General features: G+C 71.6%; 52 protein-coding genes and 1 pseudogene (1 of these 53 cut by a window edge). 32 read left to right on the top strand and 21 right to left on the bottom strand.

Annotated elements, in window-relative coordinates; genetic code table 11:
• Positions 1–688: the 5' portion of a M4 family metallopeptidase gene (locus IE269_RS36715; protein WP_189827634.1), read on the bottom strand. 392 nt of this gene lie to the left of the window's left edge; the window shows 688 of its 1,080 coding nt (coding positions 1–688); its start codon is at positions 686–688; its stop codon lies off the left edge, out of view.
• A 304-nt stretch (positions 689–992) separates the two neighbouring features.
• On the opposite strand from IE269_RS36715, the gene leuA reads away from it, so the two are divergent.
• The 12 genes from leuA (at position 993) to IE269_RS36655 (ending at position 14,309) form a co-directional block, all read left to right on the top strand.
• Positions 993–2,765, top strand: a complete 1,773-nt coding sequence (gene leuA, locus IE269_RS36710) for a 2-isopropylmalate synthase (protein ID WP_189827633.1) — start codon at positions 993–995, stop codon at positions 2,763–2,765.
• Between the two features lie 154 nt (positions 2,766–2,919).
• Positions 2,920–3,621: a TerB family tellurite resistance protein gene (locus tag IE269_RS36705; RefSeq protein ID WP_189827632.1), complete on the top strand. Its 702-nt coding sequence runs from the start codon at positions 2,920–2,922 to the stop codon at positions 3,619–3,621.
• A 104-nt stretch (positions 3,622–3,725) separates the two neighbouring features.
• Entirely contained in the window at positions 3,726–5,837 is a 2,112-nt protein-coding gene (locus tag IE269_RS36700; RefSeq protein ID WP_189827631.1) for an MMPL family transporter, read from the top strand.
• Between the two features lie 4 nt (positions 5,838–5,841).
• Positions 5,842–7,104, top strand: coding sequence for a sensor histidine kinase (locus IE269_RS36695; RefSeq protein WP_438817669.1), 1,263 nt, complete (start codon positions 5,842–5,844; stop codon positions 7,102–7,104).
• A complete protein-coding gene (locus IE269_RS36690) occupies positions 7,101–7,763 on the top strand; it encodes a response regulator (protein WP_189827629.1) in 663 nt (220 codons plus the stop codon). The genes IE269_RS36695 and IE269_RS36690 overlap by 4 nt, the downstream gene beginning before the upstream one ends.
• Before the next feature lie 57 nt (positions 7,764–7,820).
• On the top strand, positions 7,821–8,600 hold the full coding sequence (locus tag IE269_RS36685; RefSeq protein ID WP_189827628.1) for a hypothetical protein: 780 nt from the start codon (positions 7,821–7,823) through the stop codon (positions 8,598–8,600).
• 335 nt (positions 8,601–8,935) lie between these two features.
• Complete coding sequence (locus IE269_RS36680; protein ID WP_189827627.1) at positions 8,936–9,154, top strand: hypothetical protein; 219 nt, start codon at positions 8,936–8,938, stop codon at positions 9,152–9,154.
• Positions 9,155–9,224: 70 nt separating this feature from the next.
• Positions 9,225–9,974, top strand: a complete 750-nt coding sequence (recO, locus tag IE269_RS36675) for a DNA repair protein RecO (RefSeq protein WP_189827626.1) — start codon at positions 9,225–9,227, stop codon at positions 9,972–9,974.
• Positions 9,975–10,018: 44 nt separating this feature from the next.
• On the top strand, positions 10,019–10,870 hold the full coding sequence (locus tag IE269_RS36670) for an isoprenyl transferase (RefSeq protein ID WP_189827625.1): 852 nt from the start codon (positions 10,019–10,021) through the stop codon (positions 10,868–10,870).
• 82 nt (positions 10,871–10,952) lie between these two features.
• Positions 10,953–12,155, top strand: coding sequence for a PP2C family protein-serine/threonine phosphatase (locus IE269_RS36665; protein ID WP_189827624.1), 1,203 nt, complete (start codon positions 10,953–10,955; stop codon positions 12,153–12,155).
• 121 nt (positions 12,156–12,276) lie between these two features.
• Positions 12,277–13,866: a sensor histidine kinase gene (locus tag IE269_RS36660; protein ID WP_189827695.1), complete on the top strand. Its 1,590-nt coding sequence runs from the start codon at positions 12,277–12,279 to the stop codon at positions 13,864–13,866.
• A complete protein-coding gene (locus IE269_RS36655) occupies positions 13,863–14,309 on the top strand; it encodes a response regulator (protein ID WP_189827623.1) in 447 nt (148 codons plus the stop codon). The genes IE269_RS36660 and IE269_RS36655 overlap by 4 nt, the downstream gene beginning before the upstream one ends.
• A gap of 35 nt (positions 14,310–14,344) precedes the next feature.
• Here the strand turns inward: IE269_RS36655 and IE269_RS36650 are convergent, their stop codons facing one another.
• The 5 genes from IE269_RS36650 to IE269_RS36630 all read right to left on the bottom strand — a co-directional run bounded on the left by IE269_RS36650 (position 14,345) and on the right by IE269_RS36630 (position 18,674).
• Entirely contained in the window at positions 14,345–15,298 is a 954-nt protein-coding gene (locus IE269_RS36650) for a trypsin-like serine peptidase (protein ID WP_438817670.1), read from the bottom strand.
• Positions 15,299–15,471: 173 nt separating this feature from the next.
• Entirely contained in the window at positions 15,472–15,909 is a 438-nt protein-coding gene (locus tag IE269_RS36645) for a Fur family transcriptional regulator (protein WP_189827622.1), read from the bottom strand.
• A 76-nt stretch (positions 15,910–15,985) separates the two neighbouring features.
• Positions 15,986–16,864: a metal ABC transporter permease gene (locus IE269_RS36640; protein WP_189827621.1), complete on the bottom strand. Its 879-nt coding sequence runs from the start codon at positions 16,862–16,864 to the stop codon at positions 15,986–15,988.
• Positions 16,864–17,682, bottom strand: a complete 819-nt coding sequence (locus IE269_RS36635) for a metal ABC transporter ATP-binding protein (protein WP_189827620.1) — start codon at positions 17,680–17,682, stop codon at positions 16,864–16,866. The genes IE269_RS36640 and IE269_RS36635 overlap by 1 nt, the downstream gene beginning before the upstream one ends.
• Positions 17,682–18,674 (bottom strand): metal ABC transporter substrate-binding protein, encoded by a 993-nt coding sequence (locus tag IE269_RS36630; RefSeq protein WP_189827619.1) that lies wholly within the window; start codon positions 18,672–18,674, stop codon positions 17,682–17,684. The genes IE269_RS36635 and IE269_RS36630 overlap by 1 nt, the downstream gene beginning before the upstream one ends.
• Before the next feature lie 212 nt (positions 18,675–18,886).
• On the opposite strand from IE269_RS36630, the gene IE269_RS36625 reads away from it, so the two are divergent.
• Positions 18,887–20,272, top strand: a complete 1,386-nt coding sequence (locus IE269_RS36625; protein ID WP_189827618.1) for a glycine--tRNA ligase — start codon at positions 18,887–18,889, stop codon at positions 20,270–20,272.
• Here IE269_RS36625 and IE269_RS36620 read toward each other — a convergent pair.
• Complete coding sequence (locus tag IE269_RS36620) at positions 20,259–20,690, bottom strand: hypothetical protein (protein WP_189827617.1); 432 nt, start codon at positions 20,688–20,690, stop codon at positions 20,259–20,261. The genes IE269_RS36625 and IE269_RS36620 overlap by 14 nt on opposite strands.
• Before the next feature lie 188 nt (positions 20,691–20,878).
• Between IE269_RS36620 and IE269_RS36615 the strand changes: the two genes are divergently transcribed.
• The 3 genes from IE269_RS36615 to IE269_RS36605 all read left to right on the top strand — a co-directional run bounded on the left by IE269_RS36615 (position 20,879) and on the right by IE269_RS36605 (position 23,159).
• A complete protein-coding gene (locus IE269_RS36615; RefSeq protein ID WP_189827616.1) occupies positions 20,879–22,159 on the top strand; it encodes a sensor histidine kinase in 1,281 nt (426 codons plus the stop codon).
• Positions 22,156–22,794, top strand: a complete 639-nt coding sequence (locus IE269_RS36610) for a response regulator (RefSeq protein WP_189827693.1) — start codon at positions 22,156–22,158, stop codon at positions 22,792–22,794. The genes IE269_RS36615 and IE269_RS36610 overlap by 4 nt, the downstream gene beginning before the upstream one ends.
• A 161-nt stretch (positions 22,795–22,955) precedes the next feature.
• Complete coding sequence (locus tag IE269_RS36605) at positions 22,956–23,159, top strand: DUF6243 family protein (protein WP_189827615.1); 204 nt, start codon at positions 22,956–22,958, stop codon at positions 23,157–23,159.
• Positions 23,160–23,623: 464 nt separating this feature from the next.
• On the opposite strand, the gene IE269_RS36600 is transcribed toward IE269_RS36605, so the two are convergent.
• The gene (locus tag IE269_RS36600) at positions 23,624–25,072 is read right to left on the bottom strand and encodes an MFS transporter (protein WP_229898510.1); all 1,449 of its coding nucleotides are present in this window, start codon (positions 25,070–25,072) and stop codon (positions 23,624–23,626) included.
• 112 nt (positions 25,073–25,184) lie between these two features.
• Between IE269_RS36600 and IE269_RS36595 the strand changes: the two genes are divergently transcribed.
• On the top strand, positions 25,185–26,105 hold the full coding sequence (locus IE269_RS36595; protein ID WP_189827613.1) for a helix-turn-helix transcriptional regulator: 921 nt from the start codon (positions 25,185–25,187) through the stop codon (positions 26,103–26,105).
• Here IE269_RS36595 and IE269_RS36590 read toward each other — a convergent pair.
• Positions 26,078–27,544 carry an MFS transporter gene (locus tag IE269_RS36590; protein ID WP_229898511.1) on the bottom strand — a complete coding sequence of 489 codons (1,467 nt, stop codon included), beginning with the start codon at positions 27,542–27,544 and terminating at the stop codon, positions 26,078–26,080. The genes IE269_RS36595 and IE269_RS36590 overlap by 28 nt on opposite strands.
• A 67-nt stretch (positions 27,545–27,611) precedes the next feature.
• Here IE269_RS36590 and dusB point away from each other — a divergent pair, with 67 nt between their 5' ends.
• The 4 genes from dusB to IE269_RS36570 all read left to right on the top strand — a co-directional run bounded on the left by dusB (position 27,612) and on the right by IE269_RS36570 (position 35,926).
• Positions 27,612–28,739, top strand: a complete 1,128-nt coding sequence (dusB, locus tag IE269_RS36585) for a tRNA dihydrouridine synthase DusB (RefSeq protein WP_189827612.1) — start codon at positions 27,612–27,614, stop codon at positions 28,737–28,739.
• A gap of 376 nt (positions 28,740–29,115) precedes the next feature.
• Positions 29,116–31,854, top strand: coding sequence for a pyruvate, phosphate dikinase (ppdK, locus tag IE269_RS36580; RefSeq protein WP_189827611.1), 2,739 nt, complete (start codon positions 29,116–29,118; stop codon positions 31,852–31,854).
• A gap of 309 nt (positions 31,855–32,163) precedes the next feature.
• Positions 32,164–34,563, top strand: coding sequence for a discoidin domain-containing protein (locus IE269_RS36575; protein ID WP_189827610.1), 2,400 nt, complete (start codon positions 32,164–32,166; stop codon positions 34,561–34,563).
• Between the two features lie 433 nt (positions 34,564–34,996).
• Complete coding sequence (locus IE269_RS36570) at positions 34,997–35,926, top strand: ArsR/SmtB family transcription factor (RefSeq protein ID WP_189827691.1); 930 nt, start codon at positions 34,997–34,999, stop codon at positions 35,924–35,926.
• Positions 35,927–35,940: 14 nt separating this feature from the next.
• Here the strand turns inward: IE269_RS36570 and IE269_RS36565 are convergent, their stop codons facing one another.
• The 5 genes from IE269_RS36565 to IE269_RS36545 form a co-directional block, all read right to left on the bottom strand.
• A complete protein-coding gene (locus IE269_RS36565; protein WP_189827609.1) occupies positions 35,941–36,777 on the bottom strand; it encodes a carbohydrate ABC transporter permease in 837 nt (278 codons plus the stop codon).
• A 6-nt stretch (positions 36,778–36,783) separates the two neighbouring features.
• On the bottom strand, positions 36,784–37,734 hold the full coding sequence (locus IE269_RS36560) for a carbohydrate ABC transporter permease (protein WP_229898512.1): 951 nt from the start codon (positions 37,732–37,734) through the stop codon (positions 36,784–36,786).
• Positions 37,731–39,014, bottom strand: coding sequence for an ABC transporter substrate-binding protein (locus IE269_RS36555; protein WP_189827608.1), 1,284 nt, complete (start codon positions 39,012–39,014; stop codon positions 37,731–37,733). Before IE269_RS36555 ends, IE269_RS36560 begins: the two co-directional genes overlap by 4 nt.
• A gap of 163 nt (positions 39,015–39,177) precedes the next feature.
• On the bottom strand, positions 39,178–39,990 hold the full coding sequence (locus IE269_RS36550) for a zinc-binding dehydrogenase (protein WP_189827607.1): 813 nt from the start codon (positions 39,988–39,990) through the stop codon (positions 39,178–39,180).
• A complete protein-coding gene (locus tag IE269_RS36545; protein WP_189827606.1) occupies positions 39,915–40,289 on the bottom strand; it encodes an alcohol dehydrogenase catalytic domain-containing protein in 375 nt (124 codons plus the stop codon). Before IE269_RS36545 ends, IE269_RS36550 begins: the two co-directional genes overlap by 76 nt.
• Positions 40,290–40,662: 373 nt before the next feature.
• Between IE269_RS36545 and IE269_RS36540 the strand changes: the two genes are divergently transcribed.
• The 4 genes from IE269_RS36540 (at position 40,663) to IE269_RS36525 (ending at position 43,739) form a co-directional block, all read left to right on the top strand.
• Positions 40,663–41,076 carry a VOC family protein gene (locus IE269_RS36540; RefSeq protein WP_229898513.1) on the top strand — a complete coding sequence of 138 codons (414 nt, stop codon included), beginning with the start codon at positions 40,663–40,665 and terminating at the stop codon, positions 41,074–41,076.
• 108 nt (positions 41,077–41,184) lie between these two features.
• Positions 41,185–41,796 carry a hypothetical protein gene (locus tag IE269_RS36535; RefSeq protein WP_189827605.1) on the top strand — a complete coding sequence of 204 codons (612 nt, stop codon included), beginning with the start codon at positions 41,185–41,187 and terminating at the stop codon, positions 41,794–41,796.
• 8 nt (positions 41,797–41,804) lie between these two features.
• On the top strand, positions 41,805–43,052 hold the full coding sequence (locus tag IE269_RS36530; RefSeq protein ID WP_229898514.1) for a sensor histidine kinase: 1,248 nt from the start codon (positions 41,805–41,807) through the stop codon (positions 43,050–43,052).
• 42 nt (positions 43,053–43,094) lie between these two features.
• Positions 43,095–43,739, top strand: a complete 645-nt coding sequence (locus IE269_RS36525; protein WP_189827604.1) for a response regulator transcription factor — start codon at positions 43,095–43,097, stop codon at positions 43,737–43,739.
• Between the two features lie 64 nt (positions 43,740–43,803).
• On the opposite strand, the gene IE269_RS36520 is transcribed toward IE269_RS36525, so the two are convergent.
• Positions 43,804–44,124 carry a putative quinol monooxygenase gene (locus IE269_RS36520; protein ID WP_189827603.1) on the bottom strand — a complete coding sequence of 107 codons (321 nt, stop codon included), beginning with the start codon at positions 44,122–44,124 and terminating at the stop codon, positions 43,804–43,806.
• 312 nt (positions 44,125–44,436) lie between these two features.
• Here IE269_RS36520 and IE269_RS36515 point away from each other — a divergent pair, with 312 nt between their 5' ends.
• The 3 genes from IE269_RS36515 to IE269_RS36505 are packed head-to-tail and all read left to right on the top strand — an operon-like array spanning position 44,437 to position 46,805.
• Complete coding sequence (locus IE269_RS36515) at positions 44,437–45,720, top strand: ferredoxin reductase family protein (RefSeq protein WP_189827687.1); 1,284 nt, start codon at positions 44,437–44,439, stop codon at positions 45,718–45,720.
• 52 nt (positions 45,721–45,772) lie between these two features.
• Positions 45,773–45,985, top strand: a complete 213-nt coding sequence (locus IE269_RS36510) for a hypothetical protein (protein ID WP_189827602.1) — start codon at positions 45,773–45,775, stop codon at positions 45,983–45,985.
• 37 nt (positions 45,986–46,022) lie between these two features.
• Positions 46,023–46,805: a sulfite exporter TauE/SafE family protein gene (locus IE269_RS36505; RefSeq protein ID WP_189827601.1), complete on the top strand. Its 783-nt coding sequence runs from the start codon at positions 46,023–46,025 to the stop codon at positions 46,803–46,805.
• Here IE269_RS36505 and IE269_RS36500 read toward each other — a convergent pair.
• Both IE269_RS36500 and IE269_RS36495 read right to left on the bottom strand, forming a co-directional pair.
• Positions 46,762–47,571: a class F sortase gene (locus tag IE269_RS36500; protein WP_189827686.1), complete on the bottom strand. Its 810-nt coding sequence runs from the start codon at positions 47,569–47,571 to the stop codon at positions 46,762–46,764. The genes IE269_RS36505 and IE269_RS36500 overlap by 44 nt on opposite strands.
• 154 nt (positions 47,572–47,725) lie before the next feature.
• Positions 47,726–48,349 (bottom strand): hypothetical protein, encoded by a 624-nt coding sequence (locus IE269_RS36495; protein ID WP_189827600.1) that lies wholly within the window; start codon positions 48,347–48,349, stop codon positions 47,726–47,728.
• A 341-nt stretch (positions 48,350–48,690) separates the two neighbouring features.
• Here IE269_RS36495 and IE269_RS36490 point away from each other — a divergent pair, with 341 nt between their 5' ends.
• The 3 genes from IE269_RS36490 to IE269_RS36480 are packed head-to-tail and all read left to right on the top strand — an operon-like array spanning position 48,691 to position 52,968.
• Entirely contained in the window at positions 48,691–49,314 is a 624-nt protein-coding gene (locus tag IE269_RS36490) for an NADPH-dependent FMN reductase (RefSeq protein ID WP_189827685.1), read from the top strand.
• Between the two features lie 28 nt (positions 49,315–49,342).
• The gene (locus IE269_RS36485) at positions 49,343–51,082 is read left to right on the top strand and encodes an ABC transporter ATP-binding protein (RefSeq protein WP_189827599.1); all 1,740 of its coding nucleotides are present in this window, start codon (positions 49,343–49,345) and stop codon (positions 51,080–51,082) included.
• On the top strand, positions 51,079–52,968 hold the full coding sequence (locus IE269_RS36480; protein ID WP_189827598.1) for an ABC transporter ATP-binding protein: 1,890 nt from the start codon (positions 51,079–51,081) through the stop codon (positions 52,966–52,968). Before IE269_RS36485 ends, IE269_RS36480 begins: the two co-directional genes overlap by 4 nt.
• Positions 52,969–53,009: 41 nt before the next feature.
• Here the strand turns inward: IE269_RS36480 and IE269_RS36475 are convergent, their stop codons facing one another.
• Together IE269_RS36475 and IE269_RS36470 are read right to left on the bottom strand one after the other, a co-directional pair.
• Positions 53,010–54,296, bottom strand: coding sequence for a sensor histidine kinase (locus tag IE269_RS36475; protein WP_189827597.1), 1,287 nt, complete (start codon positions 54,294–54,296; stop codon positions 53,010–53,012).
• A complete protein-coding gene (locus IE269_RS36470) occupies positions 54,293–55,033 on the bottom strand; it encodes a hypothetical protein (RefSeq protein WP_189827596.1) in 741 nt (246 codons plus the stop codon). Before IE269_RS36470 ends, IE269_RS36475 begins: the two co-directional genes overlap by 4 nt.
• A gap of 196 nt (positions 55,034–55,229) precedes the next feature.
• Here IE269_RS36470 and IE269_RS36465 point away from each other — a divergent pair, with 196 nt between their 5' ends.
• The gene (locus tag IE269_RS36465) at positions 55,230–55,577 is read left to right on the top strand and encodes an I78 family peptidase inhibitor (RefSeq protein WP_189827595.1); all 348 of its coding nucleotides are present in this window, start codon (positions 55,230–55,232) and stop codon (positions 55,575–55,577) included.
• A 55-nt stretch (positions 55,578–55,632) separates the two neighbouring features.
• On the opposite strand, the gene IE269_RS36460 is transcribed toward IE269_RS36465, so the two are convergent.
• Together IE269_RS36460 and IE269_RS36455 are read right to left on the bottom strand one after the other, a co-directional pair.
• Positions 55,633–56,424, bottom strand: coding sequence for a glucose 1-dehydrogenase (locus IE269_RS36460; RefSeq protein ID WP_189827594.1), 792 nt, complete (start codon positions 56,422–56,424; stop codon positions 55,633–55,635).
• Positions 56,425–56,495: 71 nt separating this feature from the next.
• Positions 56,496–56,789 (bottom strand): annotated as a pseudogene (locus IE269_RS36455) (SanA/YdcF family protein); the annotation flags it as partial.
• Positions 56,790–56,869 lie beyond the last annotated feature (80 nt).

Here is a 56,869-nt window from a genome sequence, read left to right as displayed (position 1 = left end):
CGCGCTCGGCGAGCAGGCCCTGGCCGATCAGCCAGTCCGCCTCGGCGGCGGTCTGGTCGTTGACGTACTGCTTGACGAGGGAGCCGATGACGTCGGACATCGACTCGTTCAGCGCACCGGGCTGGCCGAAGTAGCTGAAGTTCGCCGTGTGCTGGGTGACGCCGTGCGCCAGTTCGTGGCCCATGACGTCGACGGGGAGGGTGAAGTCGAGGAAGATCTCGCCGTCACCGTCGCCGAACACCATCTGTTCGCCGTCCCAGAAGGCGTTCCCGTAGTCGCGGTCGAAGTGCACGCTCGCGATGAGCGGCATGCCCTCGCCGTCGATGGAGTTGCGGCCGAACGCCTTCAGCAGCAGCTCGAAGGTGGCGCCGAGGCCGGCGTAGGCGCGGTTGACGGTGGCGTCCTTGAAGGGCTCGGCGCCCTCCTTGCGGACGACCTTGCCCGGCAGGTCCGTCTTGTGCTGGGCGTCGTGGATGAGGCGGTGGACCTTGTTGTCGGCGGCCCCCGGGGAGGGGGCGAGCGACGGGGCGCCGATGACGGTGGTCAGCCGGCGGTGGGTGCGCTGCTGGGCGTCCGCCTCCAGGGTGCGGCGGGCGGGTCCGGCGAGCGCGGGGTCCTCGGCCCGTGCGAGCTTGTCGAGGACGTGGGGCGGCACGATGGTGCAGAAAACGGGATGGATGGCTTCCATGGCGAGCAATGTGGCACTGGGTCATGCCGGTGTCACTACCTGCGACCATGATTCGGTCCATATTTCATTGCTTGGAGTGAAGGATCACAGTTTCCCCGACATCCATGTCAGGTCTTGCATACTGATACGGACCGGCACCCCCGCCGCCCCTCGGTTAGGCTGCGGCACATCATGCGTTTCGGGCTGCTTCTCCTTAGCTGCCGCGGCGAGGGCCTGTAGTCGTAGGCCGACCCCCTCCCCGCGGGATCTGGTGCTGCGCGACAGTCGGCCGTCCCCTTGCAGGAGACCCGAGGAGCCCTACGCAATGACCCCCCAGCAGGACCAGCAGTCCGTCGGCAACCCCACCCCCGTGACGAACGCCGCGCACTTCCAGAAGCCGTCCGGGATGCCGGTCCACAAGTACGGCCAGTACGAAGCCGTCACGATCCCCGACCGCACCTGGCCCGAGGCCCGCATCACCAAGGCCCCCCGCTGGCTCTCCACCGACCTGCGCGACGGCAACCAGGCACTGATCGACCCCATGTCGCCCGCCCGCAAGCGCGAGATGTTCGACCTGCTGGTCCGCATGGGCTACAAGGAGATCGAGGTCGGCTTCCCGTCCTCGGGCGAGACCGACTTCAACTTCGTACGCTCCATCATCGAGGAAGGCGCGATCCCGGAGGACGTGACGATCTCCGTCCTCACCCAGGCCCGCGAGGAGCTGATCGAGCGCACCGTGGAGTCCCTGCGCGGCGCGCACCGGGCCACCGTGCACCTGTACAACGCGACCGCCCCGACCTTCCGCCGCGTGGTCTTCCGCGGCACCAGGGAGCAGGTCAAGCAGATCGCGGTGGACGGCACCCGGCTGGTGATGGAGTACGCGGAGAAGATCCTCGGCCCCGAGACGATCTTCGGCTACCAGTACAGCCCGGAGATCTTCACCGACACCGAGCTGGACTTCGCCCTGGAGGTCTGCGAGGCCGTCTGTGACGTGTGGGGGCCGGAGGAGGGGCGCGAGATCATCCTCAACCTGCCCGCCACCGTGGAGCGTTCGACGCCCTCCACGCACGCGGACCGCTTCGAGTGGATGTCCCGCAACCTGTCCCGCCGCGAGCACGTGTGCCTGTCCGTGCACCCGCACAACGACCGGGGCACCGCCGTCGCCGCCGCCGAGCTGGCGCTGATGGCCGGCGCCGACCGCATCGAGGGCTGCCTGTTCGGCCAGGGCGAGCGCACCGGCAACGTCGACCTGGTCACCCTGGGCATGAACCTCTTCTCGCAGGGCGTCGACCCGCAGATCGACTTCTCGCAGATCGACGAGATCCGCCGCACCAGCGAATACTGCAACCAGATGGAGGTCCACCCGCGCCACCCCTACGCGGGCGACCTGGTCTACACCGCCTTCTCCGGCTCCCACCAGGACGCCATCAAGAAGGGCTTCGACGCCATGGAGGCCGACGCGGCCGCCCAGGGCAAGACCGTCGACGACATCGAGTGGGCGGTCCCGTACCTGCCGATCGACCCCAAGGACGTCGGCCGCTCCTACGAGGCGGTCATCCGGGTCAACTCGCAGTCCGGCAAGGGCGGCATCGCGTACGTCCTGAAGAACGACCACAAGCTGGACCTGCCGCGTCGTATGCAGATCGAGTTCTCGAAGATCATCCAGCAGAAGACGGACTCCGAGGGCGGCGAGGTCACCCCGAAGGCCATCTGGTCGGTCTTCCAGGACGAGTACCTGCCCAACGCCGAGAACCCGTGGGGCCGCATCCAGGTCCGCTCCGGCCAGACCACCACCGACACCGACGGCACCGACACCCTCACCGTCGAGGCGGTCGTGGACGGCGTCGAGACGGTCCTGACCGGCTCCGGCAACGGCCCGATCTCCGCGTTCTTCGACGCGCTGGCCGCCGTCGGCGTCGACGCCCGCCTGCTGGACTACCAGGAGCACACGATGAGCGAGGGCGCCTCCGCGCAGGCCGCCTCGTACATCGAGTGCGCCATCGACGGCCAGGTCCTGTGGGGCATCGGCATCGACCCGAACACGACTCGGGCCTCGCTCAAGGCAGTTGTCTCCGCCGTGAACCGGGCGGCCCGCTGACCTCCCTGTTTCCACCATGTTTCGGAAGGTCCCGTTCCCGCAGCGCCGGGGGCGGGACCTCCGTCTTTCCACAGGGTGCTGACGGGGGGTCTCGGATGTGGCTAACATCACGTCCAACCCCGGCAATGATGCCGAAGCGTTATGGAGGTACGCCGTGCTGCCAGGACGAGGCCGATCGCTCAGCCTGTGGGGCGTGCGCACCACGTGGACCACCGTCGGCGACGGGGAGTTCTTCTGCCCCGGCTGCGGCGGCGACCGCAACTACGCCCGGCGCACCGGCCGCCGGCGCCTCACCGTCCTCGGCGTCCCGCTCTCCGCGCGCGGCACCGTCGGCCCCCTCGTCCAATGCGCCTCCTGCGAGGGCGAGTTCGGCACCGAGGCCCTCGACCACCCGACCTCCGTGCGCTTCTCCGCGATGCTCCGCGACGCCGTCCACACGGTCGCCCTCGCCGTCCTCGCCGCGGGCGGCACGCCTTCTCGTACGGTCACGGCCGCCGCGGCGGCGACGGTCCGCTCGGCGGGCTTCGAGGACTGTACGGAGGACCAGCTCACCCACCTCGTGGAGGCGCTCTCCGCCGACTCCGGCCGCTACCTCCCCGAGGAGGCGGAGTCCGGCATCGACTGCCCCTACAGCGCCACCCTCGCCATCGAACTGCACGAGGCGCTGGAGCCGCTGGCCCCGCACCTGGCGCCCGCCGGGCGCGAGTCCCTGCTCCTCCAGGGCGCCCGCATCGCGCTGGCCGACGGCCCGTACAACCCGGCGGAGCGGGAGGTCCTGGCGACCGTCGGCGCGGCCCTCCAGCTGTGCGCGGACGACACCGCGAGGCTCCTCGCGGCGGCCCGGACGCCGTCCTGATACTCCCCGGGGAGTAGCACCGCTCCCGTGCCGCCCCCGGGGGTAGGGCCCAACTCGTTTGTACGGCCGACGAGTCGGGGACCTGCCGCCGGAAGTCTGGAGGCATGGACACCACCCCGAATCCAGCGCCCCCCGCACCCCGCCGGAGCCGCAGCCCCTGGGCGGTCCTCGCGCTCTGGGCGATCGTGCTCGCCGTCGCCCTGCCCTTCGCGGGCAGGCTCGGCGACGTACAGCGCAACAACGCCGTCGACTACCTCCCCGCGAGCGCCGACTCCACCCAGGTGGAGAAACTGCGCGAGCTGCTGCCCGGCGGGGAGAGCACCGACGTCGTCCTCGTCTACCACCGCGACGGCGGCCTCACCGCCCCCGACAAGGCGGTTGCCGCACGCCAGGCGGCCGCCGTCGCCGAAGCCCACCCCCTCGCCGCACCCCCGAAAGCGATCCCCTCCGCCGACGGCGCCACCCTCATGTACCCCGTCTCCACGGCCGGACCGGGCACCGACGAAGAGGCCCGCACCGCCTTCGTCACCGACGTGCGCGCCCTCGTGCAGGACGGCGACGGACTGAGCGCCGAGGTCGGCGGCACCGGCGCCCTCCAGCACGACCTCGGGGAGGTCTTCGGCTCCATCGACGGCACCCTGATGATCGCGACCGTCCTCGTCGTCACCGTCCTGCTGATCCTCACCTACCGCAGCCCCTTCCTGTGGCTGGTCCCGCTGCTGGCGGTCGGCGTCGCGGCCCTCGCCTCGCGGGCCGCCGTGTACGGGCTCGTGCAGGGCTTCGACGTCGTCGTCACCGGGCAGAGCGGCGGCATCATGACCGTCCTCGTCTTCGGTGCGGGCACCGACTACGCCCTCCTCGTCGTCGCCCGCTACCGCGAGGAACTCCGCCGCCATGTGCGCCCGTACGACGCCATGCTGGCCGCCCTGCGCGGCTGCGGGCCCGCCGTCCTCGCCTCCTCGGGCACCGTCGTCGCGGGTCTGCTCTGCCTGCTCGCCGCCGACCTCAACAGCAGCCGGGGGCTCGGCCCGGTCGGCGCGGTCGGGGTGATCTGCGCGCTGGCCGCGATGCTGACGCTGCTGCCCGCGCTGCTGGTGCTGCTCGGCCGGCGGGTGTTCTGGCCGCTGATCCCCGCGTACGGCAGCGAGCCGAAGGAGCGCCGCAGCCTCTTCGCCCGCATGGGGAGTTCGGCAGGGCGGCGGCCGGCCGCCGTCTTCGTCACCGGGGTCGTCGCGCTCGGCGCCCTCGCGCTCGGCGCGTTCAACCTGCCCGGCGAGCTGAAGACCGGCGACAGCTTCACCAAGGCCCCCGAGTCGGTGTCCGCCATGGCGACGCTGTCCGCCGCCCACCCGGACCGCGGCAGCCAGCCCATCAGCGTGTTCGCCCCCGCCGCCGACGCCTCCCGGGTGCTCGCCGGAGCCCGTACCACCGAAGGCGTCGCAGGGGCCCAGCAGGGACGCAGCGGCGGCGGCTGGACCGAGATCCAGGTCTTCGCCGAGGGCGCCCCCGAATCGGCGGCCGAGACCGCCACCATTGAGGCGCTGCGGGCCGGGCCGGGAGCCGAGTACGGGGCGCACGTCGGCGGGCTCAGCGCCCAGACCCTCGACACCGCCGCCACCCACTCCCGCGACCGGCTCGTCGTCGTCCCGCTCGTCCTGGCCGCCGTCGCGCTCATCCTCATGGCACTCCTGCGCAGCCTCGTCGCACCGCTGCTGCTGATCGCCGCCGTCGTGGTGGTGTGGGGTGCGACGCTCGGCCTCGGCGGGCTCGTCTTCGAGCCGCTGCTCGGCTTCCCCGGCTTCGACTCCGGGCTCGCCCTGCTCTCCTTCGTCTTCCTGGTCGCGCTCGGCGTCGACTACGGCATCTTCCTGATGCACCGGATGCGCGAGGAGGCCCGGCGCGGCGCGACGCCCAAGGAGGCGGCGCTCACCGCGCTGCGCACCACGGGCGGGGTCATCGCCTCCGCCGGGGTGGTGCTCGCGGCGACCTTCATGGTGCTGGCCTCGCTGCCGCTGGTGATGATGGCCGAACTGGGGATTCTGGTGGCGGTGGGCGTGCTGCTCGACACCTTCCTCGTACGGACGTACCTGGTGACCAGTGCGAGTGTGCTGCTGGGGCGGCGGGTGTGGTGGCCGGGGAACCTCGCCCGGAAGCCTGCGGCCGCACCAACTCCCGTACCCCGCCTGGCAGATGACCGGGTGCGTACCCGAGGATGACCGTGTGCCCTCGCCGCCCGAGCACGTGTTCGCCGTGCTGAACCGCGACCCGCTGCTCGCCCCGCACCGTCTGCGCACCGACACGGCGCTCGCCGCCGCCGTCGGTGCGCTGACGGCCGCGCTGGCGCTACTGGTGTACGACGGGCGCGCACCGGACGTCCTCGGGTGGCTGCTGCTGGCGGTGGCGGTCCTCGCGCTGGTGTGGCGGCGGGTGCGGCCGGTGCCGGTGCTGCTGGTGGTGCTGGCGGCGGTGGCTCCGTACCACGCGCTGGACTACACGCACACGGCGCCGGTGCCCGTCGCGCTCATCGCGATGTACACGGTCGCGGCGACCTCGCGGCCCGTCGCCGCCCTCCTCATCGGGCTGGGGGCGGTGGGGCTCGCGGTGTCGGTGATGCTCACCGTCAACACGCATCAGGGCCTGGAGCTGCTCGGTACCTCCGGGTGGATCGTCGCCGTCGTCCTCGTCGGGGTCGCCCTGCGGCTGCACCGGCGGTACGTCGCCGCGATCGTCGAGCGCGCGGAACGGGCCGAGCGCACCCGGGAGCAGGAGGCGGCGCGGCGGGTCGCCGAGGAACGCGTACGCATCGCCCGCGACCTGCACGACCTGCTGGCCCACTCGATCACCCTCATCGGTGTCCAGACCTCGGTCGCCGCCCACGTCCTGACCGTCGCCCCCGACCGGTTCGACCGGGCGGCCCTCGCAGGCGCCCTCGACGGCATCACCGAGACCTGCCGCACGGCGCGCGGCGAACTGCGCACCACCCTGGAGGTGCTGCGCGCCGACGACCCCGCCCCCGACGGACCGCTGCCGGACCTGGCGGCGCTGCCGGAGCTGGCGCGCAGGGCGGAGGCGACGCTGCACCTGGACGTGGACGGCGTGCAACCGGTGCCCGCGGTGCAGGCGGCGGCGTACCGCATCGTGCAGGAGGCGCTGACGAACGCGGTGCGGCACGGCGGGGACGGGGCGAAGGCGGCGGTACGGGTCGCCGTGGAGCAGGGGAGCCTGCGGGTGCGGGTCACGGACGACGGGGCGGGCTCTCACGGCCCCCACGGCATCCACGGTTCCCACGGCCCGGACGGGACCGGCGGATACGGGCTGACCGGCATGCGGGAGCGGGCGCGCAGCGTGAACGGCACGCTGGCGGCGGGCCCGCGCGACGGGGGAGGGTTCGAGGTGAGCGCAGTGCTGCCGCTGGGGGGCGACAAGGCGCGGGACGACGGGCCGCGGGAGAGCGGCCGGACACGGGAGGGGGAGCGCGGGTGACGATCCGGGTGCTGCTGGCGGACGACCAGACGCTGGTGAGGGCCGCCTTCGCGGTCCTGGTCGAGTCGGCGCGGGACATGGAGGTGGTGGGCCAGGCCGGGACGGGCCGCGAAGCGGTCGCGCTGGCCGCCTCAGCGCGGGCCGACGTGGTCGTGATGGACATCCGGATGCCGGACCTCGACGGCATCGCGGCGACCCGGCTGATCGCCGCCGACGAGGACCTGGCGGGGGTGCGGGTGCTGGTCCTGACCACGTACGACACCGACGAGCACATCATGGCGGCGCTGCGGGCCGGGGCCTCCGGCTTCCTGGTCAAGGACACCCACCCGGCCGTCCTCCTCGACGGCATCCGCACGGTCGCGGCGGGCGAGTCGCTGCTCTCTCCCGGGCCCACCGCCCGCCTCATCGCCCGCGCCCTGCGCGCCCCCGAGGCACCCTCGACGGGCGGCCCCGAGGGGCTTTCCGGGCGCGAGCGGGAGGTGCTGGCGCTGGTGGCGCGCGGGCTGAACAACACGGAGGTCGCCGAGGCACTGGGCCTGTCGCCGCTGACCGCCAAGACCCATGTCAGCCGGATCATGGGCAAGTTGGGGGCACGGGACCGGGCGCAGCTGGTGATCGTGGGGTACGAGTCGGGTCTGGTGGTCCCGGGCGGGGGCTGAGCCGGCCACGGCGTACGCCGACGCGCACCCCCGCGCCCCCTGTGGCAGGTTGAGCGCATGGCGCACCAGGAACAGGCGGGCAGGCCGGGACAGGGCGAGGGAGCGGGGGAGGGCGAGGAACGGCGGCACGGGTTGAGCAGCGGGCTCACCCTCACCACCGCCGCGTTCCTCTTCCTGCTGCTGAGACTGTTCGCCGTCTCCGGCTACCAGTGGCACACCGCCTTCGCCGTGCTGCACACCCTGGACCTGGACGACAGCATCGGGATCGTCCTCGGGACGGTCCTCGCGGACTCCGTCGTGGCGGCGGTCCTGCTCGTCGTGCTGCTGCCCGCGTTCCTCTTCCGGGTGCTGGGCGGCTTCATGCTGGCCGCCCGGATGCGCGAGGAGGGCAAGCTCGACCGGGACGCCCGGATCGACCTGGCCGGGATCGGGATGCTCGCCATCGCGGTCGCGGGCATGACCGCGTACGTCCTGAGCTTCGGCACCTGGTGGCTGCCGCTGGCGTCGGTGCTGGTCGTGGCGGTGATGGTGGGCTTCGGCGTGCTGACGCGGGGCGCGCAGGGCCAGGTCGGGGAGGCGTCCCGGTGGGCGGGGCGGCACGTCATGGGCCTGGTGCTGGGCGCCTCGGTCCTCGCGATGCTGGTCAGCGCCGCCGTCGTACGGACGCCGTGGATGCCGCTGGAGCGGGTCGAGCTCCAGGGGCACGAGCAGCCGCTGCGCGGGTACGTGCTGGAGGCCGAACCGGGGTTCCTGAAGTTCCTGACGGAGAAGGACCGGGAATTCTTGATCATTCGGGACGAGGACGTGAAGTCCCGCGAAGAGGTCCTGGAACACTAGCCGCACTCGCGCAGGAGTACGGTCCCCGGTTGCGTGCGCCGGTAATGCGCCGCTCAATAATTCTTGCGCCGCCCTTTAGTGATTCCGAAAGGCCTGTTCGAATTCAATGCGGGTATCCACAGCGCAGACCTCCCCCCGAGAGTAGCCAGGTCGGCCCGCCTGTGTAACGCAAAACGTGAAATCCATTCCGGGCGGGAAGCAATGGCAATGATGGGAATCCGCACCCCGGTCCGCATCCGTCGGGAATGCGCGGGAAACACGGGAGAAGTGGTGGAAGTCATGGAGAAAATGCGCGCGACGCGGGAAAGAACCGGTCTCGTGCCGTCGGACGAGCGGTGAAGCCCCCGCCCCTCGGCTCGTACGTGGTGGACCTCACCAGCGCACGGGTCGGCCGGGTCGTCGCCAAGGTGGGCCGCCTGCTGCGGCTGACCCCGGTGGGCGGCGGCCGCGAGTGGAACGCCGACGAGGGCGACGTACGCCCCGCCACGGCCTCCGAGCGGCTCAGTGCGGCCACGGCGTACGTCAACGCGCGCAGCCGCGGGGAGCTGCCCTAGGAATGCGCACCCCAGGACCCCGGGCCCCCGCACCCCCGGACCGCCCTCCACGTACGGGACAATGGACCCCATGAGTCTGTTCCGTGATGACGGCATCGTCCTGCGCACCCAGAAGCTGGGCGAGGCGGACCGCATCATCACGCTCCTCACCCGCCACCACGGCCGCGTCCGGGCGGTCGCCCGGGGCGTGCGCCGCACCAAGTCGAAGTTCGGGGCCCGCCTGGAGCCCTTCTCCCACGTGGACGTGCAGTTCTTCGCCCGCGGCAGCGAGCTGGTCGGCCGCGGGCTCCCGCTCTGCACCCAGGGCGAGATCATCGCCCCCTACGGCAGCGGCATCGTCACCGACTACGCCCGCTACACCGCCGGCACCGCCATGCTGGAGACGGCGGAACGGTTCACCGACCACGAGGGCGAACCCGCCGTCCAGCAGTACCTCCTTCTGGTGGGCGGCCTGCGCACCCTCTCCCGCGCCGAGCACGCCCCGAACCTCATCCTGGACGCCTTCCTGCTGCGCTCGCTGGCCGTCAACGGGTACGCCCCCAGCTTCGACGACTGCGCCAAGTGCGGCATCGAGGGACCCAACCGGCTGTTCTCCGTCTCCGCGGGCGGCGTCATATGCGGTGACTGCCGGGTGCCCGGGAGCGTCGTACCCTCTGCGGAGGCCGTCGGGCTGCTGAGCGCGCTGCTCACGGGGGACTGGGCGGCGGCCGACGCGTGCGAGCCCAGGCACGCGCGTGAGGGCAGCGGGTTGGTCTCGGCCTATCTGCACTGGCACCTGGAGCGCGGACTGCGCTCGCTCAGGTACGTGGAGAAGGCGTAAGCGCACCCGGCAAGTACAGGCACACCAGAGGGAGAACCACCACCATGGCACGACGCGGAATCCTGGGGCGCAACAAGCGCGAGTACAAGGTCCCCGAGCCGCACCCGTCCGGTGCGCGCCCCCCGAAGATCCCCGGTGAGCTGGTCCCCGAGCACGTCGCGATCGTCATGGACGGCAACGGCCGCTGGGCCAAGGAGCGCGGCCTGCCCCGCACCGAGGGCCACAAGGTCGGCGAGGGCGTCGTCCTGGACGTCCTCAAGGGCTGCCTGGAGATGGGCGTCAAGAACCTCTCCCTGTACGCCTTCTCCACCGAGAACTGGAAGCGCACCCCCGACGAGGTGCGCTTCCTGATGAACTTCAACCGTGACGTCATCCGCCGCCGCCGCGACGAGATGAACGAACTCGGCATCCGCATCCGCTGGGTCGGCCGGATGCCGAAGATGTGGAAGTCGGTCGTCCAGGAGCTCCAGATCGCCCAGGAGCAGACCGTCGACAACGACGCGATGACCCTCTACTTCTGCGTCAACTACGGTGGCCGCGCCGAGATCGCCGACGCCGCCCAGGCCATCGCCCGCGACGTCGCCGCCGGAAGGCTCGACCCGTCGAAGGTCAACGAAAAGACCTTCGCCAAGTACCTCTACTACCCCGACATGCCCGACGTGGACCTGTTCCTGCGTCCCAGCGGCGAGCAGCGCACCTCCAACTACCTGCTCTGGCAGAGCGCGTACGCAGAGTTCGTCTACCAGGACGTGCTGTGGCCCGACTTCGATCGCCGCAACCTGTGGGACGCCTGTTACGAGTACGCCCAGCGCGACCGGCGCTTCGGCGGTGCGATCCCCAACGAGCAGCAGAACAACGCCGGTTCACCGCTCGCGCAGGTGCCCGAACAGGGCTGACGCCCCCTCCCCGGCAGTATCATTCGGCCCGTGAGGAGGCGCGCCGCCCAGGGCGGACCGGCCTCCGGGCTGGGGGTGGGCAGTGGCCGAGCGGCTCGTGGTGGCCGGCAGGACATCCGGTGCGAGGGACCTCGAAGCCGTCCTGCTGCTGGTCGAGGACGACGCGGGCGACGCGGTGCTGTTCACCGAGGTCCTCCAGGACAGCGACCTGCGGGCCGACGTCCACTGGTGCACCACTCTGGGCGCGGCCCGCACCTTTCTCGCCGGGCACGACGGGCCGGTGTGCGTGCTGCTCGACCTGCACCTGCCGGACGTGCGGGGGCTCGATGCGGTACGTCAGGTGCTCGCCGCCCACCCGGACGCCGCCATCGTCGTCCTGACCGGTCTCGTCGAGGGCGAGGCCGGTCAGGCCGCCGTCGCCGAGGGCGCCCAGGACTACCTGGTCAAGGGCCGCCTCGACGCGGAGACCCTGTCCCGGGCCGTCCGGTACGCCGTCCAGCGCAAGCAGGTCGAACAGGCCGCCGTGGCCCTGCACGCGGGCCGGCTGCGCGCCGAGGAGAACGCCCGCCTCGAACTCGGCCTGCTGCCGGTGCCGTTGATGCGCGCCACCGGCTTCGAGGTGGACGCCCGCTACGACCCGGGCCGCGAACAGGGCCTGCTCGGCGGCGACTTCTACGACGTCGTGCAGACCGTCGACGGCACCGTCCACGCCGTCATCGGCGACGTCTCCGGGCACGGCGCCACCGAGGCCGCCCTCGGGGTGTGCCTGCGCGTCGCCTGGCGGGCGGCCGTGCTCAGCGGCTGCACGGGACCCGCCCAACTCCGCCTCCTGGAAGAGATCATGGCCGCCGAGCGGTCCGCCCGGCAGGTCTTCGCGACCCTCACCAGCCTCGTCTTCCCCGCCGACCGCCGCTCGGTGCGCGTGGTGCGCGCCGGACACCCCGGCCTGCTGGTCCGCGCCCCCTCCGGCACCACCTGGTACGACCCGCCCGGCGGCATGGCGCTCGGCATCGCCCCCGGCACCGGCGCCTGGCCCGAGACCGACCTCCCCCTGGAACCCGGCACCGGCATCGTCGTCTTCACCGACGGCCTCTTCGAGGGCCTCACCGGCCCCCGCACCCGCCTCGGCGAGAACGGGCTGCTGCGCCTCGCCCGCCAGTACGAGTCGCTGCCCGCCCGGGAGTTCGTCCAGGCACTGGTCCGCTCGGCCGCCGCGGCCGCCGCCCCGCACGGCGGCCTCGCCGACGACATAGCGGTGCTCCACCTGGCCTGGGCGAGCGGCTGAGGTGGCCGCCGCCCCGGGCGAGAGCCCCGGCGGACGCCCCGGCGGACGCGTCGGCTGCGCCCTGCGCTCCCGCACCGGCAGGCTCTCCGTACGCGGCTGGATCCGCCTCGTCCTGGTGACCATGGCCGTGCTGCTGGCGGTCTGCGCCGGAGTCGGCGCCAGCCTGCTCGGCCGCACCAACGACCGCAATGCCGAACTCGTCGACCACCTCCAGCCCGGCCGCTCCGCCAGCCTCCTCCTCCAGCGCTCCCTCCTCGACCAGGAGACCGGAGTGCGCGGCTACGCGCTCAGCGGCAACGACTCCTTCCTCGACCCCTACTCCGCCGGGGTCCGCGACGAACCCCGCCAACTCCGCGAGGTCGCCGCCCTGCTGGGCTCCGGCGGCCACTTCGGCGCCGACCTCGACGCCGTGCGCGAGAAGGCCGCCGAGTGGCGCAGGACGCAGGCCGAGCCGTTGATCGCCGCCATCCGGGGCGGGGCGCGCGCCGCCGACGTACAGCAGCGGGTGGAGGCCAGCAAGAAGTCCTTCGGCGAACTGCGCGGCCTCCTGCGCGTCCAGGAGCAGCACATGGACCAGGCGCGGCTCGCCGCCCGCGCCGAGATCGCCCGGCTGCGCACCCTGCGCGACGTCACGTTCGTCGTCATGCTCGGGGTGATCGCCACCACGGGACTGCTGCTCGCGCTGCTGCTCAGCCGCATGGTGGTGCGCCCGCTGGCCGCCCTGCGGGCCGCCGCAGACCAGGTCGCGGGCGGCGACTTCGACCGGCGGATCGCCGTGCCGGGGCCCTCGGACGTACGGGCCGTGGGCGGCTCGGTGGACCGGATGCGCCGGCGCATCGCGGGCGAGCTGGCCGAGGCCATGCAGCGGGAGACGCAGCTCGCCCGGCAGGCCGCCGACCTGGAGGCCCAAGCTCGTGAACTGGAGGCACAGACTCGTGAACTGGAGGCGCAGACCCTCGAACTGAGCCGCTCCAACGCCGAGTTGGAGCAGTTCGCCTACGTCGCCTCGCACGACCTCCAGGAACCCCTGCGCAAGGTCGCCTCCTTCTGCCAGCTCCTGGAGAAGCGGTACGGGGAGATCGTGGACGACCGCGGCAAGCAGTACATCGCCTTCGCCGTCGACGGCGCGAAACGCATGCAGACCCTCATCAACGACCTGCTGACCTTCTCCCGGGTGGGCCGCCTGGACGCCGCCCCGGTCGCCGTCGGCATGGGTGACGCCCTGGACCGGGCGCTGGTCAATCTCGCGGCGGCCGTCGAGGAGTCCGGCGCGGACCTCGTCGTACGCAGCCGACTCCCCGTGGTGACCGGCGACCCGACCTCCTTCACCATGCTCTGGCAGAACCTCGTCGGCAACGCGATCAAGTTCCGTCACCCCCGGCGGCAGCCCGTACGGGTGGTCGTCGACTGCGAACGGGTCGGCCGGGAATGGGAGTTCACCGTCCGCGACAACGGCATCGGAGTGGCGGAGGAATTCGCCGAGAAGGTTTTTGTCCTCTTCCAGCGGCTGCACTCGCGCGAGGAGTACGCGGGCACCGGCATCGGCCTCGCCCTCTGCCGGAAGATCGTCGAGTACTACGGGGGCAGCATCCGTCTGGAGGGGGCGGCCCCGGGAACCCTCGTGCGTTTCAGGCTGCCGGCGGCGGGGGAGTCCACGGCCACCACCGCCTCCGCCACGACCCATTCCGCACAAGCAGGAGCGCGTACATGAACAGTCCCGCCACCCCCATCGAAGTGCTCCTCGTCGAGGACGACCCGGGCGACGAGCTGATGACCCGGGAGGCGTTCGCCGACAACAAGATCCACAACACCCTGCATGTCGTCCGGGACGGCCAGGAGGCCTTCGACTTCCTCTACCGGGAGGGCGCGCACGCGAACGCGGTGCGCCCGGACCTCATCCTGCTGGACCTCAACCTCCCCAAGTACGACGGGAAGCAGGTCCTGGAGCGGATCAAGCAGGACGACGAGCTCGCGCACATCCCGGTGGTCGTCCTCACCACCTCCGCCGCCGAGGAGGACATCCTGCGCAGCTACAAACTCCACGCCAACGCCTACGTCACCAAGCCGGTCGACCTGGAGCAGTTCATCACCGCCGTCCGCCAGATCGACGACTTCTTCGTCTCCGTGGTGCGGCTGCCGCCGAAGCCGGCGTGAGGGCGGGGGCCGGTGTGTGCCCCCGCCCCGCCCGGCTAGCTCGCCTGGGCCTTGTCGTACGCCGCCTTCACCTCGTTGCCGAAGTACGGGCCGTACATCCTGCCCGGCAGGAAGGTGTAGCCGAAGCTGTTCACGGACGCCTGAAGGCCCGTGCCCGTCGACTCGTTGAAGGAGTTGAACCAGGGACCGCCGCTGGAGCCGCCCGTCATGTCGCAGGCGAGGCTGTGGTCCTTGGTGAGCAGGAAGTCCTTCGTGGTGTTCCCGGAGCAGTAGATGAGCTTCTTGCCGTCGTACGGGGCGGCCGCCGGGAAGCCGAACGCGTACATCGGCTTGTTGTAGCCGCCGTTGAACTGGAGGCCCTGCGCGCCGACCACGTCGGACAGCTTCTGCCCGTTGAGCGGGTTCACCACGGCGAGACCGACGTCGTAGTTCATGTCCTCGCTGGCCGCCCACTGGTCGGTGGCGGAGGTCTTCGCGGCGGTCCACGTCCCGTACGGGGTCGCGCCGTCGTTGTACGCGGGCACGAACACCCAGTTGGTGTGCCAGGCGCCGTCCAGCTTCACGCAGTGCCCGGCCGTCACGACGGTCGACTTGTTCTGGCTGGTGACGGAGTTGCCCGAGCAGGAGGCGGTCCGGCCCTGGTACGTGAAGAACACGCGGCCGGAGGTCTTCACCACCGCCCCGCCGCCGGTCCAGGCGCCGCCCTTCTGCGGGAAGGCCTTCGTGGACGTGGTGGCGGGCACGGAGGTCGTGGGGCCGCCGGCCTTCGCCGGGCGGATCTTCCCGGGTGCCGCCTGCAACAGGTCGAGCGGCTCGGCCGTACGCATCCGCTCCGGCGTCCAGAAGTTCCGTACCTTCTGCTCGGCGGAGAGGGTAGAGAGGGTGGGGGAGGCGGTGTCGGCGGCGGAGGCGGGGACCGCGCCGGTGACGAGCACGGCGGCCGTGGCAGCCGCCAGGCCGAAGATTGCACTGTGGGGACGACGTCTCACGCTGACTCCTTCTGCGAAGAGGGGGAGCGGTGCGGAAATCGGTGTGCGTGAGGCAGCGTGCCACGGAAGCTGAATATCTGTCAGGAGTGCGCGCAGCACTCCGTACGGGTTGGCCGAAACATGCCGAACGCCCCAACCCCGCAAGGGAGTTGAGGCGTTCGGAAAGAGCGGGATCAGGCGGCGGCGCACTCCGCGCAGGTGCCGAAGATCTCCACCGTGTGCGCCACGTTCACGTACCCGTGCTGCGCGGCGATGGACTCCGCCCACGACTCGACCGCCGGGCCCTCGACCTCGACCGCCTTGCCGCACATCCGGCACACCAGGTGATGGTGGTGGTCGCCCGTCGAGCAGCGCCGGTAGACCGACTCGCCCTCACTGGTGCGCAGCACGTCCACCTCGCCGGCGTCGGCCAGCGACTGGAGCGTGCGGTAGACCGTGGTCAGGCCCACCGAGTCGCCCTTGTGCTTGAGCATGTCGTGGAGTTCCTGCGCGCTGCGGAACTCGTCCACCTCGTCCAGCGCCGCCGCCACGGCGGTCCGCTGCCGGGTGGAGCGGCCCTTCACCGGTGCGGTGTTCGTCGTCGCGGTCGCACCGCTCGGCGCCGTCGTCACAGGTGCCTCCTCAGGTTGCCCATTACGCGAGTACATACGTCGGGCCATTGTGCCAGGAGCGCCGCCGCGCCCCGTTTCAGACCTTCGCCGCCACGGGTGCCACGGCGTTGTCCTGCCCCTTCGAGTGTCCCGCGCGGGCCCGGCGCCGTGCCAGGGGTGTGGCCAGAAGTGTCAGTGCGACGAAGACCGCGATGGCCAGCAGCACGATGGTCGCGCCCGGCGGCACGTCGTACTGGTACGAGGCCACCGTCCCGGCGAGCGTCACGACCGTACCGACGGCGACCGCCAGTACGAAGGTGACCGTGAAGCTGCGCGAGATCTGCTGCGCGGCCGCCACCGGCACCACCATCAGCGCGCTGACCAGCAGCAGGCCCACGACCCGCATGGCGACCGTCACGGTCACCGCCGCCGTCACCGCGACCAGCAGGTTCAGCGCCCGCACCGGCAGCCCGGTGACCCGCGCGAACTCCTCGTCCTGGCTGACCGCGAACAGCTGCCGCCGCAGCCCGATCGTCACCGCCACCACGAAGGCGGCGAGCAGCACGATCGCCGTCACGTCCTCCTGCGAGACCGTGGAGAGCGATCCGAAGAGGTACGAGGACAGATTGGCGTTGGAGCCGGTCGGCGCCAGGTTGATCAGCAGCACACCGCCCGCCATGCCGCCGTAGAAGAGCATCGCGAGCGCGATGTCGCCGCGGGTCTTGCCGTACCAGCGGATCAGCTCCATGATCACCGCGCCCGCGATGGCGACGACGGTGGCCGTCCACACGGGGCTCGTCTGCATCAGGAAGCCGAGGCCGACACCGGTCATCGCCACGTGGCCGATGCCGTCGCCCATCAGGGACTGGCGGCGCTGCACCAGGTAGATGCCGATGGCGGGCGCGGTGATGCCGACCAGGACGGCGGCGATCAGGGCCCGCTGCATGAAGGCGGTGGAGAGGATGTCGGTCAGCATCAGGTCAGCAGTCCCGTCGGTACGGGGGAGGCCGCTGCCGGGGCCGCATGCGGGTGGCAGTCCTCCTTGGTCAGGTGGTGCGGGTCGTGGCCGGGCAGCGCCTCGCCGGCGGTCACCGGGCCGTCGTACGTCACCAGGCCGTCGCGCAGGACGACGGTGCGGTCGATGAGCGGCTCCAGGGGGCCCAGCTCGTGCAGGACCAGCAGCACGGACACCCCGGCGGCGACCTGCTCGCGCAGGGTCGCGGCGAGGATCTCCTGGCTGGCGAGGTCCACGCCGGCCATCGGCTCGTCCATGATCAGCAGCTCGGGCTCGGAGGCCAGCGCCCGCGCGATCAGCACCCGCTGGTGCTGGCCGCCGGACAGGGCGCTCACCGAGTCCTTGGCCCGGTCGGCGAGCCCGACCAGCGCGATGGCCTTCTCGACGGCCGCCTTGTCGGTCTTCGACATCAGGCCGAGCCGGGTGCGGGAGAGCCGCCCGGAGGAGACGACCTCGCGGATCGTCGCGGGCACACCGCCCGCGGCCGTCGTGCGCTGGGGGACGTAACCGACCCGCGCCCACTGCTTGAAGCGCTTCAGCGGCGTCCCGAACAGCTCGACCGAGCCGCCGGTGAGGGGCACCTGCCCGATCACGGAGCGTACGGCGGTGGACTTGCCCGAGCCGTTGGCGCCGAGCAGGGCGACGACCTCGCCGCGCTGCACGGCGAGGTCGATCCCGCGCAGCACGGGGCGCGAGCCGAGCACGGCGGTGGCCGCGCTCAGGGATATGACGGCGTCGTTGTGCACGGTTCGCGCCTCCGGGGCTGCTGGGAGTGGCATTACTTGGCGCCGAGCGCCTTCTTCAGCGCTTCGAGGTTGGACTGCATGACCTCGATGTAGGTGGAGCCCTTGGACTTGTCGGTGATGCCCTCCAGGGGGTCAAGGACGTCCGTCTTCAGGCCGGTGTCCTTGGCGAGGGTGTTCGCCGTCTTGTCGCTGACCAGCGTCTCGAAGAAGACAGTGGTGACCTTGTCCTCCTTGGCGATCTTCTGGAGCTGCTTGATCCGGGCGGGGCTGGGCTCCGACTCCGGGGCGACGCCGCTGATGCCCTCCTGCTCCAGGCCGTACCGCTCGGCGAGGTAGCCGAAGGCGGCGTGGGTGGTGATGAAGGTCTTGGTGGAGGTGTTCTTCAGGCCGTTCTGGAAGGCCGTATTCAGGCCGTCCAGCTTCGTGACCAGTGTCTCGCTGTTCTTCTTGTACGTCGCGGCGTTCGCCGGGTCGGCCTTCGCGAGGGACTTCTCGACGCCCTTGGCGATCTCCGCGTACTTCACGGGATCCAGCCAGACGTGCGGGTCGGTGCCGCCCTCGGCGTGGTCGTGACCGTGGTCGTGGCCCTCGTGCCCGGCCTCTTCCTCGCCGTGCTCGTGGCCGCCGGCCTCGGTGCCGTGCGTCTCCATCTTCGTCAGGGTCGCGGCGTCGACGGTGGCCTTGGCCCCGGACTGCTTCACGGCCTCGTCGACGGCGGGCTGCAGGCCGCCGAGGTAGAGGATCAGGTCCGCCTCGCCGAGCTGGGCGGTCTGCTTGGGCTTGAGCTCCAGGTCGTGCGGCTCGACGCCCGGCTTGGTCAGCGTGGTGACGGCGACCTTGTCGCCGCCTATCTGCTCGGCCAGGTACTGCATCGGGTAGAACGACGCGATCACGTTCAGCCTGCCGTTCTCGCCGCTCTTGCCGTCGGCGGCGGAGGAGGAGCCTCCGCAGGCGGACAGCGTGACCAGTCCCAGGGAGACGGCGGCGGCGGTGGCGGTCGCGGGTATGAGGCGTCGTACGTTCATGACACTCATTTTCAACAAAAGTGGAAACGATTGTCAATAGTGTGGTTGTCCGCTCTGTACCGCATACCGATTTGATCCGGGGCCCCCGCACGCCGGTAACCTGAAGCATTCGCCGGGCCGTGCCGGGTCGTGGCCGTGCAGGGGGGCCGCGCGGGGGAGCAGCGCGCACCGGCGGGGACACACACCTTCGTCGTCGTAATGAAGAGAGCACCGTGGCCGCCGACAAGATCGAGACCATCGTCAGCCTGAGCAAGCGCCGTGGCTTCGTTTACCCGAGCAGTGAGATCTACGGCGGCTCCAAGGCCGCCTGGGACTACGGTCCGCTGGGTGTCGAGCTCAAGGAGAACATCAAGCGTCAGTGGTGGCGCGCGATGGTCATCGCGCGCGAAGACGTGGTCGGTATCGACTCGTCGGTCATCCTGGCCCCCGAGGTGTGGGAGGCGTCGGGCCACGTCGCGACCTTCTCCGACCCGCTCACCGAGTGCACCGCCTGCCACAAGCGCCACCGCGCCGACCACCTGATCGAGGCGTACGAGGCCAAGCACCACGGCCGCGCCCCCGAGAACGGCCTGGCGGACATCAACTGCCCCAACTGCGGCACCAAGGGCCAGTTCACCGAGCCCAAGCAGTTCTCCGGCATGCTGGAGACGCACCTCGGCCCGACCCAGGACACCGGCTCGAAGGCGTACCTGCGCCCGGAGACCGCGCAGGGCATCTTCACCAACTTCGCCCAGGTGCTGCAGACCTCGCGCCGGAAGCCGCCGTTCGGCATCGCCCAGATGGGCAAGTCCTTCCGCAACGAGATCACGCCCGGCAACTTCATCTTCCGCACGCGCGAGTTCGAGCAGATGGAGATGGAGTTCTTCGTCAAGCCGGGCGAGGACGAGCAGTGGCAGGAATACTGGATGGAGCAGCGCTGGAACTGGTACCTGGACCTCGGCATCAACCCCGAGAACATCCGCTGGTTCGAGCACCCGGCCGAGAAGCTCTCGCACTACTCCAAGCGCACCGCCGACATCGAGTACCGCTTCAACTTCGGCGGCACGGAGTTCTCCGAGCTCGAAGGCGTCGCGAACCGCACGGACTACGACCTGAAGGCGCACTCCAAGGCCTCGGGCCACGACCTGGTCTACTTCGACCAGGAGGCCAACGAGCGCTGGACGCCGTACGTCATCGAGCCGGCGGCCGGTGTCAACCGCGCGATGCTCGCCTTCATGCTGGACGCCTACCGCGAGGACGAGGCCCCCAACGCCAAGGGCGTCATGGAGAAGCGCGTCGTCATGGGCCTCGACCCGCGCCTGGCCCCGGTCAAGGTCGCCGTCCTGCCGCTCTCCCGCAACCCGCAGCTCTCGCCGAAGGCCAAGGGCCTCGCCGCGGACCTGCGCAAGAACTGGAACATCGAGTTCGACGACGCGGGCGCCATCGGCCGCCGCTACCGCCGCCAGGACGAGATCGGCACGCCGTTCTGCGTGACGGTCGACTTCGACACCCTGGACGACAACGCGGTGACCGTGCGCGAGCGCGACACCATGAAGCAGGAGCGTGTCTCCCTCGACATGATCCAGGAGTACCTGGCGGTCCGCCTCATCGGCTGCTGATCCGCTTGTACGTTGCTGAGCCCCCGGTCGCTGCGGTACGCGGCCGGGGGCTCCGGCGTGCCAGGGCGGCGCAGAGTGCGGCCAGCGGGAGTTCCGCGCACAGCGCCATGGCGAGGGCGGCGGCGAGTTCCGTGCCGGGCGCGGAGGTGAGCAGGTCGACGCAGGCGTCGGCGGTGAGGAGCAGGGCGGCTCCGGCGGCGGGCAGGCGGGCGGGGCGACCGGTGCTCCGGCGCGCACCGGCGGCGAGGAGACAGACGGCCTCCAGCGAGTCGAGGGCTATCCAGGCGGCGGCCTCGGCGGGCGGCAGGGTCGCGGCCAGGTAACCCATCCACGGGAGCAGTGCGAGCCCGGCGAGGGTGAGGAGCCTGCCCTGCCAGAGGGCCGTCGGTACGGGGGAGTCGAGGGCGAGGAGGGCCATGGCGGGACGGGGTCCTTCCGGGGGTGGCGGGGCCCGGCTGCCGGGCTCTCTGTCTCGTGATCCACACTCCGGATTTCGGGGGCCCGGGTCAGGAATGCTGCTTGCCGACCTGGGGTGGCACCAGTTGCACCCCCGCACGGCAACAGGCTTCCTGTCGGGCTGTCAGACCCACCGTCTACCGTCGGATCATGAACCTCCTGACCCAGGGCGCCCCCGGGCCGCTCGCACAGCTGCTGTCCCGGGCGGGACCCGAGCGGCGGTCCCGCTGGGCCCGCTCCCGCACCCGGCTGCGGCGCGACCTCGCCTTCGTGGCCTCGGGGGTGCCGCTGCACCTGCTCACCGCGCCGCTGTTCCTGTGGGCGACGACGCAGCTGGTCGGGCTCCTGGACGGAAGCTCGGACGCGGCGCCGTACGTCCTGCCGGTGGCCCTCGCGCTGATCCTGGTCGCCGGGTTCGGGCTCACCGGGGCGCAGCGGTGGCGGTTCCGGGAGCTGTGCGGGAGGGAGATACCCCGGCTGCGGTTCGCGGTGGCGCGGCGGCAGTTCGCGTACCACTGGCTGGTGGGGCCGTGCCTGGCCGTGCTCGAACTCGCGGTGCTGGCACTGCTGTTGCTCGCCGTCGCCGGGACGACCGTGTACGCGTGGGAATGGCTGCTGCCGATGGGCTTCCGGCAGGCGCACCAGAACTACACCACCTGGTCGGCGTTCGTCATGGCGGCAGGGGTCGGAGCGCTCTTCGCCGTGCCCCCGGCGGCCGCGGCCCTCGTACGGCTGGAACAGCGCATCGCCCCGGCCCTGTTGCGCGACGACAAGGCCGAGGCCCTCAAGCAGCGGGTGTCCGACCTCACCGAGAGCCGGGCCGGAGCGGTGGACGCGGCGGACGCCGAACGGCGGCGCATCGAACGGGACCTGCACGACGGCGCCCAGCAGCACCTGGTCTCCATGGCCCTCAACCTGGGCATCGCGAAGGCGACGCTGAAGGACCTGCCGCCCGAGGCGCAGCAGGTCATCGACGAGGCCCACCGGGCGGCGAAGGAAGCCATCGAGGAGCTGAACAACCTGGTGCGCGGCCTGCACCCGTCCGTCCTGGACGAACTCGGCCTGGACGCCGCCCTGTCGGGCCTCGCCGCCCGTGCCCCCTTCCCCGTACGGCTGCGCGCGGACATCCCCGCCCGCCCCGAACCCGCCGTCGAGGCGGTCGCCTACTTCGTCGTCTCCGAAGCCCTCACCAACGTCGCCAAGCACGCCCGCGCGACCAGGGCGGAGGTGACCGTGACCCGGCTCGGGGAGATACTGCGGGTGATCGTCACCGACGACGGAACGGGCGGTGCCGACCTCGCGGGCGGCACCGGACTGCGCGGCCTCGCGCAGCGGGTGTCCTCCGTCGACGGCACGTTCCGCCTGAGCAGCCCCACCGGGGGACCGACCGTGATGACCGTGGAGTTGCCGTGCAGCGCCGCCGCGCAGTGATAGCCGAGGACTCCGTCCTCCTCCGCATGGGGGTCGTGAAGATCCTCGACATGGCGGGCTTCGACGTCGTCGCCGAGTGCGACGACGCGGACGGCTTGCTGGTGGCCGTCGAGGAACATCGCCCGGACCTGGCGGTCGTCGACGTCCGGATGCCCCCGTCCTTCACCGACGAGGGCATCCGCGCTGCCCTCACCCTGCGCGAGAGATGGCCCGAGACGGCCGTCCTCATGCTCTCCCAGTACGTCGAGGAGCGGTACGCGGCGGAACTGCTCGCCCGGCACACCTCCGGGATCGGCTACCTCCTCAAGCAACGGGTCGCGGACGTCGAGGAGTTCATCGAGGCCCTGCGCCGGGTCGCCGACGGGGGCACGGCCCTCGACCCCCAGGTCGTCGCCCAGCTCCTGGTCCGCCGGGGCAGCGACCCCCTGGACCGCCTCACCGAACGCGAACGCGAAGTCCTCGCCTCCATGGCCGAGGGCCGCTCCAACGCGGGCATCGCCGCCCAGCTCGTGCTCAGCGAGAGCGCGGTCGCCAAGCACATCAACTCCATCCTCGCCAAGCTGGACCTGCCCCGCGCGGACGCCGACCACCGCCGTGTCCTGGCCGTCCTGCGCTTCCTTAAGGGCAGCGGCTGACGGCGGCAAATTCTGGTGCACGGGCTCGCCGGGACCGGGTACCGTCATGGTCATGTTCTTCCAGACGCCGATTTACGAGTGAGAGCGCGACGGGCCCCGCTGCGCCCGTCCCCCCACCGACGCATCCGTAGATCACTTCAGACCACTTCGGGAGAACTCCCATGACCACCAGCAAGAACATCAACAACCCCGTGGGCCAGGGCGGCGGCCAGCGCAAGCGCCAGTCGCGCGCCGAGCGCGCCAACAACGGCCCGCACCGCAACGCGGACCGGGCGACGGCGGCGGAGAAGAAGGCCGAGCTGCTCGCCAAGATGCGCGAGAAGGCTGCTCCCGTGCAGCCGGCCGAGGACACCGACCAGAGCTGACCAGTGTCCGAGTGGGCCCGCACCGGGGTATCGGTGCGGGCCCACTCGCATGCGCGGACGCGCCCCTTCAGGGGCGCGGGGCTGTGCGACTACCGCCGCGCGGAACCGCCCATCCCTTGCGGGACGCCCCCTTTCCGCGCCCCTTCAGGGGCGCGGGGAACTGCGCGCCCAGCCCCCCACCCAGCCGCGCGGCCGAGCGCTTTAGGTGAAGGGGCGGGGCTGGGGCCTCCTTGGCCCAGCGGGCCGGAGCTTCACGCACCCGGCACCGGGAGGCGCCCCGAGGGCCCCGGGGCCGCGCGCACCCGGTATCGGGGGTGCGGGCAGGGGCCGGTACCGGGGCGGGCCGGGAGCGGGAGGGGCCGCCCCCTTGCCCGCCCGTCCCGCCCCCGGGGGGGCCCCGCCGCCCAAGGGGGCTACGGGGAAGGAGGAAGGGGGCGGCGGAAAGGGGCTCCGCCCAAGGAGGTTCAGCCCACCAGCCGTGGCAACCGCAGCCCAAGTGCCCCCGTCACCCCCGCCAGCCCCAAGTGCGCCACCGCCGTCCACACCAGCGCCTCCCGCATCCCCACCGCCGAAGCCAGCCCCATGAAGAGCGTCCCCAGCGTCGCCACCCCCAGCGCCAGCGACGCCTGCTGGGCGGTGATCATGACGCCGCTGCCCACGCCCGCCCGCTCCGCCGGCACGTCCGACAGGACGATCCGCATCAGCACCGGCAGCTGGAGCCCCTGCCCCAGCCCCGTCAGCACCATCGCCGGAAGCAGCGTGAAGAACCCCAGGTCCGGCCACCCCCGCCACACCGTCACCAGCAGCACCACGAAGCCGACCCCCTGGATGACCGACCCGGCCACCGCGACCCGCCCGCCCCACCGGCCGATCAGCCTCGGCCCGGCCAGCGACGCCCCGAAGTACGCCAGCGCCATCGGCACCAGCGTGGCCCCGGCCGCCACCGCCCCCTTGCCGAGCCCCTGCTGCAGGGCCACCGCGAGCACGAACATGTACCCGCCGAAGTTCACCGAGAACGGCACGATCGGCGGCAGCCCCCGCCGCATCGACGCCACCGCGAACAGGCTCGGCGGCACCAGCGGCACCCGCCCGGCCCGGTCCGCCCGCCGCTCCACCAGCAAGAAGGCCAGCGCCACGAAGGGGAAAGCCCCAAGCGACAGCCACGTCCACAGCGGCCACCCCGCCGCCCGGCCCTCGGTCAGCGGCACCAGCAGCGTGCACAGGGACAGGGCCAGGAGCAGCGTTCCGGGTACGTCGACGGGCGCGGGCCGCTCCGAGCGGCTCTCCGGCACCGCGCGCCCCGCGAGCAGCAGTCCGACGACCACCACGGGCACGTTCACCAGGAACACCGACCGCCAGCCCGTACCGGCCAGGTCGGCGGCGACGAGGAGGCCGCCCAGTATCTGCCCGGCGACCGCGGCGAGGCCCGCCGTCGCCCCGTACAGTCCCATCGCCTTCGCCCGGCGGGCCCCCGCCGTCGACGCCTGGATGGTGGCCAGCACCTGCGGCAGCATCAGGGCGGACGCCGCCCCCTGGGCGATCCGCGCCGCGACGAGCGTCCACGCGTCGGGGGCGAGCCCGCAGGCCAGGGAGGTGACGCCGAACGCGGCCATGCCCCACAGGAACAGCCTGCGGCGGCCGAACATGTCGCCGAGCCGCCCGCCGAGCACGAGCAGCACGGCGTATGCCACCCCGTACCCGGCGACGATCAGCTCCAGCACGGCCGGGCCCGCGGCGAGTTCGTGGTCGATGGTCGGCAGGGCGACGTTGACGATGAAGAAGTCGATCAGAGGGAGCGCCGCTCCGAGCAGCACCGTGAACAGCCCGAGAGGCCCGAGCACCGGCGGCACCGGCAGGGAGGCGGAAGCGGAAGGGGGAGCGGACGTCGGGGAGAGCGTGGTCGTTGTGGTCACGGAAGCCACTGTCCGCAGCCCCGGAGCCTGGTACCAGAGTCTCCTTATCCTGGTACTGGCACTACCCGGCACCGGGCTTCCGGGACCGCCGGCCGACCGCGATGCTGGGGGCATGACGACGATGGCACAGGCTCGCACGCGGCCGACGGTTCCTGCGCAGCCTGCGCAGCCGGTGGCGCACCCCGCCCCCGACGCCCGCCGCGCCGAACTCGCCGCCTTCCTGCGCAGCCGCCGCGAGCGCATCACCCCCGAGCAGGTCGGCCTGGTCCGGGGCGCCCGCCGCCGCACCCCCGGGCTGCGCCGCGAGGAGGTCGCGCAGCTCGCAGCGGTCGGGGTGACCTGGTACACGTGGCTGGAGCAGGCCCGCGACATCCAGGTCTCGCCGCAGGTCCTGGACGCCATCGCGCGCGCCCTGCGCATGGACCGGGTCGAGCGCTCGCACCTCTTCGCGCTCGCCGGTACCCCGGACCCCGCCCCCAACGGGCCCTGCCCGACGGTCACCCCGGCCTACCAGGCGCTGCTGCGGCAGCTGGACCCGATCCCGGCGTGCGTGCAGAACAGCCGGTACGACATCCTCGCGTACAACCGCTCGTACGCCCGGCTGCTCTGCGACCTCGACGCGCTGGCCCGCGAGGACCGCAACTCCATGCTGCTGGCCTTCACCAACGACCAGTGGCGCGCGTCCATGGACGACCTGCCCCGGGTCACCCGGGCGATGGCCGCCAAATTCCGTGCCTCGATGGCCGGCCATCTGGCCGAGCCCGCCTGGAAGGCGCTGCTGAACCGGCTGCGGACCGAGTCGGCGGAGTTCTGCGAGCTGTGGGACCGGCACGAGGTCGTCGAACACACCAGCCACACCAAGTTCCTGCGCAACAGCGAGGTCGGCCTGCTCCACGTCGAGCACGTCAACCTCTGGCTGAGCCCCGGCAACGGCCCCACCAGCGGCCCCCGCCTGGTGAGCTATCCGCCGGTCGACGCTCAGACCCGCGAGCGGCTGGAGCGCCTTCACGCCCTGGCGGGCGACGCCTCCTGAACCGCCGGCTCCGCCAGCCGCCCGGCCGTCCGCAGCGCCGTTCCCTTGGCCCACTTCCCGCTGGTCAGCGCCCCGACGAGGAGCACGGCAAGCCCGCACCCGGCGATCACCCACCACGCCGGGACGGCCGCTTCCACGAAGCCGTCGGCGGACGAGGTCCCGCTGACCCCCGCCGCGATCACCGCCCCGATCACGGCGACCCCGAGGGTGGAGCCCACCTGGCGGCTGGTGGAGGCGACGGCGGCCGCGACCCCGGCCTGGGCGCGCGGCATCCCGGAGACCGCCGTGTTGGTGATCGGCGCGTTGACCACGCCGAAGCCGATGCCGAAGAGCACGTACCCGGTGAACATCAGCGCCGTGTTCGTCTCCGCCTTGAAGCCCGCGAACAGCACCGCGCTCGCCGTCATCGCCGTCCCCGCGATGAGCAGGGAGAGCCGGGGCCCGCGCGTTCCGACCAGCCGCCCGGACAGCGGTGCGCAGACGAAGGTCATGGCGGCCATGGGCAGCATGTACAGCCCGGCGTGCAGGGCGGACAGCCCGCGTACGTTCTGGAGGTACAGGGTGTTGAGGAAGAGGAACCCGGCCAGCGAGGCGAACGCGCAGATCGCAATGACCGTGGCACCGCTGAACGGAGCGCTCCGGAAGAACCGCAGGTCGATCAGCGGCTCGGCCCGCCGGGGCTCGTACAGCACCAGGGCGACGAGCGCGAGCACCGCGACCCCGGCCAGCGACAGCGTGAGCGGCGAGCCCCAGCCCGCCTCCGGGGCCTCGATGATCGCGTACGTCAGCGAGGCGAGCAGCGCGATCACCAGGAGTTGGCCCACCGGGTCGGCCTTGCGGGCCTTGGGGGCGCGCGACTCGGGAACGTACCGGAGAGTCAGCAGCAGGGCCGCGAGGCCGACCGGGAGGTTGACCCAGAAGATCGACCGCCAGCCCACCGAGTCGACGAGCAGGCCGCCGATCAGGGGACCGGCGGCCATGGATATGCCGACCACGCCGCCCCAGACGCCGATGGCGCGGGCGCGTTCGCGCGGGTCGGTGAAGGTGTTGGTGATGATCGACATCGCGACCGGGTTGAGCATCGAGCCGCCGATCGCCTGGACGGCGCGGAAGGCGACGAGCGATGCGAGGTTGGGGGCCAGCGAGCACAGCAGCGAGCCCAGCGTGAACAGCACCAGGCCCGCCATGAACACCTTGCGCCGCCCGATCCGGTCGGCCGTCGACCCGGCGAGCATCAGCAGCGAGGCGAGGACGAGCGTGTACGCGTCGATGGTCCACTGCATCCCGGCCACGCTCGCGTCCAGCTCGCGCTGCATGGAGGGCAGGGCGACGTTGAGCGCCGTGTTGTCGAGGCTGACGATCAGCAGGCTCATGCAGCAGATGCCGAGGACCAGCATCCGGCGGCGGTGGGAGAGCTGCGGCGAAGTGGCGACGGACATCTTTCGATAGTACGGATAACTAAAGAAACCGCTCGATCGGGTGCGGGGCGTGGGCGACAATGAGGTAATGACCTCGCTCAACATCGGCCCCCATGTCGTGCAGCCGCCCGTGGTGCTCGCGCCCATGGCAGGCATCACGAACGCCCCCTTCCGGACCCTCTGCCGTGAGTTCTCCGGCGGAAAGGGGCTGTTCGTGAGCGAGATGATCACGACGCGGGCGCTGGTCGAGCGCAACGAGAAGACGATGCAGCTCATCCGCTTCGACGCGAGCGAGCAGCCGCGCTCCATCCAGCTGTACGGAGTCGACCCGGTCACCGTCGGCAAGGCGGTCCGCATGATCGTGGACGAGGACCTCGCCGACCACATCGACCTGAACTTCGGCTGCCCGGTGCCCAAGGTGACCCGCAAGGGCGGCGGCTCGGCGCTGCCGTACAAGCGGCCGCTGCTGCGCGCGATCCTGCACGAGGCCGTGAGCAACGCGGGCGACCTGCCCGTGACGATGAAGATGCGCAAGGGCATCGACGACGACCACATCACCTTCCTGGACGCCGGCCGCATCGCCGTCGAGGAGGGCGTCACCGCGATCGCCCTGCACGGCCGCACGGCCGCCCAGCACTACGGCGGCACCGCCGACTGGGACGCCATCGCACGCCTGAAGGAGCACGTGCCGGAGATCCCGGTGCTGGGCAACGGCGACATCTGGTCGGCGGACGACGCGCTGCGGATGGTCCGCGAGACCGGCTGTGACGGCGTGGTCGTGGGCCGTGGCTGCCTCGGGCGGCCGTGGCTGTTCGGCGACCTGGTGGCGGGCTTCGAGGGCCGCGAGGAGCGGGCGACGCCCACGCTGCGGGAGGTCGCGGTGGTGATGCGGCGGCACGCGGAGCTGCTCGGCGAGTGGATCGGGGACGAGGCACGGGGTGTCATCGACTTCCGGAAGCACGTGGCCTGGTACCTGAAGGGCTTCTCGACGGGCGGCGAGATGCGCAAAAAGCTCGCCGTGGCGTCTTCTCTCGCCGAAATGGACGCTCATCTGAGCGAGCTGGATCTGGACCAGCCGTGGCCCGAGGGTGCCGATGGGCCTCGGGGGCGTACGTCCGGAAATGGGCGGGTTGTGCTGCCTGATGGCTGGTTGAAGGACCCGTACGACTGCGCCGGGATCAGTGACGAGGCGGAGCTGGACACGTCCGGAGGGTGAGATTCGGGGTGCTCTGATGAGCGTACGGGTGAGTGATTCTCGCCACGCCTGATGGTGTAGTCGCTCAGATGAGCGTCGAGCGCCGTACTGCATTTTTCAAAGGGTGGCACCCAGTGCCACCCTTTCTTTTTTCAATATCCGAGATCATGTGTGACGCAGAGTCGAAGGTGAAGGATTCTCCGACTCCCCTCCGTGATCTTGTGTTCAAGACTCGAAGGCAGACCGTGTGGGCACTTGAAGCCCGGAGCACTTTCGATCTGCTGGCGGACGGGTGGTTAAAGCCGTATGACGGTTGAGTGGACGTACCCAGACACCTTCGATCTGGGTATGTTCCTCGCCGTCAGGGCAGCCAACGCGTCTTCGAGGAGCCGAGACCGTGTCGGAAAACAAAGAACCCCACGTAGTCGAGAACAACGGACAGCAGAAGTTCGTCTACGACTTCACCGAGGGCAACAAGGACCTCAAGGACCTTCTCGGTGGCAAGGGCGCCAACCTCGCCGAGATGACCAACCTGGGTCTGCCGGTGCCTCCGGGGTTCACGATCACGACCGAGGCCTGCAAGGTCTACCTCGACAGCGGTGACGCTCCCAAGGAGCTGCGCGACGAGGTCAGCGCCCACCTGGACGCCCTCGAGACGAAGATGGGCAAGAAGCTCGGCCAGGCCGACAACCCGCTCCTCGTCTCGGTCCGCTCCGGCGCGAAGTTCTCGATGCCCGGCATGATGGACACGGTCCTCAACATCGGCCTCTCCGACGACTCCGTCACCGGCCTCGCGGGGCAGGTCGGCGGCGACGAGCGCTTCGCGTGGGATTCCTACCGGCGCCTGATCCAGATGTTCGGCAAGACCGTCCTCGGCGTGGACGGCGAACTCTTCGAGGACGCCCTCGAAGAGGCCAAGACGGCCAAGAAGGTCAAGGTCGACACCGACCTGGAGGCCGCCGACCTCAAGAAGCTGGTCAAGAAGTTCAAGAAGATCGTCTCCGACGAGGCCGGCCGGGACTTCCCGCAGGACCCGCGCGAGCAGATGGACCTCGCGATCAACGCGGTCTTCGACTCGTGGAACACCGACCGCGCCAAGCTCTACCGCCGCCAGGAGCGCATCCCGGGCGACCTCGGCACGGCCGTCAACGTCTGCTCGATGGTCTTCGGCAACCTCGGCCCGGACTCCGGCACGGGCGTCGCCTTCACCCGCGACCCGGCCTCCGGCCACCAGGGCGTGTACGGCGACTACCTCCAGAACGCGCAGGGCGAGGACGTCGTCGCGGGCATCCGCAACACCGTCCCGCTCGCCGACCTGGAGTCGATCGACAAGGCGTCGTACGACCAGCTGATGCAGATCATGGAGACGCTGGAGACCCACTACAAGGACCTCTGCGACATCGAGTTCACGATCGAGCGCGGTCAGCTGTGGATGCTCCAGACCCGCGTCGGCAAGCGCACGGCGGGTGCGGCCTTCCGCATCGCCACCCAGCTCGTGGACCAGGGCCTGATCGACGAGGCCGAGGCGCTGCAGCGGGTCAACGGCGCGCAGCTCGCGCAGCTGATGTTCCCCCGCTTCGACGAGGACGCCAAGACGCAGCTCCTGGGGCGCGGCATCGCCGCCTCGCCGGGTGCGGCGGTCGGCAAGGCGGTCTTCGACTCGTACACGGCCGTCAAGTGGTCGCGCTCCGGCGAGAAGGTCATCCTGATCCGCCGCGAGACCAACCCCGACGACCTGGACGGCATGATCGCCGCCGAGGGCATCCTCACCAGCCGTGGCGGCAAGACCTCGCACGCGGCGGTCGTGGCGCGCGGCATGGGCAAGACCTGTGTCTGCGGCGCGGAGGAGATCGAGGTCGACACCAAGCGCCGCCGCCTCACGGTCGGCGACACGGTGGTCGAGGAGGGCGACGTCGTCTCCATCGACGGCTCCTCCGGCAAGGTCTACCTGGGCGAGGTCCCGGTCGTCCCGTCCCCGGTCGTCGAGTACTTCGAGGGCCGGATGCACGCGGGCGCCGACGACGCCGACGAGCTGGTCGAGGCCGTGCACCGGATCATGGCGTACGCGGACCGCCGCCGCCGGCTGCGGGTGCGCGCCAACGCGGACAACGCCGAGGACGCGCTGCGGGCGCGGCGCTTCGGGGCGCAGGGCATCGGCCTGTGCCGCACCGAGCACATGTTCCTCGGTGAGCGCCGCGAGATGGTCGAGAAGCTGATCCTCGCCGACACGGACGACGAGCGTGAAGAGGCCCTCAAGGACCTTCTCCCGCTCCAGAAGCAGGACTTCATAGAGCTTTTCGAGGCCATGGACGGCCTGCCGGTCACCGTCCGTCTCCTCGACCCGCCGTTGCACGAGTTCCTGCCCGACATCACCGAGCTGTCGGTCCGCGTCGCGCTCGCCGAGTCCCGCAAGGACGCCAACGAGAACGACCTGCGTCTCCTCCAGGCCGTCCACCGGCTGCACGAGCAGAACCCCATGCTGGGCCTGCGCGGCGTACGCCTCGGCCTGGTCATCCCGGGTCTGTTCACCATGCAGGTGCGGGCCATCGCCGAGGCCGCGGCCGAGCGCCGCAACGCCAAGGGCGACCCGCGCGCCGAGATCATGATTCCGCTCGTCGGCACCGTCCAGGAGCTGGAGATCGTCCGCGAGGAGGCCGAGGCGGTCATCGCCGAGGTCCAGGCGGCGACGGGGATAGACCTCAAGCTGGCGCTCGGCACGATGATCGAGCTGCCGCGTGCGGCCATCACGGCCGGTCAGATCGCGGAGGCGGCGGAGTTCTTCTCCTTCGGCACCAACGACCTGACCCAGACGGTCTGGGGCTTCTCCCGCGACGACGTGGAGGCCTCCTTCTTCACGGCGTACCTGGAGAAGGGCATCTTCGGGGTCTCCCCGTTCGAGACCATCGACAAGGACGGCGTCGGCTCCCTCGTACGACAGGCCGTCGAGGCCGGCCGCAAGACCCGCCCCGACCTGAAGCTGGGCGTGTGCGGCGAGCACGGCGGCGACCCGGAGTCCGTCCACTTCTTCCACGAGGTGGGTCTCGACTACGTGTCCTGCTCGCCCTTCCGCATCCCGGTCGCCCGCCTGGAAGCGGGCCGGGCGGCGGCCCAGTCGACGGGCAGCGACAGCCGCTGACGCGCGACCTTCCCGCAAGACCACCGATCCCGTCGCCGGGACTGCACCACCCCCACCCTCACCCCTGGCGACGGGCTCGGCCCGATACGGAGCGGCGGCACCCTGTGCGGGGGTGCCGCCGCTCCGGCGTGCACGGGCGGGGCCAGGCGTGCACGGGGTGCCAAGGGAGGGGCGGGGCGTGCACGGGGGTCCAAGGGCGGGGCGCGCAAAGTCCTTGTGGTAACGGTTCGGGTACCGGTATAGACCACTGTGGATCAGATCGCGTCACTCATCGCTCGTACGTCATGGACGTCCTCAGGAGGACCCCGCATGAGCAAAGAGCCCCAGACCCGCTTCTCGCGCCGCGCCCTCGTCGCCGCCGCCACCGTGGCCACCGCCGCCACCGTCTTCCCCTTCTCCGCCTCGGCCTACGCCGCCGAGCCCGCCCCGCCGCTCACCGAGCCCGTGCTGGCTGCGGACGGCACCAATGCCCGGCCCGTCGTGATTCCGGCCCTCCAGGAGTGGGCCGGCGGGGCCGGCACGTACCGGATCGACGACGACACCCGGGTGGTGGTGGAGGGGCGGGCCGACCACCAACTCCTCGCCCTGGCACGAACCTTGACCGAGGAGATCGCCGAGGTCACCGGCGTCCGCCTCGCCGTGCCCCGGCGCGGCAACGCCCGGCGCGGCGACATCGCCCTGCGGGTCGACCCCCGCGCCGTACACGCGAAGGGCGGGGAGCTGTACAGGGCGGAGGGCTACGAACTGGCGGCCACCGAGAGAGGGTTGAGCATCACCGGGCCCGGATACCGGGGCGTCTTCTACGGGACGCGGTCCCTCCTCCAGATCCTCCTCCAGGACGACCGCCGCACCCGCATCCCCGTCGGCACCGCCCACGACTGGCCCAACTACCGCCTCCGCGGCTTCATGCTCGACGTCGGCCGGCGCTTCTTCACGCCCGGGTTCATCCGCGACTACCTGCGCATCATGGGCTGGTTCAAGCTCAATGAGCTCCAACTCCACCTGAACGACAACGAGATCACCGCACCCGGCGGGGACTGGTCGAAGGCGTACGACGCCTTCCGGCTGCGGAGCGAGAAGAGCAAGTGGGACGGGCTCGCCGCGAAGGACGGGTCGTACGACCGCCGGGACTGGGACTCCTTCGAGGACGTCGCCGCCGCGCACGCGGTCCGGCTCACGCCTGAGATCGACGCGCCCGCGCACTCGCGCTCCTTCGTGCGCTTCCGGCCCGACATCGGTCTCGGCGGACCCAACAGCGACCATCTGGATCTGGGGAATCCGGCGACGCTCACCTTCATGAAGGAGGTCTTCGACGAGTTCACGCCATGGTTCCGCAGCCCGGAAGTGCATTACGGGGCGGACGAGTACACCGGCCCCGAGTCCCACTACCGGGCGTACTTCAACGGGATGGCCGCCCACCTCCGCGACACGTGGAAGAAGCGGCCGCGCGCCTGGGGCAGCCTGACCCGGCTCACCAAGGAGCCCGCCGCCTACGACAAGCAGGTCACGATCCACAGCTGGAACAACGGCTGGTACGGCCCGCAGGCCGCCAAGAAGGACGGCTACACCGACATCGTCAACACCAATGACGGGCTGTTGTACGTGGTGCCGTTCGCGACGTACTACCACCCGCTCGGCCTCGACGGGCGGTACCTGTACGACAGTTGGGAGCCGCACGTCTTCCCCGGCAAGGAGAGCCTCGCGCCCTTCGACCCCGTCCTGCGCGGCGCCATGTCCGCCGTCTGGAACGACCTCGTGCACGCCACGTACACCGAGAAGGACGTCCACGGGCTGATCGAGAAGACCTTCGGCATCCTCGCCCAGAAGATGTGGAGCGGGGCCGCCGCCGGAGTCCCGTACGGCACCTTCACCACCTCCATGCGGCGCGGCGCGCTCGGCCCCGGCCTCACGGTCGTCGGCCCCACGCTCGCCGAACCCGACCAACTCTCCCTCGGGGCAACGGCGTTCGCGTCGTCGAGTGCGTACGGTACGAAGCCGGGCGCAGCCTGTGACGGCAGCCCGGTGACCCGCTGGAGCAGCCGCCACGAGCGCGAACCGTGGCTGGCCCTGGACCTGGGCAAGGTGCGCGGGGTCGGGCGGGTACGGCTCGACTGGGGCCAGGAGTACGGGCGTTCGTACGACATCGAGGTCTCGGCGGACGCGAAGAAGTGGGCGAAGGTCGCCGAACGGCGGGACCGGCGGGCCCCCGGCCGCGACGAGCTGAGCTTCGACGCCGCCGACGCGCGGTACGTACGGGTGCGCGGGCGGGACGGGCGGCCGGTGCGGTTCACCCTGTGGTCCGTGCAGGTCTTCGACGTACCCGATCTGGCACGTGGGAGGGCGACCACCGCGTCCTCGGCGGAGGTCGACTACTTGGGTGCCGAGCTGGCCACCGACGGGGACCCCGGGACCCGGTGGGCGTCCAAGTACACCGACGGGGAGTGGATTTCGGTGGACCTGGGGTCCGTGCAGGCCTTCCGGCGGGTGCTGCTGGACTGGGAGGCCGCCGCAGGGAAGGACTACGACGTTCAGGTGTCCGACGACGGGAACGCCTGGCGGACCGTCGTCGAGCGGCGCGGGCGGACCACCGCAGGGGAGGACACCGTGGAACTGCAAGAGGCGGTGCGGGCCCGGCATGTGCGCATGCAGGGGCGCAAGCGGCAGTCAACGTACGGGTACTCGCTGTGGCGGTTCGAGATCAGAGCGTGAGGTCCGGTGCGGCGCGACCCAGCGGAGCGTGAAGGTCAACCCAACTGCGCGAAGTGGCAGTTGAAAAGTTGACCTTCGCAGTACGGGGTTCGCCGGGAATTCTCCCGGCGTTCTCCGGGCGGCGACGCCGGGCCCGGTCGGCAGATCCCCACCTGCCGACCGCGCCCCGGCGCCTCGGGCGGACACCGCATCCGCCGGCCCCGCCCGCCGCCGTCAAGTGCGGCGAAGCCCCCCACGGCCTTCGCCGAACCCCTCGGCGTGCGGGGCGGCCGGTGTCCGACACGGCCCAGCTTCGCCCCTGCCGCACCCCGCGGGCGAGGCGTTTCAACTGTGGCCGAAAGGCCGTGGTGACGGGGTGTGAGGGCGTGCATACTCGAACTCTGGGACGGTTGCGTGTGCAACCGGCGGGCGAGGGTGGGGAGTTGGGCCGGTGGTGCTGCGCATCCACTTCACGGGGGACGACCTTGCGCGGGTGCGGCTCGCCGCGCGGCCTGACGCCCTCTGGGAGACGGTCCTCAGCCTGCATCGGCTGCGGGACCGCAGGGGCGGGCGGGCCTACGGCGACTGGCGGGAGCAGGCGCGGGCCCGCTGGTCGGGCGGCGGCCGCGGGCTGCTGCGGACGGTGGTGCCGCCGCGCGGGTACTTCCCCGACTTCCTCACCCCGGAGGAGGGCGCGGCCGGGTGGGAGGAGGGCCTGGCGGCGGTGCGCGGGACTCCCGAGGGGCGGGTGGGGGCCGAAATGGCGGTCCTGGGCGGGCAGTTGGACGTACCGCTCGCGGGGCTGGTGGACGCGCTCGCCGACTACCACCGGGCGGCGGTCGCCCCCGTGTGGCCGTACGTCCAGGCCCGGGTCGAGGCGGACCGGGCGGCCCGCGGCCGGGCCCTGCTGGACGGCGGCGCCGACGCACTGCTGGCCTCGCTGCCGCCGGGGCTGCGCTGGCACGCACCCGTACTGGAGGCGGACTATCCGGTGGAGCGGGAGGTGTGGCTCCAGGGGCGCGGGCTGCGCCTCCAGCCGTCCTTCTTCTGCCAGGGGGCTCCGGTGATGCTGTACGACCCGGGGCTGCCGCCCGTCCTCGTCTACCCGGTGGCGCACCCGCCGGGACCGCCCGGCGAGCGGGCCGGGGGATCGCTGGGGAAGCTGGTGGGGCACACCCGGGCGGCGGTGCTGCGGGCCATCGACCACGGGTGCACGACCAGCGAGCTGGCGCGCAGGGCCGGGGTGTCGCTGGCGTCCGCGAGCCAGCACGCGGGGGTGCTGAGGGAGGCGGGGCTGGTGGTTACCCTGCGGCACGGCAGCGCGGTCCTGCACTCGCTCACCCCGCTGGGGGTGGCCCTGGTGCGGGGCGCGGCTTTTCCGTAGCCGGTCCAGTCGTCCTAGTCGTCGATGCCCGAGCGTTCCACCCCCGCCACGATCCACCGCTGGAAGAAGAGGAACACCAGCAGCAGCGGGAGGATCGAGACGGCCGCCGCGACGAAGAGTTCGTGGAGGTTGACCGTCTGGGCGGTGTTCAGGGTGGACAGCGCCACCTGCACCGTCCAGGAGTTCTGGTCCTGCCCGATGACCAGCGGCCACAGGAAGGCGTTCCAGGCGCCGATGAAGGTGATGGTGCCGACCGCAGCGAACACCGGACGGGAATTGGGCACCACGATCCGCCAGAAGGTCCGCCAGTGCCCGAGCCCGTCCACCCGGGCCGCGTCCTCCAACTCCCGTGGAAATCCCAGGAAATACTGCCGGAAGATGAAGCACGCGAAGGCCGAGAAGAGCGTCGGGATGATCAGCCCCCGCAGGGTCGAGACCCACCCCAGGGACGACACCAGCACGAAGCTGGGCACGAAGGTCACGGCGGCGGGGACCATGAGGGTGCCGAGGATCGCGTAGAAGACCTTGTCGGAGTGCTGGTACGGGATGCGGGCCAGCCCGTATCCGGCGAGCGCGGCCAGCAGCACCGTGCCCAGCGTCGTCGCCACCGCGATCAGCGCCGAGTTGAGGAGCGAGCGGGCGAAGGGGATCGCCGTGTCGGAGAAGAGTTCCGAGACATTGCCCCACTGGAGGCTGGACGGGAAGAAGGTCCAGTCCGGGGAGGTGATGTCGGCGTCCGTGGACAGGCCGTTGCGGACCAGCAGGTAGAAGGGGATCAGGAACAGCAGGGCCAGGGCGACCAGCAGCACCGCGCGCAGGGCGCGGCCGGCCCGTACGAGAGCGTCGTCCACCGGGAGTCAGTCCTCCTTCCGGCCGAGGCCGAAGAAACGGGCCTGGAAGATCGTCACCACGGCGATGATCAGGGCCAGGATGATCGCCCCCGCGCTGCCCATGCCGAGGTTCTGCCCTTGGCCGAGCGCCGTGTAGTAGAGGTACACCAGCGGCGGGCGGGCGTACGGCGGGTAGCCGCGCGAGTCCGAGAGCAGGTTGTAGAACTCGTCGAAGGCCTGGAAGGCGTTGATGACCAGCAGCAGGACCACCGCCACCGACGTCGCCCGCAGCAGCGGGAAGGTGATGTTGCGGAAGACCTGCCAGCCCGGACGCGCCCCGTCGACGGCAGCCGCCTCGTACAGCGTCGGGGAGATGCGTTGCAGGCCCGCCAGGAAAAGGATCATGTAGAACCCGGCCTGGAGCCACAGCCGTACGGTCACGATGACCAGCCAGTACCAGGGCGGCGAAGTGGTCGACAGCCACGCCGTCTGGTCCGCGCCGAACCAGCCAAGCACCGTGTTCGCCAGCCCGAACCGCACCCCGTTGAAGATCGACATCTTCCAGATCAGGGCCGCCACGACATACGAGCAGGCCGCCGGCAGGAAGAAGACCGACCGGAAGAAGGCCTGCGCGAAACGGAGCCGGTTCACCATCAGCGCGAGTGCGAGCGAGAGCGCGTACGTCGCCGGGACGATGAAGGCCGTGAACAGGGCGAAGGTGCCGAGGCTGCTGGTGAACGACTCGTCGCCCAGCATCGCCGTGTAGTTGTCGAGCCCGACGAAGTCCGTGGGGGAGACGGTGTTGTGGGCGTCGAAGAAGCTGAGGTAGAGGCTCCAGAGGAGCGGTACGTACGTGAAGAGGCCGAGGCCGATCGCGAACGGGCCGACGAACACCCAGAACCACAGCGTCCGGTTCTGGGTGCCCAGCAGCCGCTCCCGCAGGCCCCGGCGCGGGGCCTCGTCCGGGGCTTGGCTCACGAGGTCTTCTTCTTCACGCGCTGGAGCTCCTCGTTCGCCTTGCGGACCACCTTCTTCAGCTCCGTGTCCGGGTTCGCACCGTCCTTGACGATGCGGCTCAGCGCGTCCTGGTAGGCGGTCGCCGACGCCGGGGTCCACAGAAGGGGCTGGGCGTACGCGTTCTCCGTCGCGTACTTCACCGCGTCGGCCGCCGCGCCCTGCTTCAGCTTGTCGGCCTTCTTGGCGAGGGAGATACGGGCCGGGATGTGGAACCCGTACGACAGCGCGAAGTCGGTCTGGAACTCGGCCTGTTCGATCCACAGCCACTTGATGTAGTCCTTGGCGGCGGCCTGCTGCTTGCTGCGCGCGTTGACCGCCGCGCCGTACGCGCCGACCGGCACCGACGGCTTTCCGCTGCCGCCGTCCTTCGGGAAGGGCAGCACACCGAAGTCGTCGCCGAGCGCCTTCTGCACGGCGGGCAGCGCCCACAGCCCCGACCACTGCATCGCGGTCAGGCCCTGGACGAACGCGGACGGGTCCGCCCAGTCCGTCGGCGCGCCCAGCAGAAGCGACTTGTCGGCGTACAACTGGCGCAGCTTGCCGAGCGCGCGGGCGGCGGCCGGGTCGTCGAAGCCGACCTTGCCGTCCTCGGTGACGAGCGAGAGCCCGGCGGCGTACAGCGGGGTGCCGCCGAGGGAGCCCACGCCGCCGTCGTTGCCGAGGAAGAGACCCTTGGTCTTCTTGTCGGTCAACTTCCTCGCCGCGTCGACCAGTTCGTCCAGCGTCGTCGGCGGCTCGACATTGGCGGCCTTCAGCAGGCTCTTGCGGTAGAAGAGGAGCTGCATGTCGATGACCTGGGGTACGGACCAGATCTTCCCGTCGTACGTCTTCGGGGCGAGGACCGCCGGGTTGAAGTCGTCCTTCACGCCCTCGAACAGGTCCGTCAGGTCGACCACCTGGCCGCCCTGGATCTGGTCCAGCGTCGGCCCGTTGACCTCGAACACGTCCGGGCCGTCGGCCGTGAGGAGGGCGGCGGCGGTCTGCTGGTCGTAGTTGCCGGGCCGCCACTGCACGGTGACCTTGGTCTTCTTGTACGCCGCCGCGTACCGCCGCACGGCCTGCTCGGTGCCGGCCTCGCCGTACTGGTGGTACCACTGGGCGAGCCCGGGGCCGCCGCTCGCGCCTCCACCGCCGCCCGAACTTCCTTCGTCGCGGCCGGTGTTGGAGCCGCAGGCCGTCAGGGCGCCCCCGGCGGCGAGCGCGGAACCGGCGGCGAGAAGGGTGCGGCGGCTGATCGACATGACGTGTTCCCCCAGTGGTTCGCAGTGGTTGATCGTCGGGACCGGACCGTCGCCGGGCCGGTACGGACCGGACCATCCTGCGGACGGACCTCCCAACGATCAACCATGCGGGGGGATTACGACCAGTGTGTTGCGCCGGTGTGTCGCCCTGTGAGACGTGCGCTCAGGCCCCGGACGCCGCCGAGTCCGCCGCGTCCGCCGCGTCCGCCCGCACCAGGATCTTCACGTGGGCCCCGCCCCGGGCCAGCAGCTCCCGGTAGCCGTCCTCGTCCGCCCGGTCCAGCGGGATGCGGTCCGTGACCAGTGCGGTCAGGGACTCCTCGCGCAGGCGGCCGTCGGCGAGGGCCGTGATCACCGCGGGGAAGTCCGTCGCGTCGTACGCGAAGCTGCCCGTGTAGACGATCTCGTTCACCATCAGCGCGGTCGGGTCGAGTTCGGCCGTGCCGCCCTGCGCGACGGTCACCGCCCGGCCCCCCTTGCGTACGACGGCGAGGAGCGTGTCCACGGCCGCCCGGCCCGCACCCGACGCCTCGAACGCCGCGTCCACCCCGCCCGGCACCCGCGCCAGCACCTCGGCCGCCGCGTCCTGCTCCGTCGGGTCCACGGCCAGGTCCGCGCCCAGGCCGAGGGCGAGCTCCCGGCGGGCCGCGTCGATCTCGCTGACCGCGACGAACCCCGCCCCCTGCGCCTTCGCGGCCAGCAGCAGGCCCAGCCCGATCGGGCCCGCGCCGACCACGGCCACGCTGCCGCCCTCCGTGAGGCCCCCGCGGCGCACCGCGTGCCAGGCCACCGCCAGGGGCTCGACCAGGGCCGCGGTCTCGGTGGAGACGCCCTCGGGGAGGACGTGGGCGCGCCCGGCCGGGACGACCGCGTACTCGGCGAGCCCGCCACCGCCGCCCATCAGCCCGAGGAAGCCGAACTGCACGCACAGGTTGGGCTCGCCGCGCAGGCACGCCGGGCAGGTCCCGTCGTACACGATCGGCTCCACGGCCCCACCGCTCCGACCTGCACGGACGTGACGTCGTCGGCGACTTCCACGACCCGGCCGGAGAACTCGTGGCCCTGCACGAACGGGCCCTCCTCGCCGATCAGCGGGTGCACGAAGCCGGTGGCGGGCACCGCGGGGTGCGTGTAGTGGTGCAGGTCGGAACCGCAGATGCCGTTCCACTCCACCCGCACCTTCACCGTGCCGGGCCGCAGCCGGGGCACGGGGACGGTGTCGAGACGGAGGTCCTGGGGGCCGTGCAGGCGCAGCGCGCGCATCGAGGAGCTCATGCGGCGCACGATATGACTCGTGTCACCAGGGGGTGGGGAGGGGGCGGCGATGGGGCGGACGGGGTGATCTGCTACCCGGCGGCCCGGTCACGCGGCCGGCAACTCCCGCAGAGCGTCGCGACGTTGCTTCCGGAAGGCCTTGGCCGATCAGGGACTTCGCGGGCCGGTGCGTTCGGAGCGAGAAGTCGACGCCCCCGAGAGCGAGGAGTCGACGTCTCCGAGCCGCTTCGCCGAGCCGTCGTTCGAATCCTGTGTCATTTTTCTTCCGTGGGAGCGATGAGTTTCCTTCTCGCCCCCGGTCTACATCTGTGAAAGGCGACGGCAAGCGGGCCGCGCCGGACGCGAGTGACGACGAGAGACAGGGACGCACACCATGGCGACGTACCAGCAGATGATCTTCCTGAACCTTCCGGTCAAGGACCTGGAGGTCTCGAAGAACTTCTTCGCCAAGCTGGGCTACGGCTTCAACGAGCAGTTCAGCGACGAGAGGACCGCGTCGATGCCGATCAGCGAGACGATCGTCGTGATGCTGCTGTCCGAGCCGCGCTTCAAGGAGTTCACCACCAAGGAGATCACCGACACCTCCACCCACACCGAGGCCCTCATCGGCATCAGCGCCGAGAGCCGCGAGAAGGTCGACGAGCTGTGTGACGCGGCCCTGGCGGCGGGCGGCTCGGCCGCGAACCCCCCGCAGGACCACGGCTTCATGTACGGCCGCTCCTTCCAGGACCCGGACGGCCACATCTGGGAGGTCATCTGGATGGACCCGGCGGCGGTCCAGGGCTGAGCCGCCCCCGCAGCGGCGCACGTCACGGCCGGGGGTTCGGTTTTCCCCACCCCCGGTGCCCGTGCCTGCACGATCGAGTGCCAGGGGCGCGGTCGGCACGCTTGAGGCATGGACAGCAGCGTGCAGGTGCAGGCGAAAGTGGCGGGGCCCCGGAGGGTTCCCGGGTGGCGGGAGATCGTGCGGGAGCCGTTCCGGGCGGAGACCTGGCGGCGGGTGTTGTATCTGGTGCTGGTCGTGCCCGTGAGTGTGGTGTGTGTGCCGCTCGCGGTGGTGGGCGGACCGGTGGGGCGGGTGCAACGCGCGTTGCGGGAGCGGGTGTTGGGGGAGAGTTTCGAGGTGCGGGAGAGGGGTGGGGTGCTCGGGGTGGTGCATGCCCTGGCGGCTGTGCCGTTGGGGGTGGTGGGGTTGGTGGTGACGGCGTACTGCTGGTTCGTGGTGGTGATCAACGTCGGGTATCCGTTGCGGCCGGGCGGGGATCCGACGAATGCCTGGGGCGGGCCCACGATGGCCGGAGCCTGGGCCGTGCACGGGATAGCCGGCGGGGTGGGGTTCCTGTTGCTCACGCCGTGGATAGGCAGGGGATTCGTCGCGCTTCAGGGGCGGCTCGCGGAGGGGCTGCTCGGGCGGGACGGGCGGGGGCGTGGGCGGGCGCTCGGGCTCGCGGTCGGGGTCGTGGTGGTGTGCGGACTGTTGTCCGTGCCGGTCGTGCATCAGTTTTAGTGGGTGCTGTGAAACGTTTGTTGAAGGCGTTGCTGCACGCCCTTGTCGCTCTGCCCCTTGCTCTCGTCGGGATGCTGCTCGTGGTCGTCGGGCTGCTGGTGGGCGGGGTGTTTTCCGTCACCGCGCTCGGGCCGTGGGTGATTGCGGCGACGGTACGTGGGGCGGGTGGGCTGGCGTCCGTTCAACGGGCCCTGGCGGGTGCGCTGTTGGGGGTGGAGGTCGAGGCGGTACCCCCGTTGCCGCCCGTCGGCGGGCCGTTCGAGTGGCGGCGGGCCGTACTCGCCGACCGGCGGGCGTGGCGGACGGTCGGGTGGGTGTGCCTGGCGCCGGTACTGGCGGTGCCGGGGCTGGTGGTCGCCTTCAACTGCTATGCGTACGGGCTGCTGTTTCTGCTGCACCCGGTGTTGCGGCATGTCAACTACACCACCGTCCGCACCCCCGACGGCAGGGAGCGGCGCATCTCGCTGAGTCTGTTCGGCGTGCAGCTGGACGCGTGGCCGTGGTGGCTCGCCGTGGTCGCCGCCGGTGCGCTGCTGCTCACCGTCGCGCCGCGTCTCGTACGGCTGGCCCTCCGCCCGTACGAGAAGGTCCTGCGCTCCCTCCTCGGGCCGGGGGCCGCCGACCGGCGCATCCACGCGCTGGAGGAGACCAGGGCCCGGGCCGTCGAGGACGCCGCCGCCACCCTGCGGCGCATCGAACGCGACCTGCACGACGGGACGCAGGCCCGGCTCGTCGGCCTCGCCATGCACCTCACGATGATCCGGGAACTGGTGGCGGGCGGCGCTCCGAGCGATCAGGTGCTCGCCGTGGTCGAGACGGCACAGGGGAATGCCAAGCAGGCCGTCGTCGATCTGCGCGGGCTGGTCAAGGGGATACACCCGCCCGCACTCGACCAGGGGTTGGACGTCGCCCTGGCCACGCTCGCGGCGGACAGTCCGCTGCGGGTGGAGGTGCGGGCGGGCATCGGTGAACGGCCGTCCCCCGCCGTCGAGTCGATCGCCTACTTCTGCGCCGCCGAACTCCTCGCCAACGCTGCCAAGCACAGTGGGGCGGACCTGGTAGAGGTCGAAGTCGTCGGCGGGGGAGGGGTGTTGAGTCTGGTGGTGCGGGACGACGGGAGCGGCGGCGCGGTCGTCGGGGCGGGCAGCGGGCTGACCGGTCTGCGCGGCCGGGTCGGGGCGGTGGACGGGATGCTGGAGTGCGAGAGCCCGGTGGGCGGGCCTACGGTGGTGCGCGTCGTTCTGCCGTATCGCTGAGCCGACGCCGTCTGCCGTACCGCCGAGAGGAATCGCCCCACCATGCGTGTTGTCGTCGCCGAGGACTCGGCGCTGCTGCGGGACGGGCTCGTCCAGCTCCTGGCGATGCGGGGCGTGGAGGTGGTCGCGGCGGTGGGCGACGCGGACGCGCTGCTGGTGGCCGTCGCCGAGCACGGGCCCGACGCGGCGGTCGTGGACGTACGGATGCCGCCGACGCAGACCGACGAGGGGCTGCGGGCGGCCGTCGAGATCCGGCGCACGCACCCGGGGACCGGGGTGCTGATCTTCTCCCAGTACGTCGAGACCCGGCATGCGGCGCAGTTGCTGGGCGGCGGGGCCGGAGGCGTCGGCTACCTGCTCAAGGAACGCGTCGTGGACATCGGCGAGTTCGTGGACGCGCTGGGGAGGGTGGCGGCCGGCGGGACCGCCCTGGACCCGGAGGTCGTCTCGCAGCTCTTCGGTGCGAGCCGCCGGGCCTCGGCGCTGGACGCGCTGACGCCGCGCGAGCGGGAGGTGCTGGGGCTGATGGCGCAGGGCCTGACGAACCAGGCGATTGCCGAGCGGTTCGTGGTGACGGAGCGGGCCGTCGAGAAGCACGTGGCGAACATCTTCGCCAAGCTGGGGCTCGCGGTGGGGGAGGGCGGGCACCGGAGGGTCCTGGCGGTGCTGCGGTATCTGGAGGGGTGAGGGGGGCTGGAGGGGGGAGGAGGACTGGTGGGGTGAGGGGCGGGTGCCCCTCACCCCCGTCGGATCAGATCTGGAGCTCGCCCATCTCGCTCCAGCCCGTCTGCCCCTCGATCGTCGTGCTGACGATCTGCGGGGTGTGCCGCAGCAGCGGGCGCATGCTCTCCAGGCCCGCGCGGAAGTGGTCGGAGTTCACGTGCGCCTCGGCCGCGTCGTCCTGGAAGGCCTCCACCAGCACGTACTCGTTGGGGTCCTCGACGCTGCGGGACCAGGTGAACCACAGGTTGCCCGGCTCGGCGCGGGTGGCGTCCGTGAACGCCGCCACGTGCTCGGTCCAGGACTCGGCGTACTCGGGCTTTACCGGAAACTTCACGACAATAAAGATCATTGGGCCATTCTAGGCCCGCCCTTAATCCCCGTTCAGGGCTCCCTCAAGGCTGCCTTAAGGATCGTCGCCGACCGCCCTGACCTGCCCTTTCCCCCTTACCCCCGGCCTACCGTGGCACACGTGACGATCGAGGCCCCCGCACCGCTCCACGCACCGACCCACGCACCGCCCCAGCCCCTCCAGGCGCCGCCCCGGCCGGACGCCTACCCGGCCCTCTCGGCCTACCTCTCCCGGTCCGCCCCGGTGCCGACCCCCGCTTCGGCGCCCCCGGCCCCCGAGCCCGTCCGTACCCCCCGCCTCACCCCCCGCACCCTGCGCACCGGCATCCTCACCGGCATCGGCACGGTCTGCCTCCTGTGGGGCGTGCAGGCCGTCCCCTCCTTCCGGCTGGACTCCCTCTTCGCCGCCGGAGCCCACCTCAGCGGGCTGCTCGCCGGGTACGGGGTCCTCGTCATGCTCTTCCTGATGGCCCGCGTCCCCGCCGTCGAGCACGGCGTCGGCGCCGACCGGCTAGCCCGCTGGCACGCGCTCGGCGGGCGGTACGTGCTCTCCCTGTGCGCGGGCCACGGGCTGCTCGCCCTGTGCGGGTACGCCGCCCACACCGGCGCCGACGTCTTCTCCGCCGCCGTCGACCTCCTCGGGTACGCCGGTGTCCTGACCGCGGTCCTGGGCACCGCGCTCCTCGGCGTCGTCGGCCTCACCTCCGCACGTGCCGTCCGCGCCCGGCTCCCGTACGAGACCTGGCGGGCCCTGCACCTGCTCACCTACCTCGGCGCGGCCCTCGCCTTCGCCCACCAGCTCGTCGGCCCCGACATCGCCGGAAGCCCCCTCACCCTGTGGCTGTGGGCGATGCTGCACGCGAGCGTGGGCGTGCTGCTCCTCTGGTACCGGGGAGTCGTGCCCGTACGCCAGGCCCTGCGGCACAGCCTGCGGGTGCGGGAGGTCCGGGACGAGGGGCCGGGGGTCGTCTCCGTACTCGTACAGGGCATCGGACTGGACGAACTCCGGGCGGAACCCGGGCAGTTCTTCCGCTGGCGGTTTCTGCACCGGCGGCTGTGGCACACCGCGCTGCCGTTCTCGCTGTCGGCGCCCGTACGGGACGACACGCTCCGCATCACCGTGAAGGCGGCCGGCGACCACACCCGGCGGCTGCGCAGGCTGCGCCCCGGCACCCGGGTCCTGGCCACCGGACCGTTCGGCGCGCTGACCGCCCACCGGCGGACCCGGCGCAAGGTGCTGCTGCTCGCGGGCGGGGTCGGGATCACCCCGATGCGGGCCCTGTTCGAGACGCTGGAGTGCGCACCCGGTGAGCTGACCCTGTTCTACCGGGCGGGCAGCGAGGCGCAGTTGGTGCTGCGCGAGGAGCTGGAGGAGATCGCCCGGGAGCGGCGGGCGAACCTGCACTTCCTGCTCGGGCCCTCGGACGGCGCGTACGACCCCCTCGCCCCGCGGGCCCTGCGCGCACTGCTGCCCGATCTCGCCGAGCACGACGTGTTCCTGTGCGGGCCGCCCGGGATGGCGGACGCGGCGACGGCGTCGCTGCGGCGGGCGGGGGTGCCCGAGGGGCACATCCATGTCGAGCTCTTCCGCTTCTGACCCGTCTCTGCTGTTTCCGATCTGCCGCTTCCGACCCGTCGAGGACTTGATCATGGCCCGTCATCGCAGACCCCTCCCCGCCCCCGGGGCAGCCCTCGCCCACCGTGCCCGCCGGCAGGTCGCCGCCGGGCTCTTCGGGGTGAGCGCGCTCGCCGCGACCGTGCTGGCCGCCGTCGTGGAACCGGCCGCTCCGCCCGCCCCCGACCGGGCCCCGTCCGGTCCTGCGGCGACCGCCTCAGATCTGGCTCAAGTTTCCGAGAAGTAAGTGGTACCGGAGCGGTGTGCTCCGTACTGTCGTGATCATGCCCGACATCTCGATGACCGCCCTCCTGCTCCTGTGTCTCGCCGCCGCCGCGGCCGGGTGGGTGGACGCGGTGGTCGGCGGCGGGGGACTGCTGCTGCTTCCCGCGCTGGTCATGGGCCTGCCGCCGGGCATGGCAGGCACCTTCGCGCTCGGCACCAACAAGGCCGTTGCCATCGTCGGCACCTCGGGCGCGGCGATCACGTACGTCCGCAAGGCCCCGATCGACGTGAAGATCGCGCTGAAGATCGGCATCGCGGCGCTCGTGGGCTCGATGACCGGTGCGCTCTTCGCCGCCGGGATCAGCGACGCGCTGCTGCGGCCCATGATCATGGTGGTGCTGGTGGGTGTCGGTACGTTCGTCATCTTCCGGCCCAGCTTCGGCACCGCGCCCGCGACCGGGCCCGCCACCAAGCAGCGGGTGCTCGCCGCGATCCTCCTCGCGGGCTGCGGAATCGGCTTCTACGACGGCCTGTTCGGCCCCGGCACCGGCACCTTCCTGGTCCTCGCGCTCACCGCGATCCTGCACTTCGACATGGTCAACGCCTCCGCCACCGCGAAGATCGTCAACGTCTGCACGAACGCGGGCGCGCTCGCGACCTTTGCCGTGCAGGGGTACGTCCTGTGGCAGCTCGCCCTGCTGCTGGCCGCGTTCAACCTCACCGGGAGCCTGATCGGGGCGCGCACCGCGCTCAAGAAGGGGAGTTCTTTCGTGCGGGTGGTGTTGCTGGTGGTGGTGTTCACGCTGGTCGCGAAGCTGGCGTACGACCAGTGGGTGGCGTGATTTCGTCGGAGGGCGTGCTTTCGGGGGCTGCGTGGCCGGTTCCTTCGGGGGCCGCGTTGTGGGTCACGGCGCGCACTCCCGTGAGGTGCGCGAAGACCACCACGTTCCCCCGGTAGCCCTTGCCCTCGACGAAGCCGCCGCCGCAGGTGATCACCCGCAGCTCCGGGCGCGCGGCCTTCCCGTACACCTTGCTGTCGGGGAAGTCGGCGGCGTCGTACACCTCGATCGCGTCGATCGTGAAGACGGCGGTACGGCCGTCCTTGCGCAGCACCTCCACCGTGTGGCCCTTGTGCAGCGCACCCAGGCGGTAGAAGACCGCGGGCCCCTCGGCGGTGTCCACGTGACCTGCGACGACGGCGGTTCCGGGGGTGCCGGGCGGGGTGCCGTCCCGGTACCAGCCCGCGATGTTGGGATTGCCCTCCGGCGGTACGTCCAGACCGCCCGCGGCGTCCAGGCCCAGGCGCATCACCGGGGTGTCCACCCGGATCTGCGGAATGCGCAGGCGTACGGGTTCGGAGGCGGGCAGTGGGGCGACGGCGGTTCCCTCGCGCGGGCCGCCCGCCCGGTCCGCCGGATGCGGGCGTCCGGGGGCGAACGCCTCGGCGGCGGAGGGCTGGGGCGGCGAGGCGGACGGGGTCGCGCCGCCCCGGATCAGCCAGACGCCGGTCAGGACGGCGAGGGCGAGGACGGCGCAGTGGGTGCGGAAGCGGGCGGCGTCCGCGGGGGCGAGGGAGGGCAGCCGGGGGAGTCGGGGCAGCCGGGGCATCCTTGGCACGGGTCCTCCCGCTGGCGTACGTGCTGGTGGTGGCCTGGGTGACGGGCAGCCCGCGTCCCCGCCCGGGACTCATGGTGAAGGGCGGGGCCGCGGGACGGTGACGGCGACCGACGCGGCTTGTGCTCCCGCACGGGCCGCACGGCTGCTAGCGCGAGCCGCTCGCCCGGCGGCGCAGCAGCCAGGTGCCGCCCACGGCGGACGCGGCCAGGACGGCCGCCCCCGCCGCGATCTGGGGGGTGCTCGGGGCGGTGGTGCCGCCGCCGACGCCGGTGCGGACGTGGCCGGAGGGGGTGGTGGTGGTGGTGTGGGGACTCGGGCTCGCGTCCGGGCCGGCGGTGACGTGGAGGTCGCCCATGGCCGACCGCTTGCCGTCGGCGCAGGACACGCTGATCCCGTACTCGTCCTTGACCGTGGTGGAGGGCACGGTGAACTGCCCGACCAGCACTTCCTTGTGGGTGCTGGTCGCCAGGGTGAAGTCGCCGATGCCGAGCGAGGAGGCGTTGCCGGTGCCCTGCCCGCCGGGTCCGCAGGCGGTGGTGTTCACCGTGACGACGGCGCCGGGGGCGGCGGTCGCGGGGTTGAACTCCAGGGTTCCCGCCGGCGGGGGGTCCTCGGCGAGGAGGGCTCCCTGCAGCACGGGCTCGACGGGCTCGGGTTCGTCGGCCGCGGCCACCGCGCCGGGGGCGCCCAGTGCGAACCCCACGGCGACGAGTACGGCGAGGGTCGCACGGGTCGGCCTGGGGCGGCGGGGGCGGGGCGGGGTGGGCATGGGGGCTCCTTCGGGGGCGGTACGGGTGGGGCTTCCGCTGCTTCGAGGTAAGCGGTGCGGCCCCTTCCCCGCCTCCCGAACCTTCCGGCCGGTGGGGGGTCCGGGGGCGTGCCTCCCCGAACATCCCTCCAGCTCACCGGGGGTGCGGGGTGCTTCCGGCGACCCGCAGCCCGCACCACCCCGAACGGGTGACGCCCCCCCACCGCCTCCCGGTGCCGGACCGCTTCGGCCCGGCCCGCCGGACCAAGAGGGTCCCCGGCCCGGCCCGCGCGGCGGCAGCCGCGGTCCCTCCTTCAACCCCCCTTGACCTCAAGTCCACTTGACGTATGACGCTTCTCCGCATGGACATCAACACCGCCGCAACCGGCGCATTCGACCAGGTCACCTCCAGCCCCCTCCGCCTCGCAGTGATCGTCGGCAGTAATCGTGAGGGCCGCTTCGCCCCCGTCATCCGGGACTGGTTCCTCGCCCGTGCCGAAGGCTTCGGCGGGTTCGAGGTGGACGTCGTGGACGTGGCGGAAGCCGATCTGCCGACCGCCCTCTCCTTCCGGCCCGACGAGCAGGTCAAGGCCGAACTCGCCAAGGTCACCCACAAGTTGGCGGGCGCCGACGCCTTCGTCGTACTCACCCCCGAGTACAACCACTCCTACCCGGCAGGCCTGAAGAGCCTCATCGACTGGCACGGCAGCGAGTGGCACGCCAAGCCCATCGGCTTCGTTTCGTACGGGGGGCTTTCCGGAGGGCTGCGTTCCGTCGAGCATCTGCGGCAGGTCTTCGCCGAGCTGCACGCCGTGACCCTCCGCGACACCGTCTCCTTCCACGGCCCGTGGGGACAGTTCGGCGAGGACGGGCAGCACCTCGACCCCGAGGACTCCGACACCGCCGCCAAGGCCATGCTCGACAAGCTGACCTGGTGGGCCCACGCCCTGCGCGACGCCAAGTCCGTCCGTCCGTTCGCCGCCTGACGGCCCGAACCCGAGGCAGACCACCCTCATGCGCGCTCTCCTGGGGCTGCTGCGCCCCCGCCTGCACCCCTACCGTCGCCCCCTCGCCCTCGTCGTGGCCCTCCAGCTCGTCCAGATCGCCGCGACCCTGACCCTGCCCACCCTCAACGCCGATGTCATCAACCGGGGCGTCCTGACGGGTGACACCGGGTACGTCCTCGCCTCCGGGGGCCGCATGATCGCCGTGACCCTGCTCCAGGTGGCCGCCTCCGTGGCGGCCGTCTGGTTCGGGGCGCGGATCGCCATGGGGATCGGCCGCGACCTGCGCTCCGCCGTGTTCTCCCGGGTCCAGGACTTCTCCGTACGGGAAGTGGGGACGTTCGGGACCTCGTCGCTCATCACCCGTACGACCAATGACGTCCAGCAGGTGCAGACGCTCGCCGTGCTGCTGCTCACCATGCTGGTCGCCGCCCCGCTGATGTGCCTGGGCGGCATCGTGATGGCGCTCAGCCAGGACGTGCCGCTGGCCCTGCTGATGCTGGTCTTCGTGCCGCTGCTCGGCGGGGCTGTCGGACTCATCGTCCGCCGGATGCCGGTCCTCTTCCGGGGGATGCAGCAGCGCATCGACCGGGTCAACCGCATCATGCGGGAGCAGATCACCGGTATTCGTGTCGTGCGGGCCTTCGTCCGCGACCGGCACGAGCAGGAGCGGTACGCCGGTGCCAACGCCGAGCTGATGCGGGTCGCCCTGCGCAGCGGGCGGCTGATGGCCCTCCTCATGCCGACCATCCTGATCGTGTGGGAGCTGGCCACCATCGCCGTCGTCTGGGTGGGCGGACAGCGCATCGACTCCGGGGCGCTCCAGGCCGGCTCGCTGATCGCCTTCCTCGGGTATCTGATGCAGATCCTGATGGCGGTGATGATGACCGCGTTCCTGATGATGCAGGTCCCGCGCGCCGAGGTCAGCGCGGAACGCATCCGCGAGGTGCTGGAGACCGAGCCGAGTGTCGTCGCACCCCTCGCGCCCGTACGAGCGCTGCGGGAGAAGGGTCGACTCTCCCTGCACGACGTCGACTTCAGCTACCCCGGTGCCGAGGAGCCCGTCCTGCGCGGCATCTCTCTCACCGCCCGCCCCGGCCGCACCACCGCCGTCATCGGTTCCACCGGCAGCGGCAAGACCACCCTCCTCCACCTGATCCCACGTCTCTTCGACGCCACCGGCGGCCGGGTCCTGGTCGGCGGGGCCGACGTCCGCGAACTCGACCCGGACGTCCTGTCCCGCACGGTCAGCCTCGTACCGCAGAAGCCGTACCTCTTCTCCGGCACCGTCGCCTCCAACCTCCGGTACGGAAACCCCGACGCCACCGACGACGACCTCCGGCACGCCCTCGACGTCGCCCAGGCCCGGTCGTTCGTCGATGCCCTGCCCGAGGGGCTCGACGCCCCCGTCGCCCAGGGCGGCACCAACCTCTCCGGCGGGCAGCGCCAACGCCTCGCCATCGCACGGGCGTTGGTCGCCCGGCCCGACCTCTACCTCTTCGACGACTCCTTCTCCGCCCTCGACTACGCCACCGACGCCGCCCTGCGCCGCGCCCTGGCCGCCGAGACGCGCCGCGCCACCGTCGTCATCGTCGCCCAGCGCGTCTCCACCATCCGCGACGCCGACTCCATCGTCGTCCTCGACGAGGGCCGCGTCGTCGGCACCGGCACCCACGACCACCTCATGCGGACCAGCCCCACCTACCGGGAGATCGTCCTCTCCCAACTCACCGAGGAGGAAGCCGCATGAGCACCGCCCCAGCCCGGCAGAAGGAAGTCCCCGCCCCAGCCCGGCAGAAGGAGGTCCCCGCCCGCCAGGGCCCGCCCCCGCAGCGCGGCCCCGGCGCCGTCAACGCCCCCTCCCTGGAACGCTCCCTCGACTTCCGCCGCTCCGGAATCCGGCTGCTGCGGATGCTCGGCCCCCAGAAGCACCTGGTGGCCGCCGCCCTCACCGCCGGAATCCTCGCCGTCGCCCTCGCGGTCCTCGCCCCGAAGATCCTCGGCGAGGCCACCGACCTGGTGGTGAGCGGCGCGAAGAGCGCCATGGGCATCGACTTCCCCGCCGTCTCCCGGGTGCTGCTCCTGGCCCTCGCCCTCACCGCCGGCGGCGCGCTCTTCACCTGGATACAAGTGCGCATCGCGATGGTCGTCGCCCAGCGCCTCGCCTTCCGGCTGCGCGAGCGCGCCGAGACCAAGCTCGCCCGACTGCCCCTGGCCTACTTCGACCGGCAGCCGCGCGGCGAAGTCCTCTCCCGCACCACCAACGACATCGACAACATCACCCAGAGCGTCCAGCAGGCCTCCGCCCAGATGGTGCGCGCCCTGCTCACCCTGGTCGGCGTCCTCGCGATGATGTTCTGGATCTCGCCCCTGATGGCGCTGGTCACCCTCGCAGGCGTCCCGCTGTCGGTGTACGGGGCCTACCTCATCGGCCGCCGCGCCCAGCCCCAGTTCGTCCAGCAGTGGGCCGTCACCGGCAGACTCAACGGCCACATCGAGGAGATGTACACCGGGCACGCCCTGGTGAAGGTCTTCGGCCGGAAGGAGCAGGCGATCGCCACCTTCGACGCCCTCGGTGACGAACTGTACGAGGCAGGCTTCCGGGCCCAGTTCATCTCCGGCGTCATCCAGCCCGCGATGGCCTTCATCGGCAACCTCAACTACGTCCTCATCGCCGTCGTCGGCGGTCTGCGGGTCGCCTCCGGCACCCTCACCATCGGCGAGATCCAGGCCTTCGTGCAGTATTCGTACGAGTTCAACGGCCCCATCACGCAGATCGCCGCCATGGCCAACCTGCTCCAGTCGGGCGTCGCCTCCGCCGAGCGCGTCTTCGACCTCCTGGACGCCGAGGAGGAGTCCGCCGAGCCCGCCCCCAGCGGGCGTACGGAGAAGGTCACCGGCCGGGTCACCTTCGAGAAGGTCGCCTTCCGGTACGAGCCCGACAAGCCCCTGATCGAGGACCTCACCCTGACCGTCGACCCCGGCCAGACCGTCGCCATCGTCGGCCCGACCGGCGCGGGCAAGACCACCCTGGTCAACCTGCTCATGCGGTTCTACGAGGTCACCGGCGGCCGCATCACCCTCGACGGCACCGACATCGCCGCCCTGCCCCGCGAGGAACTCCGCGCCCACACCGGCATGGTCCTCCAGGACACCTGGCTCTTCGGCGGCACCATCGCCGAGAACATCGCGTACGGCGTCGAGGGCGACCTCCCGCGCGAGCGCATCGTCGAGGCCGCCATGGCGACGTACGCCGACCGCTTCATCCGCACCCTCCCCGACGGCTACGACACCGTCGTCGACGAGGAGGCCGGGAACCTCAGCGCCGGCGAGAAGCAGCTCATCACCCTCGCCCGCGCCTTCCTCACCCAGCCGTCGATCCTGGTCCTGGACGAGGCCACCAGCTCCGTCGACACCCGCACCGAGGTCCTCATCCAGCGCGCCATGAACTCCCTGCGCGCGGGCCGCACCTCGTTCGTCATCGCCCACCGGCTCTCCACCGTCCGCGACGCGGACGTGATCCTGGTGATGGAGGCGGGCCGCATCGTCGAACAGGGCTCGCACGACGCCCTCCTGGCCGCCGACGGTGCGTACGCCCGCCTCTACGCCTCGCAGTTCGCAGCCGTCGCCGCGTAGCCGCTTCGTACGGTACGAACAGGGGTGGGCCGAAGACCGGCTCACCCCTCGCGCCGTGCCTCCGGCAGCGTCACCCGGACCACCGCGCCCCCGTCGACCGGGTGGTTCGACAGCTCCACCCGCGCCCCGATCGCCCGCGCCTGCCCGAACGCGATCGTCAGGCCGAGACCGCTGCCCTGACCGCGCTCGGCGGCCCCGGTCAGGAACCGCTGCGGGCCCTCGGTCAGCAGCTTCTCCGGGAAGCCCGGACCGTGGTCGCGGATCACCACGCAGGGCCCGTCGACGTGCACCCCCACCGGGTCCGCGCCGTGCCTGCGGGCATTGACCAGCAGGTTCGTCAGGATGCGTTCCAGGCGGCGGGCGTCGGTGCGGACGTACGTGTCCTCGTCGGGGGCGGTGAGCTCCACGACGCAGCCCAGCCGGTCCACCAGGCTGCGCACCAGGCGGCCCAGCGGGTGCGCGGCCAGCTCCGGCTCCTCCGTGTGCGAGTCCAGGCGGGCGACCTCCAGGAGGTCCTCGGTGAGCGTGCGCAGGGCGGCGACCCGGTCCCGCACCAGCTCGGTGGGGCGGGACGCAGGGAGCAGTTCCGCGGCGGTCTGCAAGCCGGTGAGCGGGGTGCGCAGTTCGTGCGCCACGTCGGCGGTGAACCGCTGCTCGGTCTCGATCCGGCGCTGGAGCGAGGCCGCCATGGTGTTCAGCGCGGCGGACAGCTCCGCCACCTCGTCCTTGGTGGCCCGGGGGCCGTCGTGACTCAGGGCGATCCGGGCGTCCAGGTCGCCGTTGCTGATCCGCCGGGCGGTGGCCGCCGCCGTACGCAGCCTGCGGCTCAGCCGGGACGCCAGCGCGGCCCCGCCGAGAGCGGCCAGACCCACCACGACCGCGCCCCACACCACCAGGCTGCGGTCCAGGTCGTTGATCTCGGCGCGCTGGGCGCCCAGCGGCAGCCGCACCGACAGCACCTGGTCGCCGATCGGCCGGGCCGCCCACACGCTCGGGTTCGGGCCCGACAGGTCCAGGTAGGTGTTGCGGGAGCCCGCCCGGGCGGCGGCATCCAGCGCCGGGGGCACCTCGGGGGAGTCGAGGGCGGAGCCCGTGTCCTGCGGGTTCACGTGCCCGGTCAGCTCGTACAGCTGGCGCACCCGGTACAGCTCGGCGATCGCCGACTCGCGGGCGGTCTCGGCGACCTGCGCGGTACGGGCCTGATGGATCAGCACCCCGATGGCCAGCGCCACCAGGGCCGCCCCGGCGGCGGGCAGCGCGGCGATCTTCCAGCGCAGGCTGAGCCCGGCGACGAACGCCCGCACACGGCGGACGGGGCGGGGGGTCACGGGGCGGGCTCCGGATCCTTCGTCTTCGGGGGTGCCACGTCCTTGGGGGTGGGCTCCTTGCCCGGGACGGACTCGGGGGCGTCGCCGTCCGCGCGGAAGCTGCGCACCTCGCTGACGGTCAGCATCCGGTTGCCGTCCCAGCGGTAGCGGATCGCCTGCTCGCCGCCGTCGGTCGCGGAACCCCGGACGACCAGGTCGACCCCGACGGACTCCACGACCGGACGTACGCCGCTCGTGTAGAGGATCGGCACGATCTTCCCGTCGCGGACCGTGTACGCGGCCATCACCACCCGGCCGCTCTCCAGATCCACCGCACAGATCAGCTCCGGCTTCCCGTCGCCGGTCAGGTCGTGCAGCACGGCCGGGCGGATGCCGGGCTTGCCCGGCTTGTCGACCGGACCGCGCCGGGTCAGCCGGCGCATCCGGGGGTCGGCCCGCAGGACGTCCGTCTGGTCCATGGCGGCGAGCCCGCCCGCCGGGACGGCGGGGGAGTCGGGCAGCGGGTCCGGGGCGGGCTGGAGCTCCGGATCGGTCACCGCGTCCGAGGGTGAGGACGACTCGGGGGACCAGGCGGGCCACAGGGTCTGCGGGCGCGGCTGGGCACTGGCCGAAGGGGCGGGCTCACCGGGGCCGAGCCCTTCGGGGGCACCGCACCCGGCGAGCAGGACAGCGCCGAGCGCCGCGGCGGCGGGGACGGCCGGAACGGATCTGCGCGGAGTGCTCGGACGGCGGGACATAGGTCCCTCGACCTTATGTACCGAGCATCACAAGAACCGGGACATTCTGTAACAACCATACGTACGGTCCATCGCGGTCCGCACACCTGCGCGGACCGCGTGCCGCCCCGCCTCCCGTACACGTACGACACGCGATACACCCGAACGAGTGCCCCTGGTTTGGAAGTTGGCCGTCGGCAATAGCAAGGTGCCCTGCATGCACAGCTCCCACCTGAAGACCCTGTTCACGGCAGCAGCCCTCGCGGCGACCTTCTTCGCCCCGGCGGGCGAGTCCCACGCGGCCGGTGCCGGCGAGGGCGGGTCCGCCCGGCCCGCGGTGGCCGTCGCACCCGACTACGACCAGTGGATCGGCAAGACCCTGGTGCGGGACGGGGAGAGTGACCCCGTCGGCGTCCCCGCCGAGCGCCTCGTCCACGAGCGGGACATCCCCGAGCCGTACCGGATCGTCAGGCCCGGCTCGATCCTGACGCAGGAGTACATGCCGGACCGGATCAACGTCCACGTCGACGACGCGAACCGGATCACCCGCGTCACCTTCGGCTGACGGCTGACGGCTGACGGCTGACGGCTGACGGCTGACCGCTGACCGCCGCCCCCGCCTACTGGCCCGCAGGGCGCTGCGGGACCAGTCCCGCCGTCCAGCCCCCGTCCACCGCCAGCTCCGCCCCCGTCACGTACGCCGCCGCGTCCGACAGCAGGAACGCCACCGCCGAGGCGATCTCATGGGGCACCCCCACCCGCCCCATGGGAGCGCCGGGGTACTTGCCCGCCCCGACCTCGATGCCCACGTGCGCCGTCATGTCCGTGTACGTCATCCCCGGATGCACCGAGTTGACGCGGATCCCGGCCTCCGCCAGCTCCACCGCGCCGATCTTCGACAGCCCGCGCACGCCCCACTTGGACGCCCCGTAACCGGCCGTCCGCACCATGCCGGTGAGGCCCGCCGCCGACGAGATGTTCACGATCGCGCCGCCGCCCGCCTCCCGCAGCACCGGCACCACCGTCTTCATCCCGATGAAGACCCCGACCAGGTTGACCTCGACGATCTCCCGGAAGCGGGCCACGTCCGCCTCGGCGAGCAGCTCGCCGCTGGATATCCCGGCGTTGTTGACCAGCCCGTCCAGGCGGCCGAACTCCCGCACCGCGAAGGCGACCGCCGCCTCCCAGCTCCGCTCGCTGGTCACGTCGTGCTGGTGGAAGCGGGCCGCCCGATCCCCGTACGCGCCCGTCAACTCCTTGACCAGCGCCGAGCCCTCGTCCACCAGCACGTCCGTGACGACCACCCGCCCGCCTCCCGCCACGACCGCCCGTGCGGCCGCCGCCCCCAGACCCCGGGCGCCCCCGGTGATCAGTACGACCCTGCCGTCCAACTGCCCCTGCGCACCGGCCACGTGGACCCACCGCCTCTACGTATGCACCGTATGCCTAAACGGCATACCCGATCCGGACGGCGGTCAGTGTGTCAGCGCGCCGCACCCCCTGCCAACGCCTCGGTGACCCCCTTTTCCCGCTCACCGAGAAAGTGCGGGTCGGGACGGAAGGTCGCGTCCAGCAGAGCCTTGCCCGCCGCGAACACCTCGCGGGCCCCGCCGTAGTACCAGGTCGCGTCGTGCTCGTCGTCCACACCGACCCCGAAGCCGTCCACCCCGGCCGCCTCGCACAGCGCGACCGCCCGCCGGATGTGGAAGCCCTGGCTGATCAGGACCGCCCGGTCGACCCCGAAGATCTTCTTGGCGCGCACGCACGAGTCCCAGGTCGCCGAGTCTGCCTATGCAGAGTCACGGGAAACCACCGATCTCCCTACCGAACACGAACTAGGTAAGGGAGCGCACACCA

This window comes from Streptomyces spiroverticillatus (genome assembly GCA_014650415.1).
Classification (GTDB): domain Bacteria; phylum Actinomycetota; class Actinomycetes; order Streptomycetales; family Streptomycetaceae; genus Streptomyces; species Streptomyces spiroverticillatus.
This window is presented reverse-complemented; position numbering and strand designations above follow the sequence as displayed.

Excerpts from the sequence above, each read along its gene's own strand:
- leuA (WP_189827633.1), top strand. The coding sequence starts at position 993 with ATGACCCCCCAGCAGGACCAGCAGTCCGTCGGCAACCCCACCCCCGTG.
- IE269_RS36700 (WP_189827631.1), top strand. The coding sequence starts at position 3,726 with ATGGACACCACCCCGAATCCAGCGCCCCCCGCACCCCGCCGGAGCCGC.
- IE269_RS36685 (WP_189827628.1), top strand. The coding sequence starts at position 7,821 with ATGGCGCACCAGGAACAGGCGGGCAGGCCGGGACAGGGCGAGGGAGCG.
- recO (WP_189827626.1), top strand. The coding sequence starts at position 9,225 with ATGAGTCTGTTCCGTGATGACGGCATCGTCCTGCGCACCCAGAAGCTG.
- IE269_RS36670 (WP_189827625.1), top strand. The coding sequence starts at position 10,019 with ATGGCACGACGCGGAATCCTGGGGCGCAACAAGCGCGAGTACAAGGTC.
- IE269_RS36660 (WP_189827695.1), top strand. The coding sequence starts at position 12,277 with ATGGCCGTGCTGCTGGCGGTCTGCGCCGGAGTCGGCGCCAGCCTGCTC.
- IE269_RS36655 (WP_189827623.1), top strand. The coding sequence starts at position 13,863 with ATGAACAGTCCCGCCACCCCCATCGAAGTGCTCCTCGTCGAGGACGAC.
- IE269_RS36640 (WP_189827621.1), bottom strand. The coding sequence starts at position 16,864 with ATGCTGACCGACATCCTCTCCACCGCCTTCATGCAGCGGGCCCTGATC.
- IE269_RS36635 (WP_189827620.1), bottom strand. The coding sequence starts at position 17,682 with ATGCCACTCCCAGCAGCCCCGGAGGCGCGAACCGTGCACAACGACGCC.
- IE269_RS36630 (WP_189827619.1), bottom strand. The coding sequence starts at position 18,674 with ATGAACGTACGACGCCTCATACCCGCGACCGCCACCGCCGCCGCCGTC.
- IE269_RS36620 (WP_189827617.1), bottom strand. The coding sequence starts at position 20,690 with ATGGCCCTCCTCGCCCTCGACTCCCCCGTACCGACGGCCCTCTGGCAG.
- IE269_RS36615 (WP_189827616.1), top strand. The coding sequence starts at position 20,879 with ATGAACCTCCTGACCCAGGGCGCCCCCGGGCCGCTCGCACAGCTGCTG.
- IE269_RS36605 (WP_189827615.1), top strand. The coding sequence starts at position 22,956 with ATGACCACCAGCAAGAACATCAACAACCCCGTGGGCCAGGGCGGCGGC.
- IE269_RS36595 (WP_189827613.1), top strand. The coding sequence starts at position 25,185 with ATGACGACGATGGCACAGGCTCGCACGCGGCCGACGGTTCCTGCGCAG.
- IE269_RS36590 (WP_229898511.1), bottom strand. The coding sequence starts at position 27,544 with ATGTCCGTCGCCACTTCGCCGCAGCTCTCCCACCGCCGCCGGATGCTG.
- dusB (WP_189827612.1), top strand. The coding sequence starts at position 27,612 with ATGACCTCGCTCAACATCGGCCCCCATGTCGTGCAGCCGCCCGTGGTG.
- IE269_RS36575 (WP_189827610.1), top strand. The coding sequence starts at position 32,164 with ATGAGCAAAGAGCCCCAGACCCGCTTCTCGCGCCGCGCCCTCGTCGCC.
- IE269_RS36555 (WP_189827608.1), bottom strand. The coding sequence starts at position 39,014 with ATGTCGATCAGCCGCCGCACCCTTCTCGCCGCCGGTTCCGCGCTCGCC.
- IE269_RS36545 (WP_189827606.1), bottom strand. The coding sequence starts at position 40,289 with ATGAGCTCCTCGATGCGCGCGCTGCGCCTGCACGGCCCCCAGGACCTC.
- IE269_RS36540 (WP_229898513.1), top strand. The coding sequence starts at position 40,663 with ATGGCGACGTACCAGCAGATGATCTTCCTGAACCTTCCGGTCAAGGAC.
- IE269_RS36535 (WP_189827605.1), top strand. The coding sequence starts at position 41,185 with ATGGACAGCAGCGTGCAGGTGCAGGCGAAAGTGGCGGGGCCCCGGAGG.
- IE269_RS36525 (WP_189827604.1), top strand. The coding sequence starts at position 43,095 with ATGCGTGTTGTCGTCGCCGAGGACTCGGCGCTGCTGCGGGACGGGCTC.
- IE269_RS36520 (WP_189827603.1), bottom strand. The coding sequence starts at position 44,124 with ATGATCTTTATTGTCGTGAAGTTTCCGGTAAAGCCCGAGTACGCCGAG.
- IE269_RS36510 (WP_189827602.1), top strand. The coding sequence starts at position 45,773 with ATGGCCCGTCATCGCAGACCCCTCCCCGCCCCCGGGGCAGCCCTCGCC.
- IE269_RS36505 (WP_189827601.1), top strand. The coding sequence starts at position 46,023 with ATGCCCGACATCTCGATGACCGCCCTCCTGCTCCTGTGTCTCGCCGCC.
- IE269_RS36500 (WP_189827686.1), bottom strand. The coding sequence starts at position 47,571 with ATGCCCCGGCTGCCCCGACTCCCCCGGCTGCCCTCCCTCGCCCCCGCG.
- IE269_RS36495 (WP_189827600.1), bottom strand. The coding sequence starts at position 48,349 with ATGCCCACCCCGCCCCGCCCCCGCCGCCCCAGGCCGACCCGTGCGACC.
- IE269_RS36490 (WP_189827685.1), top strand. The coding sequence starts at position 48,691 with ATGGACATCAACACCGCCGCAACCGGCGCATTCGACCAGGTCACCTCC.
- IE269_RS36485 (WP_189827599.1), top strand. The coding sequence starts at position 49,343 with ATGCGCGCTCTCCTGGGGCTGCTGCGCCCCCGCCTGCACCCCTACCGT.
- IE269_RS36480 (WP_189827598.1), top strand. The coding sequence starts at position 51,079 with ATGAGCACCGCCCCAGCCCGGCAGAAGGAAGTCCCCGCCCCAGCCCGG.
- IE269_RS36470 (WP_189827596.1), bottom strand. The coding sequence starts at position 55,033 with ATGTCCCGCCGTCCGAGCACTCCGCGCAGATCCGTTCCGGCCGTCCCC.
- IE269_RS36465 (WP_189827595.1), top strand. The coding sequence starts at position 55,230 with ATGCACAGCTCCCACCTGAAGACCCTGTTCACGGCAGCAGCCCTCGCG.